Source organism: Arhodomonas sp. KWT2 (assembly GCF_041949875.1).
Taxonomy (GTDB): domain Bacteria; phylum Pseudomonadota; class Gammaproteobacteria; order Nitrococcales; family Nitrococcaceae; genus Arhodomonas; species Arhodomonas aquaeolei.
Window position 1 is genome coordinate 1 of sequence record NZ_JBHFPQ010000048.1, and the last position, 52,661, is coordinate 52,661.

Consider the following 52,661-nt stretch of genomic DNA (forward strand, 5'->3'; position numbering starts at 1 on the left):
GAGATGGTGATGCCGGGCGACAACGTGAAGATGACGGTGTCGCTGATCGCGCCGATCGCCATGGAAGAGGGGCTGCGTTTCGCGGTGCGTGAGGGCGGTCGTACCGTCGGCGCCGGCGTCGTCTCCAAGATCATCGAGTAAAGCACTATGGCGACCAGTCAGAAAATCCGCATTCGTCTCAAGGCGTTTGATCATCGGCTGATCGACCAGTCGGCGCGCGAGATCGTGGAGACCGCCAAGCGGACCGGGGCCCAGGTCAAGGGCCCCATCCCATTGCCTACGAAGAAAGAGCGGTATACAATCCTCATCTCGCCGCACGTCAACAAGGACGCGCGCGATCAGTACGAGATTCGGACGCACAAGCGTCTGATGGACATCGTGGACCCGACGGAGAAGACGGTTGATGCGCTCATGAAGCTCGACCTCGCCGCGGGCGTCGACGTCCAGATCAAGCTCTACTAACGCTGCTTGGGAACTACCCCGGCCCCGAGCCAGGTCTCGGTCAGCTGGGGCGGGCCCATTTGAAACACCGGGCTGCCGGGCTGTCGGATAACGTTGGCTCATGCTCCGAGCGCCGCTCGACGGCGCCCGGTAGTCTTTGTATTTCTGGAGAGGGTAACGACGATGGCAATCGGAATCGTCGGTCGTAAGTGCGGCATGACCCGTGTCTTTACCGAGGACGGGGCGTCGATCCCGGTGACGGTGGTCGAGGTGACCGCCAATCGGGTCACGCAGCTCAAGACCGAAGAGCAGGACGGTTACCGCGCGGTCCAGGTGACGACCGGGAGCCGGCGTCCCTCGCGCGTGACCAAGCCCGTCGCCGGACACGTTGCGCGCGCCGGTGTGGAAATGGGTCGCGGGCTGTGGGAGTTCCGCGTCGACGGCGAAGAGACCGTCGAGGCCGGCGGAGAGCTCGGTGTCGACCTGTTCGAGGCCGGGCAGCTCGTGGACGTCGTGGGTGTCACCAAGGGCAAGGGCTTTGCCGGTACGGTCAAGCGCCACCACTTCCGCACCCAGGACAACAGTCACGGCAACTCGAAGTCGCACCGCAAGCCGGGTTCCATCGGCCAGGCTCAGGACCCGGGGCGCGTGTTCCCGGGCAAGAAGATGTCCGGGCAGATGGGCAACGTGCGTCGCACTGCGCAGAACCTCGAGGTCGTGCGTGTCGACGGCGAGCGCGGCCTGCTGCTCATCAAGGGTGGCGTGCCGGGCAGCCGCGACGGCGACGTGATCGTGCGGCCGGCGGTCAAGGCTCACGCGAAGGGGGATAACTGATGCAGCTCCAGGTGCGTGAAGGCAGCGGCGTGGACGTCTCCGATCACGTATTCGGCGCGGATTTCCGCGAGCCGCTCGTTCATCAGGTCGTGACCGCGTACCTCGCGGGCGGCCGCTCCGGCACCAAGGCCCAGAAGGGGCGCAGCGACGTCAGCGGCGGCGGCAGCAAGCCGTGGCGGCAGAAGGGGACGGGTCGCGCGCGTGCCGGTACCATCCGCAGCCCGATCTGGCGCGGTGGCGGCAAGACCTTCGCGGCGATGCCGCGGGATTTCTCGCAGAAGGTCAACCGCAAGATGTACCGCGGCGCGCTGCGTTCCATCCTCTCCGAGCTCGCGCGCCAGGAGCGACTGGTCGTGGTCGAGAACATCGGCATCGACGAGTCGCGGACCAGGGCGGCGACCCGGCGCCTGGCCGAGCTCGGCGGCGAGGATGCGCTGCTCGTGGCGAACGAGGTCTCCCAGGACCTCTTCCTCGCCACGCGCAATCTGCCGCGGGTGGACGTCACCGACGTGACGGGCCTCAATCCCGTCAACCTGCTGCGCCACGAGCGCGTCATCATCACGGCCGACGCGGTGCGCCGTGTCGAGGAGTGGCTGGCATGAATCCGGAGCGTATCTATCAGGTGCTGCTCGGCCCGCACATCTCCGAGAAGAGCACGCTGGTCGCCGACGATGGCGAACAGGTCGTCTTCCGCGTCGCCCGCGACGCGAGCAAGCCGGAGATCCGCAAGGCCGTGGAGCAGCTCTTCGAGGTCCGCGTCCGCGACGTCCGCGTCGTGAACGTGAGCGGCAAGAACAAGGGGTTCGGGCGCATCCGCGGCCGGCGCCCGGACTGGAAGAAGGCGTACGTCGCCCTCGAGGCGGGCCAGGAGCTCGACTTCCTCGAGGCGGCGGAATAACGCGGCGGGAATACGGGACGAATTATTATGGCACTCGTCAAGGCGAAACCGAGTTCCCCGGGGCGCCGCTTCGTGGTCGAGATCCGCGACCGCGAACTGCACCGGGGGGAGCCCTACGCACCGCTGGTGCGCAAGCTCTCGAAGTCCGGCGGTCGCAACAGCCGGGGTCGGATGACCACCCGGCACCGCGGCGGTGGACACAAGCGGCGTTACCGCGTTATCGACTTCAAGCGCGACAAGGACGGCGTCGCCGCCCGTGTCGAGCGCCTGGAGTACGATCCGAATCGCAGCGCCAACCTCGCGCTGGTGCTGTATGCGGACGGTGAGCGCCGCTACATCATCGCGCCCCGCGGCGTGCGGGTCGGCCAGCAGGTCGTCTCGGGGGCCGAGGCGCCGATCAAGCCGGGCAACGCGCTGCCGCTGCGCAACATCCCGCTGGGCACCCAGGTGCACTGCGTCGAGATGCGCCCGGGCAAAGGCGCGCAGCTGGTGCGCTCCGCTGGCGCCGGCGCGCAGCTGGTCGCCCGTGAGGGCGCCTATGCGACGCTGCGCCTGCGTTCCGGCGAGATGCGCAAGATCCTGGCCGAGTGTCGCGCCACGGTCGGCGAGGTCGGTAACCAGGAGCACAGCCTGCGCTCGCTCGGCAAGGCCGGCGCCACGCGCTGGCGCGGTCGCCGGCCCACGGTCCGCGGCGTGGTCATGAACCCGGTGGATCATCCGCATGGTGGCGGTGAGGGCCGCACCTCCGGTGGCCGTCACCCGGTGACCCCGTGGGGCGTGCCCACCAAGGGTCACAAGACCCGTACGAACAAGCGCACTGACAAGTTCATCGTGCGCCGTCGCAAACGCTAACGCATAGAGGGGTGGGGATCCGTGCCACGCTCGATTCGTAAAGGCCCGTTCGTCGACGTGCACCTCCTCAAGAAGGTGCAGGCGGCGTCAGAAGCCAATAGCAAGCGCCCGATCAAGACCTGGTCGCGCCGCTCCATGATCGTTCCGGAGATGGTCGGGCTGACCATCGCCGTTCACAACGGGCGGCAGCACGTCCCGGTTCTCATCAACGAGAACATGGTCGGGCACAAGTTGGGCGAGTTCGCAGCGAGTCGCACCTATCGCGGGCACGCGGCGGACAAGAAGTCGAAGAGGTAACGCATGGAAACGGCTGCTAGGCTCCGCTACGCGATGATCTCGCCGCAGAAGGCCCGTCTGGTCGCCGACCAGGTGCGCGGCCTGCCGGTCAGTCGCGCTCTGGAGGTTCTGGAGTTCAGCCCGCAGAAGGCCGCCGGGATCGTGCGCAAGGTGCTCGATTCCGCGATCGCCAATGCGGAGCACAACGAGGGTGCGGACATCGACGAGCTGCGGGTGAGCCGTATCTTCGTGGACGAAGGTCCGATGTACAAGCGGATCCAGGCGCGCGCGAAGGGTCGCGCGACGCGGATCCTCAAGCGCACGAGCCACATCACCGTGGCCGTTGCAGAGCAGTAAGGGGGCGCCATGGGTCACAAGGTTCATCCGACCGGATTCCGACTCGGTATCACCGAGGACTGGCGTTCCATGTGGTATGCCGACAGCAAGAACTTCGGTGATTTTCTCAACACCGATCTTGCCGTGCGCAGCTACATCAAGGAGCGTCTCGCGCACGCCTCGATCAGCCGCGTGAAGATCGAGCGTCCGGCGAAGAACGCCCTGATCACGATCCACACGGCGCGGCCGGGGATCGTCATCGGCAAGAAGGGCGAGGACATCGAGGCGCTGCGCCGCCAGCTCGCGGGCATGATGGGCATCCCGGTGCACATCAATATCGAAGAGGTCCGCAAGCCGGAGCTCGACGCGCAGCTGGTCGCGGAGAACGTCGCCCAGCAGCTCGTGCGCCGGATCATGTTCCGACGCGCGATGAAGCGGGCGGTCGGCAACGCCATGCGCCTCGGTGCCCAGGGCATCAAGATCCAGGTCGGCGGCCGCCTCAACGGCGCCGAGATCGCCCGCAGCGAGTGGTACCGCGAGGGCCGCGTGCCGCTGCACACCCTGCGCGCGGACATCGACTACGGCTTCGCCGAGGCGAAGACGACCTACGGCGTGATCGGCGTGAAGGTCTGGGTGTTCAAGGGCGAGGTCCTGGACACGCACCTGACGCCGGAGTCGGGCAAGACCAAGCGCGCGGCGAGCTGACGCGAGAGGGGAATAGGACATGCTTCAGCCCAAGCGAACGAAGTTCCGCAAGCAGCAGAAGGGCCGCAACAACGGCCTGGCCGCGCGGGGTACCACGGTCGCCTTCGGCGAGTACGGCCTGAAGGCCACCACGCGTGGTCCGATCACGGCGCGTCAGATCGAGGCCGGCCGCCGGGCGATCAACCGTCACGTCAAGCGCGGCGGCAAGATCTGGATCCGGATCTTCCCGGACAAGCCGATCTCGGCGAAGCCGCTGGAGGTCCGCCAGGGCAAGGGCAAGGGCAACGTCGACCACTGGTCCGCCGTTGTCCAGCCCGGGCGCGTGATCTACGAGATCGAGGGGGTCGCCGAGGACGTTGCCCGTGAGGCGTTCCGTCGTGCCGGCGCGAAGCTCCCGGTCAAGACCACCTTTGTACATCGGACGGTGCTGTGATGAAGGTAAGCGAGCTGCGCGATAAGGACGCGAGCGCGCTGCAGCAGGAGCTGCTCGAGCGACGCAAGGAGCAGTTCAACCTGCGCATGCAGCAGGCCAGCGGCCAGCTCGGCCGCCCGGACCAGCTGGGCAAGGTGCGGCGCGACATTGCACGGATCAAGACCGTGATCAACGAGAAACAGAGGTCGAGCGAGGCGTCATGAGCGACCAGGTGAGCACCAAACGCACGGTCAATGGCCGCGTGATCAGCGCGCGGACCGACAAGACGGTGACGGTCGCCGTCGAGCGGATGGAACAGCATCCGCTGTACGGCAAGTTCGTTCGCCGGACCACCAAGCTCCGCGCGCACGACGAGTCGAACGAGTGCCGTGAGGGCGACTGGGTCGCGGTCGAGGAGTGCCGTCCGTACTCCAAGACGAAGAGCTGGCGGCTCGTGAAGGTCCTCGAGAAGGCCGCCCAGTAGCCATTACGCGGCGGCCCCGCCGGGGTCGCGTGGTTAACGCATTAGAGAGCGAGTAGGTCGCCATGATTCAGATGCAGACTCTTCTCGGTGCGGCGGACAACAGCGGGGCGCGGCAGCTGCAGTGCATCAAGGTACTGGGTGGCTCGCGGCGTCGCTACGCCGGCATCGGCGACATCATCAAGGTGAGCGTCAAGGACGCGATCCCGCGCGGTCGGGTGAAGAAGGGTGATGTCTACAGCGCGGTCGTCGTTCGTACCCGTCGCGGCGTACGTCGCGCGGACGGCTCGGTGATCCGCTTCGACGGCAATGCCGCCGTGCTGCTGAACAATAACCTGCAGCCCATCGGTACGCGCGTGTTCGGCCCGGTGACGCGCGAGCTGCGCACGGAGCAGTTTATGCGCATCATCTCGCTCGCGCCCGAGGTTCTCTAGGCAGAGGTTGTCATGCGCAAGATCAGGAAAGGTGATGAAGTGATCGTTATCGCCGGCAAGGACAAGGGCCGGCGCGGGCGGGTGCTTCGCGTGCTTCCGGAAAAGGAGCGGGTTGTCGTCGAGAACGTCAACGTCGCCAAGAAACACCAGCGCGCGAACCCGCAGGCGGGCGTGCAGGGCGGCATCGTCGACAAGGAGATGCCGCTGCACGTCTCGAACGTGGCGATCTACAACGCGAAGACCGGCAAGGCAGACCGCGTCGGCGTTCGCGTCGAGGGAGACGGTCGCAAGGTGCGCGTCTTCAAGTCCAACAACGAACAGATCGACTAGGGTGCCGCAATGGCAAGGCTGCGTGAGCTCTATCAGAAAGAGATCGCCGGAAGCCTGACCGAGCGCTTCGGCTACTCCAATCCCATGGAGGTGCCGCGGCTCGAGAAGGTGGTGATCAACATGGGCCTCGGCGAGGCGATCCGGGACAAGAAGGTCCTGGAGTCGGCGACCGAGGAACTCGCGGCGCTGACCGGCCAGCGGCCGGTGGTCACGAACGCGCGCAAGTCGGTGGCGGGTTTCAAGATCCGTGAGGGCTGGCCCATCGGCTGCAAGGTGACGCTGCGACGTGGGCGGATGTACGAGTTCCTCGACCGTTTCATCAACATCGCCTCGCCGCGAGTGCGCGACTTCCGCGGTTTCTCGCCGCGGGCGTTCGACGGCCGCGGAAATTACAACGTGGGCGTGCGCGAGCAGCTCATCTTCCCGGAGATCGAGTACGACAAGGTCGACGCGATTCGCGGGATGGACATCTCCATCGGCACCACGGCGAAGACCGACGAGGAGGGACGCGCCCTGCTCGAAGGTTTCAACTTCCCGTTCCGGAAATAGACGAGGACGGTATGGCAAAGGTTTCCATGATTGAGCGCGAGCACAAGCGCGAGCGGCTCGCCCGCAAGTACGCGGCCAAGCGCGCGGAGCTCAAGGCGATCATCAAGAGCCCGAACAGCACCGATGAGGAGCGCACCGAGGCGCAGGAGAAGCTGCAGTCCCTCCCGCGGAACTCGAGTCCCGTGCGGCAGGTCAGCCGTTGCCGCGTGACCGGTCGACCCAAGGGCGTCTACCGGAAGTTCGGCCTGTCCCGGAACCAGCTTCGCCAGGCGGCGATGCGCGGCGAGGTTCCGGGGCTGAAGCTGTCGAGCTGGTAGGCCGGCTGCGTTCAAACCAAGACTGGGTAATCAGGTGACGCGAACATGAGCATGACGGATCCCATTGCGGACATGCTGACCCGGATCCGCAACGGTCAGACCGCGGAGAAGGCGGAAGTCAGCATGCCGTCGTCCAAACTCAAGGGTGCCATTGCGCGGGTGCTCAAGGACGAGGGCTATATCGAGGATTACCGTGTGGAGGGCTCCGAGAAGAAGCCCGAGCTGGTAATCGGACTCAAGTATCACGAGGGCCGCCCGGTGATCGAGGAGATCCAGCGGGTGAGCCGGCCGGGTCTGCGCCGTTTCGAGGGCAAACGGACCCTGCCGCGCGTGCGCGGCGGGCTGGGCACGGCGATCGTGTCGACCTCCAAGGGTGTCATGACCGATCGTGCGGCCCGCGCCGCCGGGCACGGTGGTGAGATTCTTTGCGTGGTCTTTTAACGACGGGATCCAGAATCATGTCCAGAGTTGCGAAAAGTCCGGTCCAAGTCCCGTCGGGCGTCGAGGTCAGCATCGACGGACGCCATGTGGCGGTGAAGGGGCCGAAGGGCGAGCTCAACCACGAGGTTCACCCGTGGGTGACGGTCGAGCAGGCCGACGGCGTGGTGCAGTGTGCCGCGACGAGCGAGCGCCAGGAAGCCGTTGCGCTGGCGGGAACCACCCGCGCGCTGATCAACAACATGGTGATCGGCGTGAGCACGGGCTGGGAGCGTCGGCTGCAGCTGGTCGGCGTCGGCTATCGCGCCCAGGCGAAGGGCGATACGGTCAATCTCACGCTTGGTTTCTCCCACCCGGTGGACTTTCCGGTGCCGGAGGGCGTCACTGTCGAGACGCCCAGCCAGACCGAGGTCGTCGTCAAGGGCGTCGACAAACAGCTGGTCGGCCAGGTAGCGGCGAAGATCCGCGGCTTCCGGCCGCCGGAGCCGTACAAGGGTAAGGGCGTGCGCTACGCGGAGGAACGCGTGGTGCTCAAGGAAGCCAAGAAGAAGTAGGTCAGGTGAGGCGTTATGGATAAGAAGGCAGCACGGCTCCGGCGCGCGCGGCGCGCGCGGGCCAAGATTCGGGAACGCGGCGCCTACCGGCTCACCATCCACCGGACGCCGCGCCACACCTATGCACAGATCATCGCGCCGGATGCGGATCGCACGCTGGCGGCGGCCTCGACCCTCGAGAAGGGGGTCCTGGGCGATCTGACCTCGGGTGGCAATGTCGAGGCGGCGAAGGCCGTGGGCCGTGCCATCGCGGAGCGGGCGCGGGCAGCCGGCGTTGAAGAGGTCGCTTTCGACCGCGCCGGGTTCAAGTACCATGGCCGTGTCCAGGCGCTGGCGGATGCCGCGCGGGAAGCCGGTCTCAAGTTCTGATCAGGGGCAGCGTAGTAATGGCGACGAGCGACGTTAGCAACGAGGGGCTCCGCGAGAAGCTCATCGAGATCAATCGCGTGGCCAAGGTGGTGAAGGGCGGTCGTCAGTTCGGCTTCACCGCGCTCACCGTGGTCGGCGACGGCGAAGGCTCCGTCGGCTTCGGGTACGGCAAGGCACGGGAGGTGCCGCTGGCGATCCAGAAGGCGATGGAGAAGGCGCGCAAGAACATGCGCCAGGTCCATCTCAACGAGAACACCCTGCAGTACGCGATGACGGGCTGGCACGGGTCCAGCAAGGTCTACGTTCAGCCCGCCTCCGCCGGTACTGGCATCATCGCCGGCGGTGCGATGCGCGCGGTCTTCGAGGTCGTGGGCGTGCAGGACGTGCTCGCCAAGACCATCGGCTCGCGTAACCCGCTGAACGTGGTGCGTGCGACGATCAACGCGCTCACGCAGTACCAGTCGCCGGAGCTGGTTGCGCGGCGCCGCGGCAAGACCGTCGAGGAAATCCTGGGTTAATCATGGCGAACAGCAAGCAACTCAAGGTTACGCTCGTGCGCAGCACCTCCGGGCGGCTGCGTGATCACAAGGCCTGTGTCGCCGGCCTGGGGCTGCGGCGCATGCACCAGACCGTCACCGTGGGCGACACCCCGGAGAACCGGGGCATGATCCGCAAGGTCGCCTACATGCTGAAGGTAGAGGAGGCCTGAGCGATGCGACTCAACAGCATTCGGCCCGCTGACGGCAGCCGGCCCGAGGCCGACCGTGTCGGCCGTGGGCATTCCTCCGGCAACGGCAAGACCGGCGGCCGGGGCCACAAGGGACAGAAGTCGCGCAGCGGCGGCTTCCATAAGGTGGGCTTCGAGGGCGGCCAGATGCCGCTGCAGCGCCGGGTGCCGAAGGTCGGCTTCCGCTCGCGCCGCGGTCGCTATGTCGCCGAGGTCCGTCTCTCCGAACTGAAGTACGTCGAGGGCGACACCGTCGACCTCGCCGGGCTCAAGCAGGCCGGCATCGTGCCCACGCAGGCGCGTCACGCCAAGGTCATCGCCTCGGGCGAGCCCGGCGGCGCCTACACCGTGCGCGGCCTCGGGGTCACTCGCGGCGCGGTGGCGGCGATCGAGCAGGCGGGCGGCAAGGTAGAGGCTTAAATTGGCCAAGTCACCGGCAAACGCGAACGGGCTTGCGGGCCTCGGTCGGTTGACCGAGGTCCGGCAGCGTCTGGTCTTCGTGATCGTCGCGCTGGCGGTCTACCGCCTGGGTGCGCATCTGACGATTCCGGGCATCGACCAGGCCGCACTGGCCCAGATGTTCCAGCAGCAGTCCGGCACCATCCTGGACATGTTCAACATGTTCTCGGGTGGTGCCCTCAAGCGGCTGTCGATCTTCGCCCTTGGCGTCATGCCCTATATCTCCGCCTCGATCATCATGCAGCTCATGAGCATGGTGATCCCGCAGCTCGAGCAGCTGCGCAAGGAGGGTGAGCAGGGTCGGCGCCAGATCACGAAGTACACGCGTTACGGGACGCTCGCGCTGGCGACGTTCCAGGGTGTGGGCATCACGTTCGCGTTGCAGAACCAGGGTGTGGTGCTGAATCCGGGCCTGGCGTTCGTGTTCATCGGCACGGTGACACTGGTGACGGGGACGCTGTTCCTGATGTGGCTCGGTGAACAGATTACCGAGCGCGGTATCGGTAACGGCATCTCGCTGCTGATCTTCGCGGGCATCGTTGCCGGGCTGCCGCAGGCGCTCGGCGGCACGCTCGAGCTGGCAAGCACGGGTGAGCTCTCGATTCTCACGGTGCTGTTCTTCCTGGCGCTGGCGATCGCGGTGATCGCGTTCATCGTCTTCGTCGAGCGGGGTCAGCGGCGGATTACCGTGCAGTACGCGCGGCGCCAGCAGGGGCGTCGGATGTACGCGGCCCAGTCGAGCCACCTGCCGCTGAAGCTGAACATGGCCGGCGTGATCCCGCCGATCTTCGCGTCGAGCATCATCCTGTTCCCGGCGACACTGGGGCAGTGGTTCGGCCAGGGGTCGATGGGCTGGCTGCAGACCATCGGGAACATGCTCAGCCCGGGGCAGCCGCTCTACATCACCTTTTACGCGGTGGCGATCATCTTTTTCTGCTTCTTCTACACCGCGCTGGTGTTCAACGCCCGTGAGACCGCCGATAACCTCAAGCGGTCCGGTGCGTTCATCCCGGGGATCCGTCCGGGGGAGCAGACGGCCCGTTACATCGACAAGGTGATGACACGGCTCACGCTGGTCGGGGCGCTCTACATCACGGCGGTCTGCCTGATGCCGGAGTTCCTGCTGCTGTACTGGAACGTACCGTTCTACTTCGGCGGGACCTCGCTGCTGATCATCGTGGTGGTAGTGATGGACTTTATGTCCCAGGTGCAGGCGCACCTGCTCTCCCACCAGTACGAGCCGCTGATGAAGAAGGCCAATCTCAAGGCCCATGGTCGCGGTGGCGGCGGGCTGCTGGGCTAGGGCCGGATTCCGGACTCCCGTGGCCCGGACGGGCTGCGGGGGCGTTTCGTTTTTGGTACCGTTTGCCGCTTGTCGAGCGGTGATGGCTAGGATTTGCGGAGAGAGACCATGAAGGTACGCGCGTCGGTGAAGAAGATCTGCCGCAACTGCAAGGTGATCAAGCGGCGGGGTACGGTTCGCGTAATCTGCTCGGACGGCCGGCACAAGCAGCGCCAGGGCTGACCGCGGCGGTAATGAGTTGAACACTCGGTGGATTGCCCGCTATACTAGCGGGCTTTCCGCGGGCAAGGGGTATTGGGAGTAACTGCATGGCCCGTATAGCTGGCGTAAACATTCCCGCGAACAAGCACGCGTCGATCGCGCTGACGTCCATTTATGGCGTCGGGCGCACGCGGGCGCGGGCGATCTGCGAGGCGGCCGGGATCCCTGTGGATCGCCGGATCCGCGAGCTCTCCGACGAGGAGCTCGAGACGCTGCGGCAGGAGGTCGGCAAGTATGTTGTCGAGGGCGACCTGCGGCGCAGCGTGGCGATGGACATCAAACGGCTCATGGACCTGGGTTGCTACCGGGGCATCCGCCACCGGCGGGGGCTCACGGTCCGGGGGCAGCGCACGCGTACCAATGCGCGTACCCGCAAGGGTCCCCGTCGGCCGGTGACCCGTTAGGGTTCGCACAGCAGTTTAGGACTTGAGGATTCAGGACGGTCAATATGGCGAAAGCGACGAGCCGGGGACGTAAGCGCGTCAAGCGCACCGTAGTGGACGGTATCGCGCACGTGAACGCGACGTTCAACAACACAGTCATCACGATTACCGACCGGCAGGGCAACGCGCTGGCGTGGGCGAGTGCCGGGGGTAGCGGGTTTCGCGGCTCCCGCAAGAGCACGCCCTTCGCCGCGCAGGTCGCCTCCGAGCGCGCCGGCGAGGCGGCGAAGGACTATGGCCTGAAGAACCTCGAGGTCCGCGTGAAGGGCCCCGGTCCGGGGCGCGAGTCGGCGGTCCGCGCGCTGAACAACTCGGGCTACCGAATCACCAACATCTCGGACGTGACGCCCATTCCGCACAATGGTTGCCGTCCGCCGAAGAAGCGTCGCGTCTAAGGGGTAAGGTCATGGCAAGGTACACGGGACCGACATGTAAGCTGGCCCGGCGCGAGGGCACCGATCTGTCGCTGAAGAGCGGCGTGCGTCCGCTCGACAGCAAGTGCAAGCTCGATACGCCGCCCGGCCAGCACGGTCAGCGCCGTACGCGGCTGTCCGACTACGGCCTGCAGCTTCGCGAGAAGCAGAAGGTCCGCCGCATGTACGGCGTGCTGGAGAAGCAGTTCCGCAAGTACTACCGCGAGGCGGACCGGCGCAAGGGCAACACCGGTGAGAACCTGCTCCAGCTGCTGGAGTGCCGGCTCGACAACGTCGTCTATCGGATGGGCTTCGGCTCGACCCGTGCGGAGGCGCGCCAGCTGGTCGCGCACCGCGCGGTGAAGATCAACGACCGCGTGACCAACGTGGCCTCGGCCCAGGTCAAACCGGGCGATGTGGTCTCCCTCAAGGAGAAGGCCAGCAAGCAGGTGCGGGTGCAGGCGGCGCTGGAGATGGCGCAGCAGGCCGGATTCCCGCAGTGGGTCGATGTCGACACGAATCAGTGCACCGGGACCTTCAAACAGGTGCCGGACCGCTCGGACCTCTCTCAGGAGATCAACGAGCATCTGATCATCGAGTTGTACTCGAAGTAAGGTCCCGAGGCGGGCGGAACAAGCGAGAGGTCTAGCCTCATGCAGGGTCAGTTCAAGGACTATCTCAAACCGCGGGTGGTCGACGTCGAGACGCTCAGCGACCGGCGCGCGAAGGTCGCGCTGGAACCGCTGGAGCGCGGCTTCGGGCACACCCTGGGCAATGCGTTGCGCCGGGTGCTGCTGTCGTCCATGCCGGGGTACGCGGTGACGGAGGTGGAGATCGAGGGCGTTCTCCACGAGTACACCGCAATCGAGGGCGTGCACGAAGACGTCGTGGACGTCCTGCTCAACCTCAAGAAGCTCGCCGTGCGGCTGCATGCCCGCGACGAGGCGACGCTCCGGCTGTCGAAGGCCGGTCCGGGGACCGTCACCGCGGGTGACATCGAGGCCTCCCACGACGTGGAGGTCAAGAACCCGGACCTGGTCATCGCGACGCTGACGAAGGAGACGTCGTTCGAGGCGACGATCAAGATCGAGCGCGGCCGTGGCTACGAGCCGGCGACCGCTCGTGAGCGCGATGAGGAGCGCACGATCGGCCGGCTGCAGCTCGACGCGACCTACAGCCCGGTCCTCAGGGTCGCCTATAACGTCGAGAGCGCCCGTGTCGAGCAGCGTACCGATCTGGACAAGCTCGTCATGGACATCGAGACCAACGGCGTTCTCGAGCCGGAGGAGGCGGTGCGCTTCGCGGCGGGCCTGCTGCGTGACCAGCTCGCGGTGTTCGTCGATCTCGAGGGGGGCGAGGACAGCGCCGAACCTGAGCGTGAGGAGCCGGAGGTGGATCCGGTGCTCCTGCGCCCGATCGACGACCTGGAGCTCACGGTGCGGTCGGCTAACTGCCTCAAGGCCGAGAGCATTCACTACGTCGGCGATCTGGTCCAGAAGACCGAGGTGGAACTGCTCAAGACGCCGAATCTCGGCAAGAAGTCGCTCAACGAGATCAAGGAAGTCCTCGCGCAGCACGGGCTGCAGCTCGGCATGCGCCTGGACAACTGGCCGCCGGCCGGGTTCGACGACGCGAACCGCGCGCTCGGCTGAGCACCGCAGGATTGAAGGAAGACAGACATGCGTCATCGTAAATCCGGACGAAAGTTCAATCGCAACAGCAGCCATCGTCGCGCGATGTTCCGTAATATGGCGGCGTCGCTGTTCCATCACGAGGCGATCCGCACCACGCTGCCCAAGGCGAAGGAGCTTCGAGGGGTGGCAGAGCCGCTGATCACCCTCGCGAAGGAGGACTCGGTGGCGAATCGTCGTCTCGCGTTCTCGCGGTTGCGTGACAAACAGGCGGTGGACAAGCTCTTCAGTGAGCTCGGTCCGCGCTACCAGCAGCGCCCCGGTGGCTACCTGCGGGTGCTGAAGGCCGGTTTCCGGGCCGGCGACAATGCGCCCATGGCGCTTGTCGAGCTGGTGGACCGTCCCGTTGACCTCGAGGCGGAGGCCGACGAGGCGGACGAGGACTAAGACGGTGGGCCGTTCAGGCCGATCGGACCGGACGAGCGCATCGCGCCGTCCGGTTTTTTTATGGGCGAATGCCACGGGGTGACGGCCATGATCCTTTTGTATACGGATTTCGGGCTGGAGGGCCCCTATGTCGGACTGCTACACCGGGTGATAGCCGGCCGCGTCGCGGCGACCCCGATCGTTGACCTGATGCACGACGCGCCTCGTTTCCGGCCGCGGGAGGCGGGTCTCCTGCTGGACGCACTGGCGCCCGGGCTGCCAAGGCGCTGCATTGTCGTGGCGGTCGTCGACCCGGGTGTCGGGAGCAGCCGCGAGGCGCTGGTCGCGCGGGTCGCGGACCGGTGGTACGTCGGCCCGGACAATGGCCTGCTGGCGCCACTGCTCCGGGGCGACGACGCGCGGGCGTGGCGGCTGCCGGCGGTAGGCGGCGCGTCGCCGAGTTTTCATGGACGGGACGTGTTCGCGCCTGCCGCGGCGAGCCTTGCCGTGGGGCGTTTTCCCGCCGGAGTGCGGGCGGTGGACGACTGGGTCGACCGTGATGGGCCTGCCGGGGAGGACCGGGTGGTCTACATCGACGGCTTCGGCAATGCGATGACCGGGCGCCGCGCCGACAGTGTTCCGCCGGGTAGGGCGCCGGTTCTTGCGGGGCAGGCACTGCCCCGGGCGCGGACGTTCTCGGACCGTGAGGTGGGCGAGGCGTTCTGGTACGAGAACGCATTCGGGCTGGTCGAGATTGCGGTCAACCAGGGCAGCGCGGCGGCAGCGCTGGGGCTGGCCGTGGGTGACCCGGTGACGTTCGCCGCGGAATAGCGGCAGGAGGCAAGCGATGCGGATCAAGGTGGATATTGACGTCACGCCGGAGGAGGCCAGGCGTTTCTTCGGCCTGCCCGACGTCTCCCCGCTCCACGAGGAGGTGGTGGAGTCGGTGCGCAAGCGCATGCACGAGGGCTGGGAGGGGTACGACCCGGCAAGCATGCTGCGGGCCTGGTCGCAGTCGGAATTCCCCGGGCTCGAGCCCTTCCAGCGCGCGTTCTGGGAGGCGCTGCGCGACGCCGGCGGAGGGGGCCGCAAGGGCGACTAGCGGCGCGGGTACGGCGCATCTGGTACAATGCGTGCCCGATCGTACGGCGGTACCCGCCGTTGGCCTCATTTCCCCAGGCAATCTAGGAGATCCTCCATGAAAGCACCTGTACGCGTTGCGGTGACCGGTGCCGCCGGGCAGATCGGCTACAGCCTGCTGTTCCGTATCGCCGCCGGCGATATGCTCGGCCCGGATCAGCCGGTCATCCTCCAGTTGCTCGAGATTACGCCGGCGCTCGATGCGCTCAACGGCGTCGCCATGGAGCTGGAGGACTGCGCGTTCCCGCTGGTCGCAGGCATCACCATGAGCGACAAGGGCGAGGAGGCGTTCAAGGACGCCGACTATGCGCTGCTCGTTGGTGCCAAGCCGCGCGGCCCGGGCATGGAGCGCAAGGACCTGCTCGAGGCGAATGCCTCCATCTTCTCGGCCCAGGGCAAGGCGCTGAACGACGTTGCCAGCCGCGACGTGCGCGTGCTCGTGGTCGGCAATCCGGCGAACACCAACGCCCTCATCGCGCAGCGCAACGCGCCGGACCTCGATCCGGGCCGCTTCACCGCGATGATGCGCCTCGACCACAACCGTGCGCTGGCGCAGCTTGCCAACCGCACCGGCTGCCACACCACCGACATCCGTAACATGGTGGTCTGGGGCAATCACTCGGCGACCCAGTATCCGGACATCAACCACGCCAGCGTCTCCGGCCAGCCGGCGCGGGACCTGGTCGAGCAGCAGTGGCTTGTGGACGAGTTCATCCCGACGGTGCAGCAGCGCGGCGCCGCGATCATCAAGGCGCGCGGTCAGTCCAGTGCGGCCTCGGCGGCGAGTGCGGCGATTGACCACATGCGGGACTGGACGCTCGGCACGCCGGAGGGCGACTGGGTCAGCATGGCGATCCCGTCGGACGGCAGCTACGGCATTGCGGAGGGCATCATCTATTCCTTCCCGTGCCGCGTGAGCAATGGCCAGTACAGCATCGTCGAGGGGCTCGACATCGACGACTTCTCCCGGGAGCGCATGGCAGCGACCGAGCAGGAGCTCGTCGAGGAGCGCGACGCCGTCGCCCATCTGCTGCCCTGAGGCAGCGGCCGACGAGCCAGCATCGACAGGGGCGCCCGCACGGCGCCCCTGTTTTTTTGTGCGGACGTCGGCATCGGCGCACCTTCGCTCCCTTTGCTATCCTTGCCGCCCAGTTGCCCACACCGGCCCTTCTGAGGAAAACGACCCATGCACTCATCGGTGACCGTCATCGATCATCCCCTGGTGCAGCACAAGCTCACCGTTCTGCGCGACCGCGACACCTCCACCGCGAAATTCCGCGACGTCCTCCGCGAGCTCTCGACACTGCTCGCCTACGAGGTCACCCGTGACCTCCCGCTGACCACCCGATCGGTGGATACGCCGCTGGCGCACATGGCGGAGGCCCCGACCCTCGAGGGCAAGAAGCTCTGCTTCGTGTCCATCCTGCGCGCCGGAAACGGCCTGCTGGAGGGAATGCTCGAGCTCATCCCCACCGCACGGGTGGGTCACGTCGGGCTCTACCGCGATCACAAGACCCTTCAGCCGGTGGAGTACTATTACAAGATGCCCGCCGCCATCGATGAACGGCGCATCGTGGTCGTCGATCCGATGCTCGCCACCGGCCACTCGGCGGCCGCGGCGGTGTCACGGATCAAGCAGGACGGCGCCCGGGACATCCGCTTCCTGTGTCTGGTGGCCTCGCCGGAGGGGGTGGCGACTTTCCAGGAGACGCATCCGGACGTCCCCGTCTACACGGCAGTGGTCGACGAAGGCCTCAATGAGAAGGCCTATATCGTCCCCGGCCTGGGGGACGCCGGGGACCGCATGTACGGGACGAAATAGGCGCGCGGCGCGGCCGTCGCCGCCGGAGGAGGACCCACCCATGAAGCTCTACACCTCGCCCACCTCGCCCTACGCCCGTCTGGTGCGGACGGTGCTGCTGGAGAAGCAGCTGGACTCGCGGGTCACCCCGGTATGGGTGAACCCGTGGGAGAGCCCGGAGGCGCTGCTGGCGGTCTCGCCGTTCTCGCGGGTCCCGGTACTGGAGGATGAGGAGGGTGTCTGCCTCACCGAGAGCGCGATCATCGCGCTCTACCTGGAGCGCCGCTTCCCGGAGCCGCGCCTGATGCCTCTCGACCGTGTCGAGGAGGTCCATCGCAAGCTGGGGCTGGCCCAGGGGCTGATCGACTCGGCTGTGGGGATCGTTGTCCATCGCCGTTTCCGGGACGGTGACGACAGCGATCCGGTGATCCAGCGTCGCCATGATGCCCTGGTGCGCGGGGTTGCCGTGCTCGACGGGGTCGTCCGGCCCGTCGTGGACCGCCCCGACATGGGCAGCCTCGCCGTGGCGGTGGCACTGGAGTTCCTCGACTTCCGCCTGCCGGACTTCGACTGGCGAGGGATTGCCAGCGAGTTGCCGAGCTGGCTCGGTGTGATCGCCTCGCGGCCCTCGCTCGTCGCGACGCAGCCGGGTATCGAGCAGCCGCCGTTCTAAGCTGCCGGGGCCGGCACGTCCGGCTCCGGCCTTGCCGGGCAGTCTCGTTATGTAATAATGTGCATTGCGAATACACCTCTCCGGGAGCGTCGAGTCATGTCCGATCCTATCACCCGCCCGCGTCTGGTCGCTGTCCTGATCACCTGCCTTGCAATGATTCCGGGACTGGCGGGCGCGGCGGAGATCCACGTCGCGGTGGCCTCGAACTTCACCCACGCGATGCAGGACATCGTCGCGCGTTATGAAAAAACGTCGGATAACGAGGTCACCCTGGCGTTCGGGTCCACCGGCAAGCATTACTCCCAGATCGTGAACGGTGCGCCCTTCGATGCGTTCTTCGCCGCCGACGTCAAACGGCCCCGCAAGCTTGAATCCGGTGGCCACATCGTAAAGGGGAGCCGCTTCACCTATGCCCAGGGCCGGATTGTGTTCTGGAGCAAGGACACGGACGCCTTCGATGGCGGCCGTGAGGCCCTGAAAGGGGACGGGATCCAGCGGCTGGCGATCGCCAATCCGCGCCTCGCGCCCTACGGGCTCGCCGCGCGGCAGACCCTCGAGGCGCTCGGCGAGTGGCAGCGGCTGCAGCCGAAGGTGGTCATGGGGGAGAACATTGCCCAGACGTATCACTTCGTGGCCAGCGGCAACGCCCCGGTCGGTTTCGTGGCCCTGTCCCAGGTGATCGGGCCGGACGGCGGGGTCAGCGGCAGCCACTGGGTGGTGCCGGAATCGCTGTACGAGCCGATACGCCAGCAGGCCGTTATCCTGAAGGACGGGCTCGCGGTGCGCGATTTCATCGACTTTGTCCACGGCCCCGAGGCCGGGGCGATCATCGAGCGTTACGGCTACCGCCGTCCCGCGGCGGAGTGACCCGGACGGCGCAGGCAGGGAGCGGGCAGGGGTGCTGAATCCCGGGGACCTGAACGCACTGGTGCTGACGCTGCAGCTGGCGGCCACCACGGTGGTCATCCTGCTGGTGCTGGGGACGCCGCTGGCCTGGTGGCTGGCGCACAGCCGGTCGCGGTGGCGTACCCTGGTCGAGGCCACGGTAGCGCTGCCGCTGGTGCTTCCGCCCACGGTTCTGGGCTTCTACCTCCTGCTCCTGCTCGGCCCGAACGGGCCCGTCGGCGGCGCACTCGTGGCCATGGGCGGCGCGCCGCTGGCGTTCACCTTCGCGGGCCTGGTCTTCGGCTCGGTGGTCTACTCGCTGCCGTTCGTGGTCCAGCCCCTGCAGAACAGCTTCGCTGCCGTCGGCCACGGGCCGCTGGAGGCCGCCGCTACCCTGGGGGCCGGCCGGCGGGACCGGTTCTTCACGGTGGCCGTGCCGCTGGCCGCCCGCGGCTTCATCTCCGCTGTTACCCTGGGATTCGCCCATACCGTCGGCGAGTTCGGGGTCGTGCTCATGATCGGCGGCAACATACCGGGGCGGACCCAGGTGGTGTCCATCGCCATCTACGATCATGTCGAGGCGCTGGACTACGGTCATGCGCACGTCCTCTCGGGAATGCTGCTGGTGCTCGCCTTCCTGCTGCTGTGCGCGGTCTACTGGGGCAACCGGCGGTTCCGGGGGATGGGCACATGAGCCTCGCGCTGTCCGTCACCCTGGAGCGCCCGGGGTTCCGGCTCACCGTGGACGAAACGCTGCCCGCCGACGGCGTCACCGCCGTGTTCGGTCCCTCCGGCTGCGGCAAGACCACGCTGCTGCGCTGCATAGCCGGGCTGGAGCGGCCCCACGGGCGGATTGTGCTGAACGGGCACGTGGTGCACCACGACGCCGACGGTACCTGGGTCCCGGTGGAGGCACGGCGAGTGGGGCTGGTTTTCCAGGACGCGCGGCTGTTCGCCCACCTCAGCGTCGCCGGCAACCTGCGCTATGCCGCGCGGCGCAGCGGCGCCACCGCGGCGGAGCGCGACGAGCTGATCGAGCTGCTCGGCATCGGTGCGTTGCTCCGCCGGGCCCCGACCGAGCTGTCCGGCGGCGAGCGCCAGCGCGTCGCGATTGCACGGACCCTGCTGGCCCGGCCGCGGGTGCTGCTCCTCGACGAGCCGCTCTCCGCCGTCGACGAGGGGCATCGCCGGGAGATCCTGCCGTGGCTGGAACGGGCGGTGGCCGAACTCCGGCTGCCGACGCTGCTGGTCACCCACAACCTCGACGAGGTCGTGCGCCTCGCCGGACACCTCCTGCTCATGGAGGGTGGCCGTGTCACCGCCGGCGGTGGGCTTACCGAGATGCTGGCGCGGCCGGACCTGCCGCTGGCCCGGCGGGAGGACGCCGGTGCGGTGCTGGAGGCACGGGGCGTCGGCTACGATGCCCGCCACCACATGAGCGAGCTGCGCTGCGGCAGTACGCCGGTGTGGCTGGCCGGTGAGTACGTCCCGGAGGGGCAGGCGGTGCGGGTGCGCATTCACGCCAGCGACGTCACCCTGGCACTGGAGCCCCCGGGGGCGACCAGTGCGCTGAACCGTTTCCAGGGTGTCGTGGAGACCGTGACGGCGGAGCCGGCGGAAGGACGCTGCCTGGTGGCCGTGGCCACGGACGGCGGACGGCTGCTGGCGTCGTTGTCCAGCCTTTCCCGGGAGCGTCTGGGCATTGAGCCCGGCCGCCGGGTCTGGGCTATGGCGAAGACGGTGGCACTGGTCTGAGCGCCGGCTCAGATACCGAGGATCACGCTCGAGGCCTTGAACAGGGCCGTGGCCGCCACGCCCGGTGCCAGGCCGAGGCGCTCGACGCTGTCCCGGGTGATGGTGGCGGCGATGGTCTGCCCGCCCAGGATCTCGATGACCACCTCTGCGTTGACCGTGCCCGGCACCACCCGTGCGACTCGGCCGGAGAGGCGGTTGCGTGCGCTTACCGCCGCGACGTCGGTGGCGATCATCACCGTGGAGGCCTTGATTAGTGCGTGGACGCCGTCGCCTTCGCGGATGCCCAGCTCGCGCAGGCTCTCCGCGGTTATCACTGAGGCGATCTCCTGGGTGCCGTCGGCCAGGGTGAGGCAGACCTCCACCTCTACGGCGTCCGAGCGGATGTGCGTCACACGGCCGAAGATCTGGTTGCGGGCACTGGTGCGCAGGGCGAGCCGCCGGGTCAACGCCAGTGCCTCCGCGTCTGTCTCCGCCGTCCCGGCGGCCTCACCCAGTCGCGCCTGCTCCTCGGCAAGCCGGCGCCACGCCGTCAGCAGCTGCTGCCCTGCCGGCGTGAGTCGGGTGCCGCCGCCCCGGCGCCCGCCGGTGCGGCGCTCCAGCAACGGTACTGTCGACAGGTTGGCGATACGCTCGATGCGGTTCCAGGCCGAGCGGTAGCCCATGCCCGCCGCCTCCGCCGCGGCGTTGATCGAGCCGTGGGCCTCCAGGGCCTCCAGCAGCCGGAGATCCCGGATCAACCGGTCGTCGCCGCCGTGGGCCGGGGTCATGCCATGTCCTCCCGGGTCAGATCCCTGACCGTGACCCCGCTCAGCGTGTCCTCCAGCGAGGCGTCCCAGGCCTCGGCGGCGCGCTGTGCCGCGGCGGGGATCCGGAGCATGTGCAGGTCCAGGCCGGGGCGTTCGCCGTGGCGGCGAACGGCGGCGAGTACCTCGGCCAGCGTGGTGCGCTCCGGCGGCGTTCCCGGGAGGTAGGCCGTGTGGCCGTGCGGGTCCTCGAGCGGGCACAGCATGCCGGTCGAGACCAGCGCATCCAGTCCCTCGCCGACGGCGTGCATGGGCACGCGCAGCGCCTCAGCGAGGGCCTCCGCGCCCGGCGCCGGCGCGCGTGCATAGAACGCCGTGGCAACCCGGGCCATGATCGCGAGGGCGATCCGTTCACGCAGCCGCGGGCTCAGCGGCGTTGGCTCGCCGTGGAGCAGCATCTGCCTTGGGTACTGGTAGTAGTAGGCGATGCTCGCGCCCATGAGCAGGATCAACCAGCTCAGGTAGAGCCAGATCATGAAGATCACGAGTGCGGCAAACGCCGAGTAGATTGCGGTATAGCGGGTCGAGCCGGCGACGAAGGAGGCGAACAGCCAGCCGGTGCTCTGCCAGAGCACGCCGGCGACCAGCGCGCCCACCAGCGCCGCGGTCGGGCGGACCCGGGTGTTGGGCACGAACAGGTAGATGAAGGCGAACGCGGCGATGATGAGCAGATAGGGGAGCAGGGCCGCCACCGCGTCCAGCACTACACCGAAGGGCTGAATGGCGGCCAGGCGCTGGACCCAGTCGGCGCTGAAGAACGAGGCGGTGATGCCCAGCGCGGAGAACACCAGCACGGGGCCGACGAGCAGCACGCTGAGGTAGTCGCTGAAGCGCTGGGTGAACGGCCGCGGTCGCTGGACCCGCCAGGCGGCGTTGAAGGCCTGCTCGATCTTCTGCATCAGCGCGACCACGGTGTAGAGCAGCAGTGCCATACCCACGGCGCCGAGCACACCGACGCGGATGTTCTCCACGAAGGTGACGATCTGCTCGGTGATCTCCGCCCCGCGCGGACCCAGCGGGGTGAGGAAGCGTGCCAGCGCGGGCTCGATCTGGTTGTGCACGCCGAACGCCTTGAGCACCGAGAAGCTCACCGCGAGCAGCGGCACCAGCGACAGCAGGGTGGTGTAGACCAGGCTCATCGCGCGCAGCGTCAGCTGGCCGCGGGCGACGTCCTCGGCGACCGCGATCATCAGGCGCAACAGGAAGACCCCCTGACGCTGCGGTGCGGGAAACTCTCGCAGGTCGCGCTCGCGCAGCACCGTCTGCAGACGGTGGTAGAGCTCGGCGTTAATCACGTTACGGTCCCGTCGCCAACCTGGGTGCATTCTGACACAGTACACTGGCGGCCTGTGGGACCGGGCCGGATTCGGGCGGGGACGTGGGGCAGCGAGCCGATCCGGATGGGCGAGCGGGTCGTATGTGGCGAAAATGCGCGTTCACGACGGCCACACTGCCGCCCCGGTTCAGGAATACCGGCCCGCCACCGGGCTCACCGCCGCGTCAGGGACGTGCATGCGCGGGAGACGGCGCCCCCGTCGTTGTGCCGCCGGCCGGCGATGGCGGCCACGTGGCGTGCAGCGGGGGGAGACCCGGGATGCCGATGCCCGGCGCCCCTGAGGGCGCGTGGCATGTGGCCGATCGAACGATACACTGACACGCTCTCAGCCCCCGGCGGGCGGAGGTGACGGAATTCGGGGGATAAGGGGTGTCGATGACGCGGAGCAATGCCTTCAATGCGGGCCTGGTGGCCATGGCGCCGATCAGCGCGAGCGCGCTGCCGTTCGGCGTGATGGCGGGTATTGCGGCGCGCGAGGCCGGGCTCGACGTGGCCGCCAGCATGGGCATGTCGCTGGTGATCTTCGCCGGTGCCTCCCAGCTCGCCGCCGCACAGCTTATCGGCGACGGCGCCTGGGCCGGCGTGGTGGTGCTCACTGCGCTGATCATCAACCTGCGCTTTGCCATGTACAGCGCTTCGCTGGCACCGCATTTCGCGCACCTGCCCACGCGCTGGAAGGCGCCCCTCGCCTATCTGCTCACGGACCAGGCCTACGCGGTGTGTATCACGCGCTTCATCCGTCATCCCGAGATGGAGAACCGGCACTGGTTCTACCTGGGCGCGGCGCTGCCGCTGTGGGTGGTCTGGCTCACTGCCACGGCGGCGGGCATCCTTATCGGCGCAGCGGTGCCGCCGGCTTGGCAGCTTGGCTTCGCCGTGCCGCTGATCTTCCTGGCGCTGATGGTGCCGACCGTCCATGACCGGCCCATGGCCGTCGCCGCCGTGGCCGGCGGCGGGATCGCGCTGCTTGCCCATGGCATGCCCTTCAATCTCGGCATGGTTACCGGGGCGCTGGCCGGCATCATCGCCGGTGTTGTCGCCGAGCGCGCCCAGGGGGCGGCATGAGCGATACCACCATCTGGCTGGTCATCCTCGCCTGTGGCGCCGGCACCTTCGCCCTCAGGCTGTCGTTCATCCAGGCGGTGGGGCATCGGGGTATGCCGGGATGGCTGCGCCGGCCGCTGCGTTATGTGCCTGCGGCGGTGCTCTCCGCGCTCGTCGTGCCCGGTATCCTGCTCGGCGGCGAATCGCCCTTCGAGCCCGCCCGGGTGGCCGCGGGACTGGTGGCGGCGCTGGTTGCGTGGCGTACCCGCAACACGCTGTGGGTGCTCGGCTCGGGCATGGTCGTGCTCTGGCTCGTCTCGGCGGTGTTGCCGTAGGTCCCCGCCGGTGGTACCGTCGGGACAAGGTTCAAGAGGTAAGCACGTTGATCGCAGCCATCGCCCGTCTCGGTTTTTACTGGTTTATGCCCGGGTTCAATGATCCGGGACGGCGGTGCATTATCTGACGATTCAGCCCAGACAGCCTCCACGCCGAAAACGCCCCCGGATCCCAGGATCCGGGGGCGTTTTCGTTTGGGGGCCCGAACGATGGAGATACAGGGTCATGCAGGGCGGCGAGGAACAACGAATGCGCGAGGAGCTGCTCCTCACCGGGCGGGATCGCACCGATCCCGCCCAGGGTGAGGACACGCTCCAGGGACTGATCGCACGGTTGCACGAGGGGGTCGCCGCGGCGCACGGCTGTCCGCGGCAGCTCCTGAGGCTCTCGCCCTGGCATATCGGCGGCTTTGGCGAGCATCGGCGAGGCCTGCCCCGGGCCGACCTCCTCGGGGGGCTCGATGAGCTGTTGCGCACCCAGGCGCTGGATCCGCCGGCGGACCGGCTGCTCGTCACCCCCGGGCCGGTGGTGCCGACGCGGGGTGCCGATGCGGGCCGCCGTCGGCATCAGCTCCTGATGGTCCGTCTCAGCGCCGACAGCGGTAGCCACGACCTGGCCGGGCTCGTGCGGGCATGCGTGTCTGCGACCGGGCTGGTCGGTCGTTACCGCCTTCTGCCCGCGGCGGGGCCGCTGGACGGGGGCATGGCCATAGAGGCCCGGGACCCCGAGGGCTGGATACCGGTCGGGTACTGCGGGCGCGCGACGTCCGCGCAGATCGAGGCCGGTGGCCTGGCGCCGGACGGCCATGCCGCCGTGGTGCTGAGCTTCGGGCTGGAGGCGCTGGAGTTGGTCCTGGCGGGCGATCGGCCGGCCGACGAGGCGGTGCGTGTGGCGGCCTGCTCCTGACGGCCCGCTCACAAGGCCCGCTCGCTCCACGGGATGCCGCGCCGGCGAAACGTCTGCCGGTCCGGCGTGTGACCGGTGCCGTGGCCTGCCGTGTGGCCGGGGGAGTGAAACCGGGGCAACGGGGGCGGCGCAAAAAAAGCCGACCCGGGGGTCGGCCAAGGAGGAGGAGAGACAGTGTCCCGGAAACGGGGTTCCGGGCGGGACGGAGCCCTGGGCTGTGGCTCCGTCCGGTGGAAGCCCCTAGCGGGCCGCCGGCGTGTGGAAGAGGCCGGCGATCTCGTGGGCGTGGTGACGCGTGTGGCTGCCGATCGCGTGGGCGAAGCGCCGAAGCGAACGGGCGATCGCCTCGTTACGCATCCGGCGGCTGCGGCGCAGCACCGGCTCGATCTCGAGCAGCCCGACACGTCCCTCGTGAACAATGGGCTCATTGCTGTTCATTGCTGGTCTCCTGCGTGGCAGGCCACGCGCTTGCAAGTGAATTCTGTCTGTATTCTCTCTGGTTCCGGGCATCCGTTGGACCGTCGCCGAGGCCAATCACCTGTTCCGTCGTTGCACGAATCGGCCGTGTTTTTGACGAAACCCCTGTGTCTGTACCGTGCCGCTGCTATAGTCGCCGGGAAGCTCCCGGCCGGACCCCGCGGTCTCATGTAACCGCCGATCCGGTGAGGCGCCATCCAACGTTTGTTGCATGGCACAATAGCGCATCCGCTGTCGGCCGCAATCCGGCCGAATGGCAAAAACTTTGTGACCCGGAATCACTAATCGGGGGAACACCCATGGACAAGGCGGCCGAAATGATGATCTTCGCGCGGGCCGTGGAGGAGGGCAGCTTCTCGGCGGCGGCCCGGGATCTGGATCTGACGCCTTCGGCGGTCAGCAAGCAGATACGCCGCCTCGAGGACCGCCTGGGGGCACGGCTGTTCAACCGCACCACCCGGCGCATCAGCCTCACCGAGGCCGGCCAGGCGTACTATGAGCGTTGTGCCCGGATCATCCAGGAGATCGAGGAGGCGGAGGACGCCATAACCGCCCTCAACGAGAACCCCCGGGGGCGGTTGCGGGTGGCGGCCACGGTCTCCTTCGGGCGCATGGAGATCCTGCCGCGGATCAACCAGTACCTGGAGCGCTATCCGGACATCAACATGGAGTTCGAGCTCACCGACCACCACGTGGACCTGGTGGAGGAGGGCATCGACGTGGCGATCCAGTGGCGCGAACAGATGGAGGATCCCTCGCTCATCGCGCGCAAGCTCTGCGTCAACCGCCGCATCATCTGTGCCGCCCCGTCCTACCTGGAACGCCACGGCGTGCCCCGCACCCCGGAGGAGCTCCTCGAGCACAACTGCCTGACGCTCTCGGAGATGGAGCTGTTCAACGACTGGGAATTCGAGGACGCCGAACGCGGGCGCCGGGTGCTCCACGTCTCCGGCAACTTCCGCGCCAACAACGTCGACGCCCTCTACCAGGCGGCGCTGTCCGGCGCCGGGCTGGCGCGCATGTCCTCGTGGCTGGTGGTGCCGGATATCCGCGCCGGGCGCCTGGTGCCCGTGCTGCCCGAGTACCCCCACGAGAGCTCGGCGTTCTACGTGCTCTATCCCCACCGCCGCCATCTCTCACGCAAGGTACGGACCTTCGTGGACTTCCTCGTGGAGGTGTTCACGCCGGTGCCGCCGTGGGAGCGTGAGGGGCTGGAGTTCGACGCCAGCGAGTGGCGTGGCCGTGCCGAGGCGGTGGCGGCCGAGGAGAGGAGGGAGAGCTGATGGCGGATACCGGTATCCACACGATGATGCACGACGGCGTGTGCATCATCACGCTGATGCGCGCCGACAAGCGCAACGCGCTCACGCAGCCGATGTACGCCGCGCTCACCGACGCGGTCACCGCGGCGGGCGAGGACCCGGCGGTGTCCGTGATCCGACTGCGCGGCGACGGCGCCGACTTCACCGCCGGCAACGATCTCAACGACCTGCAGGTGCTGGCGCAGGCCGGTGAGGCGGTGGAGACGCAGCCCGTGTTCCGCTTCCTGCATGCGGTGGTGGATTGCCCGAGGCCGCTGGTTGCCGAGGTCCGCGGCAATGCCGTTGGCCTGGGGACGACGCTGCTGTTGCACTGTGACGCGGTGATCGCCGCCACCGATGCCACCTTTGCCATGCCTTTCGTCCAACTCGGTCTGGTGCCGGAGTTCGGGAGCACCCTGCTGCTGCCCGAGCTGGTCGGGCCGCAGCGGGCTGCGCGGCTGCTTATCCTCGGCGAACGCTTCGACGCGCGGGAGGGGGAGCGCCTCGGTCTGGTCTCCCAGGTGTGCGAGCCGCCGGCACTGGAGGCGGTCGCCGGGGCGTGGTGTCGTCGCATCGCGACAGCGCCCGCCGGCGCTGTCGCGGCCACGCGCAGCCTGTTGCGAGGCCCGCAGTGGCGGGCCCGGCTGCACGAGGCGGTCGATCGCGAGGCGGCAGTTTTCGCCGAACGGCTCAATTCGGTTGAGCACCGGCAGGCGGTGGCCGCATTCTTCGGGGCAGAGGGTGACGGATAATCATGAAATGCCGGATCGGCTGCGGCGCCTGCTGCATCGCGCCGTCCATCTCCTCGCCGTTGCCCGGAATGCCTGAGGGCAAACCGGCGGGCGTACGCTGCGTGCACCTGAGCGCGGATAACCGCTGCGGGCTGTTCGCCAGCCCCGAGCGGCCCGACGTGTGCGAACGGTTCTCGGCGACGCCCGAGCTGTGCGGCGACAATCGCGGACAGGCGCTGGCGCGCCTTGCCCGCCTGGAGAGCGAGACGGGGTGAACGCACGGGCAGCCGTTCCGGCAGAGACGCTGGAAGGAGTGCCCATGCGCCGACGGAACCGCCTGCCACTGATCCCCCTTGTCGCCGTTGTGCTCGCCGCTGCGGGTCACATCACGGTTGCCTCCGCTCAGGACGGGGACGATGTCCGCGTGTTCGAGCGGGTGACCGAGCGGGCGCGCGCGCTCGCGGGCGAGGATTACCAGGCGCCGGATACGGCGCTGCCGGAGTCGCTGGCGTCGATGGACTACGACGCCTACCGCAAGATCCGTTTCCGCCCGGACCGTGCGATCTGGAAGGGGGAACGCCTCTTCGAGGTCCAGCTATTCCATCCCGGCTTTCTCTACAACGAGCCGGTAACCATCCATCTGGTGGAGAACGGTCAGGTCCGTACGCTGCCCTTCGACCCGGGCCTGTTCCGCTACGACGGCGGAGAGATCTTCGAGGGCGAGCCCCCGCAGGGACTCGGTTATGCGGGTTTCCGCCTGCATTTCCCGCTCAACCGGCCGGACTACGCGGACGAGGTGATCGCCTTCCAGGGCGCCTCCTATTTCCGCTTCCTCGGCCGGGGTGAAGGCTACGGCATGTCCGCGCGGGGACTGGCCATCGACACGGCCCTGCCCAGCGGCGAGGAGTTCCCCCGTTTCAAGGCGTTCTGGCTGGTGCGCCCGCAGGAGGGCGCCACCACGGTCACCGTCTTTGCCCTGCTGGACAGCCCGTCGCTGGCCGGGGCGTACCGGTTCCGCATACATCCCGGGGAGTCCACACGTGTCGAGGTGACCGCCCGGCTGTTTGCCCGGGACGACGTCCAGCGCCTGGGCATCGCGCCGCTGACGAGCATGTTCTTCTACGGCGAGAACAGCGTGCGCCGCCACGATGACTACCGCCCCGAGGTCCACGACAGTGACGGCCTGGCCATGCACACCGCCGGGGGCGAGTGGATCTGGCGGCCGCTGACCAACCCGCGGGCGCTGCGCGAGAGCGCGCTGATGGACACCAATCCCCGTGGCTTCGGGCTGCTTCAGCGAGACCGCGACTTCGAGCACTACCTGGACGCCGAGGCGGACTATCACCGCCGGCCGGGTATGTGGGTCGAGCCCCGCGGCGAGGGCTGGGGCGAGGGTGCCGTGCACCTTGTCGAGCTGCCCTCCGACGAGGAGGTCAACGACAACATCGTCGCCTTCTGGAGCCCGAAGGATCCCTTCGAGGCGGGGGAGTCACTGACCCTGAGCTACGAGCTGCGCAGCCTCGAAGGTGCACCCCCCGGGCATGACCTGGCCCGCGCTGTTCGTACCCGCATCGGCCACGCGGCCATTCCCGGTACCAAGGACAAGCCGCCGAAGAGCCTGCGCCAGTTCATCGTCGATTTCGCCGGCGGTGAGCTCGACGGCCTGGCCGGCTCGCAGCCGGTAACCGCGGAGCTCAGCCAGTCCACGGGGGTCACCCAGGACGTCACCGTCCACCGTCTGCCCGACGGCCACTGGCGTGCGAGCTTCCGGCTCGCGCCGGACGGTGAGAAGCCCTCCGACCTGAGGCTGTTCCTGCAACTGCGCGGCGAACGCGTCAGCGAGACGTGGAACTATGTCTGGGATCCCGATGCACTCCCCTGAAGCATCGACATCGCCGGTGACGGATCGGGTGCACTGCCCCGGGGCCGGCCTGCGCCGTGCCGTATTCGCGCTGCTGGTGCTCTCCAGCGCGGCGGGCGGGGTGTTCCTGATGTTCAGCATCCTGCGGGCCAACGACACCACCATCCTGGAGTGGGGCATCCTGGCGCTGTTCACGGTCACGTTCACCTGGATCGTGGCCGCCTTCTGGAGCGCCGTGGCGGGCTTCGTGCTGTCGCTGGCAAGGCGCCATCCACTGACGCTCGCGGCCAGCCCGGTACCGGATTCGGGGCCCACCGGCCGCGTTGCGGTGGTGATGCCGGTCTACAACGAGGATCCGGGCCGGGTCCTGGCCGGGCTGGAAGCCACCTGGCACTCTCTGGTGGCGACCGGGGCGGGGGAGCGCTTTGACTTCCACCTGCTCAGCGACACCCGCGACGAGGCCATCGCGGAGGCCGAGGCCGCCGGCTGCGCCGAGCTGGCGGAGCGCCTCGACGCCGATGGCCGGCTGTTCTACCGGCGCCGGGACGACAACGCGGGACGCAAGGCGGGCAACATCGCCGATTTCTGCCGGCGCTGGGGCGGGCGATACGACTTCATGGTGGTGCTCGATGCCGACAGCGTGATGAGCGGCGATGCGCTGCTGGCGCTGGCGCGGACCATGTGGCGCCACCCCTCGGCGGGCATCATCCAGACGGTGCCGATCCCGGTGCGTCAGCGCACGCCGTTCGGGCGTTTCCTGCAGTTCGCCGCCCGGCTGTACAGCCCCATGCTGGCGACGGGGCTGAGCTTCTGGCAGATGGATGCGGCCAACTACTGGGGCCACAACGCGATCATCCGCGTGCGCGCCTTCAGCGACTGCTGCGGCCTCCCGGCACTGCCCGGGCGGCCGCCCCTGGGCGGGGATATCCTCAGCCACGACTTCGTGGAGGCCGCGCTGATGCGGCGTGGCGGCTGGCACGTCTACCTCCTGCCCGAGATCGAGGGCAGCTACGAGGAGGTGCCGAGCAACCTGCTCGACTTTGCCAAGCGTGACCGCCGCTGGGCCCAGGGCAACCTCCAGCACCTGCGGCTGCTCGCCGCGTACGGGCTGCATCCGCTCAGCCGGGTCCACTTCCTCATGGGGGCGACGGCCTATATCTCGTCGCTGCTGTGGCTGTTCATGCTCGCGCTGAGCACGGTGGACGCCCTCACCCGGGCACTCAATCAGGGCGAGTTCTTCCGGCGCGGCTACCAGCTCTTTCCGGACTGGCCGGTGGCCAAGACCACGGAGATCGCCTCGCTGCTCATGATCACCGTAGCCCTGCTGCTCCTGCCCAAGGTGCTGGGCGTGCTGCGGGCGCTCCTCCGCGCCGACGAGCGCCGGGCCTTCGGCGGTGGCTGGCGCCTGGCGTGGAACGCGCTGACGGAGACGGTGTTCTCCGTGCTCATCGCGCCGGTGATGATGGTCTTCCATGCCGGCTTCGTGCTCGCCGTGCTCAGCGGCAGCCGCACCGGCTGGGACCCCCAGGTCCGTGACGGCCGTGCCGTGGCCTGGCGCGAGGCGGCGCGGCGCACCGCCCTGGCCACCATCGGCGGTCTGCTGTGGGGCGGCGTGACGGCGTGGCTGGCACTCGGCTTTTTCTGGTGGCTGACACCCATCGTGGCGGGGCTGGTGCTGGCCGCCCCGATCGTGGTGTGCTCCAGCCGCCTCGACTGGGGCGAATGGATGGTCCGCAGCGGGACCTGGGCAGCGCCGGAGGAGCGCCGCCCGCCGGCGGTACTGGGGCTGCTGGACACGACGCTCGCGGCGGAGGGCCGCGGTGCGGCGCGGCGGTTGCCGGCACTGCCGCCGGAACGGCCGCTGGCCATGCCGGTACAGTCCCTGGAGCGGGGCGCCCACTGGCGCCGGACGCGGGTGCGGCTCAGTTGAGCCGGATCACGCCGGTGTTCAGGTAGACGGCGAAGCTCACCCACGCGAGGTAGGGTGCGAGCAGCCAGGCGGCGGGCCGCGAGACCCGGTGGAAGCGGGCGATGCACAGCGCGATCAGCAGCCAGAGGACGGCGAGATCGAGCAGTGCGGTGACCGGGCGGTGCCAGCCGAAGAAGATCACCGACCACAGTCCGTTGGCCCCGAGCTGGGCGATAAAGGGCAGCAGCACGGTCAGGCCGTCGGGCAGCATGACCCGGCGGCTCACCAGCCAGGCGGAGACCGCCATCATTACGTAGAGTACCGTCCACGCCACCGGGAACAGCCAGTCCGGCGGCGTGAGCGGTGGCTTGGCGAGGCCCGCGTACCACTCGCCCGGTGGTGTCAGGATGCCGCTGGCGGCGGCGAGCGCCACCACCGCGAGCCAGGCGAGCAGCAGCGCGGCGTCCCTGCCGCGCCCCGCGGTAGCCGGCCGTTCCGGCACGGGGATCAGGAGTCCCCGGATCCGGGCGTGGCGGCGACGTCCAGGAGCAGGCCCTGATCGGTGATGTCGAGCATGATCTCCTGGTCGATGTCCATCGACTCGAGCTGGTCACGGACCTCGTCGATCTCCGCCTGGTCACCCGGCACGGCCTCCAGGTCGCTCATCAGCGCCCCGCTCAGCGCCGAGGGGTTGTAGCGCAGGTCGAGAATGCCGTTTGCCGCAAGGTCCGCGCCGGAGTCCGGCACTGCGGCGTCCTGGCCGGCGAGGACCGTAAAGCGGCCGTCACGCAGCGCGACCCGAACGTCCTTGCCGCTCACCATCGGATGGTCGATGCTCACCGGTTCGCCGCCCACCTCGGGCTGCACGTTGGTGCCGATGAACCCCTGTATCACCTGCCACAGCGCCCCCGGCCGGGAGGTGGCGATATCCAGGGTACCCGTGGGGATCCGGCCCTTCTCCGCCGGGCCGTCGAGCAGGGTGAGCGTCGCACCGCGGACGTCGCCCAGCATCGCGGTCAGCATGCCCATCTGGGAGAGCTGCTGGGTGTTGACCTGCTGCTGGAGCTGCTGCATCTGCGGGCACTGCCACTGCGCGGACTTGAAGCGATTGGCCAGGGTCTGCATGACCGGCACCACCGACGAGATGTCCAGGCCGAGTCCCGCGCTGGCAAGGCTGCCCTGCGCCGCCGACGGGATATGGCCGCGCAACCGTTTCAGGGTCGAGCGCAGGTCGCCGTCGGCGATGTCGGTCACCCAGCGCACGCGTGCGCCACCGGTGTCCGGGTCGAGCTCGGAGACACCGAGCACGCTGCGCGGCCACACATCCACCACCGCATTCATGTCTGCCACGCAGCCGGCTTCCAGCTCCGGCGGCTCCTCGCCGTAGGCCCTGGCGATGGACTTGACCAGTGCCGCGGTGCCGCCGTTGCCGGTGCCGGTGACCGCGCTGGCGAGGGCGCGGTGATCGATGTAGCCGGTGGCCCAGGGCAGGGTGCCGTAGGTCTCGGCCAGCTTCTCCAGACGCCCGGAGTCGGCCATGCTCTCCTCGGGCAGGGTCTCGCCCAGCGCCTTGGGCAGGGCATCCTCCATGCCGGCCACCGCGAGCGTGAATACCGCGTCGCCGTCGCGCACGGCGATCAGCAGGGCCGGCGGTGCGGCGTCACCCTTGCCCGCGAACGGGTAGCGGCGGACGTCCTCGCCGGTCGAGGCGGCCGGGGTTACGCCCGCCCGTTTCTGGGCGGCGTCCAGCGCGGCCTTGAAGGTGTCGACGTCGTCGAGCCGGTAACGCAGTACCGGCAGTCCGGCTACTTCGTAGAAGCCGGATACGCCGCCGTCGTCCAGGCCGATGGAGGCGCCCGGGGTCTCGGCCTCGTCGTCGAGGTAGGTCTGCTCCAGCAGCGCCATCAGCATGCCGGCGGCCGGGCCGCCCTTCTCGGTGGCCTCGGCCGGGCTCGGCAGCTCCTCCCGGGCGTCGCCGCGGTCGAGCACACCCTCCCAGTGCGAGAGGTATGCGGCCACGTCGTAGGGCTCGCTGTAGCCCACGTAGTAGTCGCTGTCCGCGGGGACGTAGGCGAGGAGGTCCTTCCCCCCGTCTCCGCCGAAGATGCTGCTCAGCCACGAGGCACTGGCGGTGCTCGCGACCAGCATGGTTGCGATGAATACGGCCTTTTTCATACCGGCTCCTTGGTCGTCGGTGTCGGTTTATGGTTTGTCGTTGGTCGTCAGGCTTCCCGGCGGGCGATCTCCCGCTCGACGGCGGCGAGCAGCGTGGCCACGGCGATCCCCTCCGCCGCCTGCTTGACCTCCGTGAGTGACGGGAAGGTCGGGGCCACGCGTACGTTGCGATCCTCGGGATCGCGGCCGTGGGGGTAGGTCGCGCCCGCGGGCGTCATCACCACGCCGGCCTCGCGGGCCAGCTCCACGGTGCGCGCGGCGCATCCCTGCGGGGTGTCGAGACTAATGAAGTAGCCGCCCCGCGGGCGTGTCCAGGTCGCCACCCGGTAGTCGCCGAAGACCCGGGCGAAGGCCTCGTGGACGGCGTCGAACTTGGGGGCGATGAGCTCGCGGTGGCCGTCCATCAGCCGGTGGAGGGCGTGGATGTCCGGCAGTTTCGCCAGGTGGCGGAGCTGGTTGATCTTGTCCGGACCAATGGCGCGTTTGCCGGCGCGGGTGAGGTACCACTCGACGTTGCGCGCGGAGCTGGCGAACACGCCCAGCCCGGCGCCGGCGAAGGTGATCTTGGAGGTCGAGGCGAACACCAGCGCCCGGTCCGGGTTGCCGGCCGTCCCGCAGGCCTCGATGAGGTTGGCGATCTCCACGCGCTCCCCGGTGAGGTGGTGTACGGCGTAGGCGTTGTCCCAGAAGATGCGGAAGTCCGCGGCCGCCGTGGGCATGCGCGCCATGCGCTCGACCACCTCGTCCGAGTACACCGCCCCGGTGGGGTTGGCGTACTTGGGCACGCACCAGATGCCCTTGATGCTCGGGTCCTCGGCGACCAGGGCCTCGACGCGGTCCATGTCCGGGCCGTCCTCGAGCATGGGCACGTTGATCATCTCGATGCCGTACTCCGCGCAGATCGCGAAGTGACGGTCGTAGCCCGGCACGGGGCAGAGGAAACGCACCCGGGGTTCCCGGCACCAGGGCGCGGCGCTGTCCGGGTTGCCCTTGAGCAGGCTGTAGACGATGTGGTCGTGCATCATCGCCAGGCTGGCGTTGTCCGCGACCACGGTGTTCTCCGGCGGCGCGCCGACGATCTCGCCGAGCAGCGCCCGCGCCTCGGGCAGGCCCTGGCCGCCGCCGTAGTTGCGGCAGTCGGTGCCGTCGGCCGCGGTGTAGTGCCCGGCACCGGGCAGGCCGAGAAGATCGTTGCTCAGGTCGAGCTGCTCGGGTGCGGGCTTGCCGCGGGCCATGTTCAGCTTCAGGCCCTGGTCGCGGAAGGCACGGTAGCGCGTGAGGGTGTCCTCGTGCAGGCCGCGGAGCTGCTCGTCGGAGAGGTCGCTGAGTTCGGTCATCGTTTTCCCGTCTCGCTGTGGTCCGGCCGCCGCGGGGAGGTGTCCGCATGCGGGTGACGCCGTGGCGGCATTGTCAACGCCACATATTAACGAACCCGGTCACCGCTGGCACCACCTCGGGCGGCCGAAAGGCACGGGAAACCTGCCCCGGTCGCGGGGTCGTCACACCGGCCGGGTGTCGGGTGTCCGCGGCGCCGGCAGGGTCGCCAGACGGGCATGGAGCAGTCCCGGGAAATGGCGGTACCAGGTCGCGTTGAGCGGGGACGGGTGGGGCAGCGGATGCAGGCGCACCAGCGCGTCGGTGCCGTCCGGGGCCGTCAGCGTGACGGTGAAGCTGGCCTCGAAGCGGTCCGGGCGCTGCCAGAACGCCTCCAGCGACCGGCGTTCCCCGCGGGGCCGGTCGATGCCGAACCACAGGAACGCCTCGCGTCCCAGGGTGATGAGCTCCCGCCCCCGCCAGCCGTGGACGAGCACGGAGCGCATGAGCGGATGGAAACGCCGCTTCGCGGCCATCGACCAGGCCTTGTTGCCCATCGGCTTGTACGGGACGGTGTTGGCCCAGAAGTAGCCCCGGCCCACCTCGACGGAGGCGTCGAAGCCGGGCATCTCCGTGCCGTGGTGATGGGCGTAGAGGGCGCGCCGCAGCATCTGGCCGCCACCGCCGATGAAGGGCATGCCGTGACGGATCTCCTCGCGGCCGGGATCGCGTCCGAAAAAGCCCACGGGGGCGTCCGCGGGGCCGAGCCCGATGACGGGCTCCAGCGGGTCGCGCCCGAAGGCCTCGTAGACGGCCTCGTCAACGCCGTTGAGTCCGGCGGCGGCCTCGCGGAAGGCGGCACGCTGGTCGTCGTCCAGGGTCACGATCTCGACTCCATTCCGGGGCTGAGTGTCATCACTGCATCCTCCGGCGCCGCCGCGCTCCCGTCGGCGAGCGCGGGGCGTTGTCCGGGGGGCAGTCGGGTGATCATCTCGCGGATCGCCTCCGCCGGGACCGGGCGGTGCGAGAAGAAGTCCACGGGCACGGTGTAGCCGAGGATCAGCCGTGCCAGGCGGTCCTCATCCAGGGCCGCCAGCAGGCTGCCCCCCAGCACGTCGAGGGGGCGCTCGAGTACCCGGGCGTCGAGTACCGTGGCGACGTCGTTGATGGTGATGACCCGTTCGGCGTATTCCACCAGCGGATAGATCGCCGATGCGGTCAGGTACACATCCCGGTACTGACGCAGTCGGGCGATGATACCGGCGAGGAGCCGCGGGTCATGGAAATCGTGGCCGAGGCGCACCACCAGCGGCAGGTGGCGGGCGCGGGCGCGCTCCAGCGCATTGGCGAGCGCCGTGGCGGCGTTGACCGGGCTGTCCAGCGCGACCAGGGGATCGTCGTCGGGCTGGGCGATGTACAGCGCGTAGCGTCCGGGCATCGGGTCACGCAGGGTGCTGAGCTGGGCGCTCACGGCCCGCTGCTGGCGTAGCTGGCGGCGGCGGGCCGGGGGCGCGGGCACCGCCGATGCGCCGAGCCGCTTGTACAGGCGGTCGAGCCAGCGGCCGGGGCTGCCTGCCGGTGGGGTAGGGGAGCCGGCGGGGACCGACGCGCTTTCCCGGCGGCGAGTGCGGTAGAGCCCGTGCCAGCGCAAGTATGCCCGCTCGCTGACCGGGTAGGCGTCGAGCCGCTGCGGTGCGGCGTGGATGCTGCTCGCAAGGTGCGTCCCGCAGGGGTCGGCCATCAGTCGGCCGGCCAGCCATGGTGCCTGGAGGAAGAGTACCGGCACATCGGCTTCCCGGGCGAAACCGGTTGCGGCGAGGCCGGCGACCTGACGGCCGTTCCAGACGAGCAGCAGGGCGATGCCGCGTTCGTGGTGCAGCTGCGCCAGCAGCTGCCGGGTGCCCGCGTGCAGCAGGCCGGCCTGGCGGGGTGTCAGGGTGTCGGTGCGCCGCTCCAGCGCCTCTTCCGATGCCGTGGCTGCGTCGTCGCGCGGGCCGATGAGCCGGACATCGATGCCGCGGCGCCGGCCCTCGCGGACCAGCGCGGGGCGCGGGACGATCACGGTCAGCGTCAGGCCCAGCGTGTCCAGGCCGTCAGTCATGCGCGCGAAGAAGCCGAGGCGCTGGACGTTGTCGGCCATTGCAACGACGTGCGGCATAGGGTGCGGAGCCTGCGTGACGAGGTCGCGGCGATTGTACGTCGTGGCGCCTGCGGCGGCCACCGTCGGCCACCGTCGGCGCCGGTTCAGCCCGGCGGCGTGTCGTCGAGGATGAACCGGTCGGCGTCGTCCAGCGCCGGGAAGCGCCGGCGGAAGCGCTGCAGCCGCTCCGGGTCGAGGGTCGCGCTGGTCACGGCCTCCTCGTCGCGGCCCGCGTCCGCCAGCGGCTCGCCCAGCCAGTCGAGGGCCACGCTCTCGCCGGCATAGTGCCGGCCGTTGCCGTCTGCACCGACGCGGTTGACGCCGATCACCGGTGCGAGGTTCTCGATGGCCCGCGCGGGCAGCAGGCGCTGCCAGCTGGTGCGTCGCACCGCCGGCCAGTTGGCCACGTAAATAAGGAGGTCGTAGTCGCCGCGGTTGCGGCTGAACACCGGAAAGCGCAGGTCGTAGCAGACCAGCGGGCAGACCCGCCAGTCGCCGAGCTCGACGATCAGCCGCTCCCGGCCCGGGCTGTAGTGCTCGTGCTCGCCGGCCATGCGGAAACCGTGGCGTTTGTCGTAGTGGCGGACGCCGCCGTCCGGGCCGACCCAGTACAGGCGGTTGAAGTAGTGCGTCCCCTCGCGGATCGCGAGGCTACCGGTGACCACCGCGCCGAGGTGCCGGGCCTGCGCGCGCATCCACGCCAGCGAGTCGCCGTCGGCGGGCTCGGCGTCGCGTTCCGGGTTCATGGTGAAGCCGGTGGCAAACATCTCCGGGAGCACGACCAGGTCCGTGGTCCCGGCGAGCGGGGCGGTCAGCCGCTCCAGCGTGGCCCGGTTCGCCGCCGGCTCGCGGTCGGCGAGGGCGGGCTGGACCAGCGAGACCCTCAGAGCCTGCATAGCCGTTCCCCGGCCATGTCCAGGGTGGCATCCTGCTTGGCGAAGCACAGCCGCACCTGGCGCAGGTCCGACGGCGGATCGGCGTAGAACGGCGACAGCGGGATCGCCGCGACCCCCGCGTCGCGGATCAGCCGCTCGCAGAAGTCCGTGTCCGGCTCGTCGCTCACCGCGGAGTAGTCGACCAGCTGGAAATACGTGCCTGACCCCGGAGTCGTGGCGAGGCGGCTGTCCGCCAGCCAGCCGAGCAGCCGGTCGCGCTTGTCGCGGTAGAACGCCGCGAGCTCGTCGGCGTGGTGAGGCGCCGCCTGCATGTAGGCCGCGAAGGCCGCCTGGCTCGGGGTATGGGTGGCGAAGGTCACGAACTGGTGGACCTTGCGGAACTCCGTGGTGAGCGCCGGCGGGGCGATGCAGTAGCCGACCTTCCAGCCGGTGCAGTGGTAGGTCTTGCCGAACGAGGAGACCACGAATGCCCGTTCGGCGAGACCCGGTACGCCGAGGGCGCTGACGTGGCCCTCGTCGGTGAAGGCGATGTGCTCGTAGACCTCGTCGCTCAGGACCATGGTGTCGCCGTCCGCCAGCAGCGCGGCGATTGCCTCCAGGTCGGTTCGGGGCCAGACCGCGCCGGTGGGATTGTGGGGGCTGTTGAGAATGACCAGCCGGGTACGCGGGCCGATCGCCTCCCGTAGCGCGTCGATGTCCGGCCGGAAATCGTCGCGGCGCAGGGAGACCGGCACCACCCGGCCGCCGGCCAGTGTGACCGCGGGACCGTAGGCGTCGTAGGCGGGGGTGAGCACCACCACCTCGTCGCCGGGGCGGACCACCGCCTGGATCGCGTCGAACAGGGCCTCGGTGGCGCCGGAGGTCACGGTGATTTCCCGGTCCGGGTCCGGGCGCACCCCCTGGGCGGTGGCCAGACGCTCGGCGACTGCCTCGCGCAGGGCGGGCAGGCCGTGGAGCGGCGCGTACTGGTTGCGGCCGTCGCGCATGGCCTCGTCCATGGCATGGGTCAGGCCCGGCGGGGGCGGGAAATCGGGGAAGCCCTGGGCGAGGTTGATGGCGCCCGCCTCGGCGGCGCGTGCGGACATCACGGCGAAGATGGTGGTCCCGACGTCCGGGAGCTTGCTCGGTGGCGGCGTGAACACGGTGGCGTCTCCCTGGTGATGGCGGTGGCGGCGGCTCAGCCGCCGGTGTCGTCCCGTGCGGCGGGCAGGGTGTCGGCGACGAAGCGGGTCAGCCGGGTGAGCCATTCCCGGGTGGCACGGCCCGCGGCCTCCGCGGCGGGGACCGGTCCCGCCGCCTCCGCGATCCGGGTCACGGAGAACTGCCGGCTCGCGAGGATTCGTCCCCCCTCGAGCAGGCGTGCACGCACGCCCAGGCGGGCACTGCCGGGCATGCCGTCGCGGTAGTCCTGCTCCAGGTACAGCAGCTCGAGCTGCAGGCGGTAGTCCGCGCTCACGCTGGCGGGGCCGGCCACCACGGCGTGGAACAGGCCGGCGCCGGCGAGGGCGTCGGTGGCGGCGTCGGCAAGCAGTGCCGCCGGCGGCTCCGCCCAGCGGGCGGTGGCGAAGTAGTCGAGGGTCTGCGGTTTCTCCCGGTAGACCACGCCGGTGTCGCGGTAGCCGGCCCGGGCCTCCGCGGGCTCGACCAGCAGCACGCCGTGGGGACCTGATTCCGCGGGCACCAGCATCGCGGGCTCGACCAGCTGGAGGGTCCGGGGCGGCGGCGTCTGCGGGCGCTGCACCACGCTACAGCCCGAGACCATGAGGGCGGCGAGGCAGGCGGCGGCGACGGTGCGCAGGGTGGCGGGCATGATGTGCTTTACTCCTCACCGGGGCCGGGTTCGGGCCGCTGGCGGCCGTAGAGGACCTGCTGGGGGTCTTCAGAGAGATTGTCCACGAGCCGGCCCATGCGCCGGGAGAGCTCGCGCAGCTCGCCGGTCAGCGCATCCACCCGTGGCAGCGTGGTCTCGCTGAGCCGGCGCATGCCGTTCTCGCCGGTGTTGCCGAGCTCGGCGATCTCCTCGCTGGTGCGTGACAGCGACTCGGCGGTGCGCTGGATGGCGTGGGCGGCGCCCTCCACGGCCTCGAAGGCCGGGCCGATACGTTCGGCGCCGGTGTTGACGCGCTCCAGCAGGCGCTCGCTGTCGGCGATGATCCTGTCGAGCCGCTCGCTGTTGGCGGCGAGGTGCTCGGAGACCGTCGCCAGGTTCTCCAGGCTGCGGTCCACGGCCTCGCGGTTGTCCCGGGAGAGCAGTTCCCCGACCCGCTGGCTGAGGGTGTCGAGGGTGTCCAGGCCCTGGGTGACGGCCGTGTCCAGGCGCATGAGCAGGGACTTGTGATAGGGGATGACGGGATAGCGTTCCCCGGCCTCCGCCTCCAGCGGCGGGTTGCCCGGATCGCCGCCGGCGAGGTCGAGGTAGGCGATGCCGGTGAGCCCGCGCATCTTCAGCGTGGCGGCGATCCCCTCGCGCACCGGCAGGTCCGAGCGCAGGGCGATGATGGCGTGCACCCGCTCCGGGTGCTCGGGATCGATGTCGAGGGCGTGCACCTGACCGACATCCACGCCCCGGTAGGTAACCGGCGAGTCGCGTCCGAGCCCGGAGGCGGTATCGGTGAGGTAGACCGAGTACCGCCGGGTCTCGCCGGTCTGCAGCGAGTCGGCCAGCCACAGCCCGAGGACCACCGTGGCCAGGGTGAGCCCGACCACGAACAGCCCGACCAGGGTGTAGTTCACGCGGTTTCCCATGATCGTTCCCTGCCGCGGCGCATGCGCGTACCGGAGAAATAGGCCCGCACCGCGGGCTCGTCGGACTCGGCGAGGGTGGCGGCGTCGCCGCGGGCGAGCACCCGCCCCTCGCCGATGAAGGCAATACTGTCGGCGATCTCCCACAGCGAGTCCACATCGTGGGTGACCACCACCACGGTGAGGCCGAGCAGGTCGCGGAGCTCGCGGATCAGTGAATCGAAGGCGGCGGCGCTCACCGGATCCAGCCCGGCGGTGGGCTCGTCGAGGAACAGCAGCTCCGGGTCCAGCGCCAGGGCCCGGGCGAGGGCCGCGCGTTTGGTCATGCCGCCGGAGAGCTCGCCAGGGTAGCGGTGGGCCGCGTCGGGTTCCAGGCCGGCCAGGCGGATCTTGACCCGCGCGATCTCCCGTCGCAGCCCCAGGGGCAGGCGGGTGTGCTCCGCCAGCGGCATCATCACGTTTTCCAGCACCGTCATCCCGGTGAATAGCGCCCCGCGCTGGAACATCAGTGCCATGCGCCGGCGCAGGCGCCGCTCGCCGGCCCGGTCCAGTCCCGTCACCGGTGCATCGAACAGCCGGATCTCGCCGCCGGCGATGGGCAGCAGCAGCGTCAGTGCGCGGATCAGCACGGTCTTGCCCGAGCCGCTGCTGCCGGCGATGGCCATGAGCTCGCCGCGCTCGATACGCAGGTCCAGCCCGTCGTGGATGCGGCGGCCGCCGATCTCGGTGACCAGGTCGCGGGCCTCGATGACGGGCGCGGCCACGTCAGATCCCGAACTGCTGGAAGACGACGGAGAACACGGCATCGGCGATGATCACCAGGAAAATGGACTGAACCACGGCCATGGTCGTCGCGCGGCCCACCTCCTCGGCGCTGCCGCGTACCCGCAGTCCGTGATAGCAGCCGACCATGGCGATGAGCAATGCGAATACCGGCGTCTTGCCGATGCCCGCCCAGAACATGCGCACCGGCACCGCGTAGGGCAGGCGGTCGAGAAAGGTCGCGAAGCTGACGTCGTACAGGCCGTTGGCCACGATCATCCCGCCGAGTACGCCCATGGCGTCCGCCCACACGGCCAGCAGCGGCATGGCCACGGCCAGGGCGGCGACCCGGGGCAGCACCAGCATCTCGTAGGGGGTGATGCCGAGGGTGCGCAGGGCGTCGACCTCCTCGGTGATCTGCATGGTGCCGATCTCCGCGGCGTATGCCGAGCCGGTACGCCCGGCGACGATGATCGCGGCAAGCAGCGGGCCCATCTCCCGCAGCATGGTGATGCCGATGAGATCGACGAGGAAGACATTCGCCCCGTAGGAGCGCAGCACCGAGCCGCCCTGGTAGGTCATGACCACGCCCATGAGGAAGGCCAGCAGACCGACGATGGGCAGCGCGTACAGCCCGGCCTGCTCGATGCCGGCGACGATCGCGCGCCAGCGCAGGCGGTGGGGCCGGATCAGGCGGGGCAGGACATCCACGGTGAGCTCGCCGGTGAAGGCGAGGAAGCCGGTGACCCGGCCGCCGCGTTCCACCGCGTGGCGGCCGAGCCGGGCCAGCCGCCCCTCACGGGGCGGAGGCGGCGGTTCGCTGTCCTCCCCGGTGACCAGTTCCAGCAGCGCGCGGTGATCCGCGCTGGCGCCGGTAACGCGGGTATCGCCGCCCAGCGAGCGCCGCAGGCGCTCCAGGCAGACCGCGCCGGCGGTGTCCAGGGTGCCGAGGCCCGAGAGCTCCAGTGTCCAGCCGCTGTCGCCGGCGCGCGGGCGTTCCAGGTCACGGGCGATCGGCGCGATGGTGTCGATGCGCCAGTCGCCGGTGGCTGCCGCACGCCGCGAGGCGGTGTCGGTCTCCAGTGCCGGGGGGTACGCGGTGTCCGGGTCGATGACGCTCTCCTGTCGCCGGGCTGCGGCCGGGCATGCGATCCGCTAACGGTGCCGGCATGCGAGGGGGCTGTCCAGTGGCGTGGCCGTGACGGGCCCGCGGATCAGGCGAGGGCCAGCGCGCCGGCGGTGGCGAGGCCGAGCACCAGTGCCGCGCCCATGGCGGCGCCGACACGCCAGCCGACCGCGCGGGTGCCGATGCTTGCCGCCATACCCGCCTTGACCGCACTGTTGACGCTGGCCGCGATGACGATGCCCACCACCGCCACGGGGGTGGCGAGCCCCTTCTCCGCCATGCGTGTGAGCGACAGGGTGATGGCATCCACGTCGGTGATGCCGGAGCTCGCGGCGAGCAGGTAGATGCCGGCGCTGCCCAGCGCCTCCTCGAGCCATTCGCCGAGCAGCAGGATCACCAGCAGCAGCGCGCCGAAGGACAGCGCGGTCTTCAGATCCAGCGGATTCTGGCGCACTGGTGGTGCCTCCACCCGGCGGCCGTGGTATCGGCGCCAGATCACCAGCGCAGGGATGTAGAGCGCGGCCATCATCACCAGCACCGGCGGGGTCAGCGCGGGCAGCAGGGCCGGGTTGAGCGCCAGGCAGATGACCAGGATACGCGGGAACATGGTGCCGCAGGCGATGAGAATGCCGGCGGCGAGCATGGGAGAGAGTGCGGCGTTGTCCCGGGACAGCCGCGAGAAGTGCAGGGTCAGCGCGGTGGAGGAGGACAGCCCGGCGAACAGGCTGGTGAACAGTGTCCCCCGTTCCGGGCCGCCGATGCGCATCGCGAAGTAGCCGACGAAGGAGATGCTCGCGATCAGCACCACCATCCACCATACCGCATAGGGGTTGATCGCGCCGCCGGGGCCGTAGCCGTGGTTGGGCAGCAGCGGCAGCATCACCACCGAGATCAGCAGCAGCTTGAGCGCGGCGTCAAGCTCGCGGGCCTCCAGGTGGCGGAGGAGGTCGTGGATGGACTGCTTGTTGTCGAGCAGGAAGGCGGTGACCACCGCCGAGGCCGCGGCGGCCACCGGTTCGCCGGCGACCGCCAGGGCGCCGAAGCAGAAGGTGAGCATCAGGCCGACCAGGCCGGTGATGCTGTAGTCCTCGGTGTGCCGGACCTGCAGGCGGAAGGCCACCAGCGCGGCGGCCATCACCGCGGCGAGCAGCGCCACCCCGGGCCAGGGGCCGAGCGGGTCGGCGAGTACCACGGCGAAGCCGCCGAGCAGACCCACCAGGGTGTAGGTGCGAAAGCCGGCGATACGCTTGCCCGGGGCGAGTTCGCGGCCCTGCCAGCCCCGCTGCAGGCCGATCAGCGCGCCGAGCAGGGCCGCCAGGAGCAGCCCCGCGAGGGTGCTCTGGCCGTCGGTGAACTGCTGCCACAGGCTCATTTGTGCCCCTCTCCGCCGAGGCGGGCGTGCAGCGCATCCACCAGCCGCTGCATGACCTCGACGCGGGCGTAGCGCTTGTCGTTGGCGGGGATGAGCTGCCAGGGGGCCGCGGCGGTGGAGGTGTGCGCGACCATCTCGTGGACGGCGCGCTCGTACGCCGGGCGACGCTCGCGATTACGCCAGTCCTCGTCGGTCAGCTTGTAGTGCTTGTGCGGCGTGTTGGCCCGGGCCTCGAAACGCCGGAGCTGCTCGTCGGCGTCGATGTGCAGCCAGAACTTCATGACCAGGCTGCCGTGCTCGACGAGCTGGTCCTCGAACTCGTTGATCTCCGGGTAGGCCTCGCGCCAGCGCTCCCGCGGGGTCAGGTTCTCCACGCGCTCGACTAGGACCCGGCCGTACCAGCTGCGGTCGTAGAGGGTGACGAACCCGTCCCGCGGCAGGTGGCGCCAGAAGCGCCACAGGTAGGGGTGGTCGAGTTCCTCGTCGGTGGGGGCGGCGATCTCGATGACCCGGGCGAGGCGGACGTCGATGCCGCGGAGCAGCCGCCGGATGGTGCCGCCCTTGCCCGCGGCGTCCCAGCCCTCGAAGACCAGCACCACGGAGACCCCCTCGTGATGGGCCCGCCAGGTGAGGGCGGCGAGCTGCTGGGTGAGCTCGCGCTTGCGCTGTTTGTAGGTGGCCTTGTCCAGGTGGTGGTGGCCGGGGTCGAGGTAGTCGAGCACCGTGTCCTCGTCCGCGGCGGCGGTGGCCGTTTCCGGGGCGGCGGGTGCCGGTGCCGCCGGCGGCGGCGTATCCAGCCGGGCGGCGAGGGCATCGCGGATGTGGCGGCCGACGGCGAGGTTGCGGTAGCGCCGGTCCTCGGCCTCGATCACGGCCCACGGCGAGCGCGCGTGGTCGGTCAGCCGGATGGCGCGCTCGGCGGCCTGGCAGAGATGGTCGTGGTGGCGGTTGAGCCGCCGGTCCAGCGGCGAGGTCAGCCAGCGGCCGTCCCGGCGCCTGGCGAGCTCCCGGAAGTAGGCCTTCTGGCGGGCTGCCGACATGTGCAGCCAGAACTTCAGCACCAGTGCACCCTCGCGGGTGAGCAGGGTCTCGAAGCGGCCGATGCGGCGCATGTGATGATCGAAGTCGGCGTCGGGCAGCTCGTTGAGGGTGCGCTCGATCAGCGTGCCGGTGTACCAGGAGCTGTGGAACACCGCCGTGCGCCCGCGCCCGGGCAGCGCCCGCCAGTAGCGCCAGAAGCGCGGGCGGCCGCGTTCCTCGTCGGTCTTGGGGCCGAAGGCGACGAAATCGACTGCCCGGGTGTCGAGCCAGTCGCTGAGGGTGTTGACCAGCTCACCCTTGGCGGCGTTGTCCACGCCCTCGAAGATCAGCACCAGCGGGAAGTCGGCGTGCCGCAGCCGCCACTGCAGCTCCAGCAGCTCACGGCGCAGCGGGTCGAGTTCCGCGTGGTAGGTGCGGCGGTCGACCCGCCGCCCGAGCTCGGCGGTCTCCAGCATGCCCTGTCGGTCCTCCGGGATCGGCGCGGTCCGTCAACCGGACCGTGCCCGTGCTGTCCTTTTCCCCGGAGGATACCGCCCCCGGCACGGGGACGGCCATCCGCGCGGCCTCAGCGCTGGTTCTCTTGCCAGTTCTCCGGCACGTGCCAGGGCTGGTCGTCCGCCAGCGGCTCGCGCCCGCGCACCGCATCCGCCAGGCGCTCGGCGATCATGATGGTCGGCGCGTTGAGGTTGCCGCTGACGATGCGCGGCATGATCGAGGCGTCGATCACGCGCAGGCCGTCGATGCCGTGGACGCGGCCGTCGCCGTCCACCACGGCGTCGTCGTCATGGCCCATGCGGCAGGTGCCGCTCGGGTGATACGCGCTCTCGCCGTTCTGGCGCACCCATGCGTCGATCTCCGCGTCGGTGTGCACGTCGTCGCCGGGGCCGAGCTCGCGGCCGCGGTAGGGCTGGAGCGGTGACTGGGCCATGATCTCTCGGGTCAGGCGGATGCCGTCGCGCATCTCGCGGCGGTCGCGCTCCGTGGCCATGTAGTTGAACCGGATACGCGGTGCCTCGCGCGGGTCGGCGCTCGCCAGGCGCACGCTGCCGCGGCTCTCGGGGCGCATGGGGCCGACGTGGGCCTGGAAGCCGTGGCTGTCCGCGGTGGCGCTGCCGTCGTAGCTGATGGCCATGGGCAGGAAGTGGTACTGGAGGTTGGGGTACTTCACCCCGGCCTCGCTGCGGATGAAGCCGCCGGACTCGAAGTGGTTTGTGGCGCCGAGACCGGTGTGGCGGGTCAGCCACTCCAGCCCGATCAGCGCCTGATTCCAGGGCTTGAGGGCGCTGTAGAGGGTGATCGGGCGGGTGCAGGCATACTGCACGTACACCTCCAGGTGATCCTGGAGGTTCCCGCCCACCCCGGGCAGGTGCTGGCGCACCTCGATGCCGTGCTCGCGCAGCTGCTCCGCCGGGCCGATGCCGGAGAGCATGAGCAGCTGCGGGCTGTTGATGGCGCCGGCGCACAGCAGCACCTCGCGGTCCGCCTCGATGGTGCGGCGCTCGCCGCGGTGGTAGACCTCGACGCCCACGGCGCGGCCGTCGGTGATGTGCAGCCGCTCGGTGAGGCAGTTGATGTGGATGGTGAGGTTGTCGCGGTTCATGACCGGGCGGAGGTAGGCGTTGGCGGTGGACCAGCGCCGCCCGTCCCGGGTGGTCATGAACATCGGCCCCAGCCCCTCCTGGGCGTAGCCGTTGGTGTCCGGGTTGTGGGCATAGCCCGCGGCCACGCCCGCGTCGACGAACGCGCCGTACAGCGGGTTCTCCATGCTGCCGGTGGTGACGTGCAGGGGACCGCCGCTGCCGTGGTAGGCGTTGGCGCCCTGATCGAAGTCCTCGGCCTTCTTGAAGTAGGCGAGGGCGTGGCGGTAGCGCCAGCCGGGGAGGTCGAAGTCCTCGGCCCAGCCCTCGTAGTCGCCGGCGTTGCCGCGCACGTAGGCCATACCGTTGATGGACGAGGAGCCACCGAGCACACGCCCGCGGGGGCAGTACATGGCGCGGTTGTCCATCCAGGGGTCCGGCTCGGTGTGGTAGTACCAGTTGTAGCGGTCGTTGGCGAGGGGGTGCGCGAACGCCGAGGGCATCTGGATGAACAGGCTGTGGTCCATGGGACCCGCCTCGATGAGCAGCACCGAGGTGGCGGGGTCCTCGGTGAGGCGGTTGGCGAGCACCGCCCCCGCGGAACCCGCGCCGATAATGACGTAGTCGTAGCGTTCGGTGGCCATGGGATGCTGTGCCTCTCTCGTCGGGCTGGATTCGGCCCCCGGCGGGCGGTCACGCCCGCCGGGGGCTCGCGGCGGCGCTCAGTAGGGAGCTTCCACGTCGGCGGTGGCCACGAACACGCTCTTCAGCCGGGTGTAGTGCTCCAGCGCGTGGTGGCTGTTCTCGCGGCCGAGCCCGGAGTGCTTGACGCCGCCGAAGGGCATCTCGATGGGGGTGAGGTTGTAGTGGTTCACCCACACCACGCCCGCTTCCAGCTCCGCGGCGACGCGGTGACCGCGGGTGATGTCCCGGGTGAACACCCCGCCGGCGAGGCCGTAGTCGGTGGCGTTGGCGCGCTCGATCACCTCCGCCTCGTCGCGGAAGGCGAGCACCGACATCACCGGCCCGAAGATCTCCTCGCGCACGATGGTCATGTCGTCACTGCAGCCGCCGAACACCGTGGGCTCGACGTAGTAGCCGCCCTCGCAGCCGGGCACCGTGGCCCGGCCGCCACCGGCGAGCAGCTCTGCGCCCTCGGCGCGGCCGCGCTCGATGTAGCCGAGCACGTGCTCCATGTGGCCGGCGCTGATCATCGCGCCCACGTCGGTCTCCGGGTCCATCGGGTCGCCGATGCGCAGCCGCCGGGTGCGCTCGAGCAGCCGCGAGAGGAAGTCGTCCATCACCGACTCGTGCACGAACACCCGGGTGCCGTTGGTGCAGATCTCGCCCTGGGTGTAGAAGTTGCCGAGCAGGGCGCCGGAGACGGCGTTGTCCAGGTCGGCGTCGTCGAAGACGATGAGCGGGGATTTGCCCCCGAGCTCCATGGTCACCGCCTTGAGCCCGGCGGCGGCGTCGCGCATCACGGCCTTGCCGGTGCCCGCCTCGCCGGTGAGCGAGACCTTGGCGACTCCCGGATGGGCGACCAGGGCCCGGCCGGTGTCCGCCTCGCCCTGGATGACGTTGAACACGCCGTCCGGCAGGCCCGCCTCGGTGAACAGCTGGGCGACCCGGAAGGCGGACAGCGGGGTCAGCTCCGCCGGCTTGAAGACCATGGCGTTGCCCGCCGCGAGTGCCGGCGCGGCCTTCCAGCAGGCGATCTGGAGCGGGTAGTTCCAGGCGCCGATGCCGGCGCATACGCCCAGCGGCTCGGGGCGGGCGTAGTAGAAGCCACCGTCGACGGCCTGGTAGTCGCCGGTGAGCGAGGCCGCCTGGCCGGCGAAGTACTCCAGGCAGTCGGCGCCGGAGTCCACGTCCGCTTCCGGGGTCTCGGCGATGGGCTTGCCGCCGTCCAGGCTTTCCAGTCGTGCGAGCTCGTCGCGGTGCTCGCGCAGCAGCATCGACGCGCGCTGGAGCACGCGGCCGCGCTCGGTGCCGGTCATTGCGGCCCACTGCCGCTGGCCGGCGCGGGCGCTCGCGACCGCGCGCTCCACGTCCGCGCCGCCGGCGATGCCGACGTGGTTGAGCACCGCACCGGTGGCCGGGTTGATGTTGTCGAACTGTTCGGCGCTGGTGGCGTCGACGGCCGCGCCGTCGATCCACAGTTTTGCCTCAGGCTGTTGCGTCATGGCTGTGCTCCCGTGTGCGTGCGGCCAGTTGCGTCATGAGGTAGTCCCGGGCCAGGTCTCGTGCCTCCGCGAAGTTCACGCCGCCGGTGGTGAGGGTGGCGCGAAGCCAGAGCCCGTCGATCATCACCGGCAGCCCGGTGGCGATGTGCACGGCGTCCGGATAGGCCACCAGCCGGCGGAGGTCGTGGAGCAGGTTGCTCCGCAGCCGGGCGGCGACCACCCGCTGGACCCGTGCCAGCTCCGGGCGGTGGTTGACCTGGGACCAGAACGACAGCCAGCCACTGACCACCTGCGGGCGCGCCTGGCTGTCGGCGAAGTTCGTGTCGATGAGTGCCAGCGCCCGCTCCAGCGGCGTGGCCGCGCCGGCGAGGCGGGCGCGGTACTCGCGCCCGAGCAGCCGGGCGAGGTAACGGAAGGTGGCCTCCAGCAGCCCGGTCTTGTCGCCGAAGTAGTGGGCGACGAGGCCGGTCGAGGTGCCGGCGCGCCGGGCCACCCGGGCGAGGGTGGTCGCCTGCAGGCCCGACTCGTGGATCACCGCGAGGGTGGCCTCGATGTACTGCTGCTGCCGGATCGGCTCCATGCCGCGCTTGGGCATCGCGGCGTCCTCCCGTCTCGTCGTCGATGGCCGGGGAGCTTACTTGATATTGATTGAACGTTCAATTAACGTCTGCCGCGGCTACCGGCTCCGGGGGCGCGGCCCGGCGTACGCGATCCGGGGCTGGATGCCATAATCGACGAGTCACCAAACCCCAAGGGGGAAGTAATGATGAAACGCGGTATTCTCACGATGGCCCTGGCGGCCGTCGCGACGCTCGGCCTCTCCACCGCCCAGGCGGCGGAACCGCAGTCCTGCCGCAGTGTCGGCATGGCGAACGTGAACTGGACCGGTGTGTCCGTGAAATCCCACCTGGTGAAGAACGTGCTCACCGCGCTCGGCTATGACGTGGAGCTCACCACCGCGTCCGTGCCGATCGCTTTCCAGGCCGTCGCCAGCGGCGAGCGTGACGTCTTCCTTGGCCTGTGGCTGCCCACGCAGCAGAAGATGATCAAGCCCTACCTCGACGACGGGAAGATCGAGAAGATCACCACCAACCTGTCCGGTGCGAAGTACACCCTGGCGGTGCCGGCCTATGTTTACGAGGCGGGGGTGAAGAGCTTCTCCGATCTCGACGAGTACCGTGACCGCTTCGGCGGCCGGATCTACGGCATCGAGGCGGGCAATGACGGCAATCTGCTGATCCGCAAGATGATCGAGGACGACGCCTACGGCCTCGGCGACTGGGAGCTCATGGCCTCTTCCGAGGCGGGCATGCTCACCCAGGTGCGCCGTTCCGTGCGCCGCGACAAGTGGGTGGTCTATCTCGGCTGGGCGCCGCACCCGATGACGCGCAACATCGACATGCGCTTCCTCCATGGCGGCGAGGACTACTTCGGCCCGAACCAGGGCGGCGCCACCGTGCACACCATCGCCACGTCCGGCTACGCCGAGCGCTGCACCAACGTCGCCCGGCTGCTTCGCCAGTTCCAGGTCAGCGTCGACGACCAGAGCCTGATGGGCGACTACGTGCTCAACGACGACATGGACTACGGCCCGGCGGGCGAGGCGTTCGTGCGCAAGCGCCCGCAGCTGCTGGAGAAGTGGCTCGACGGCGTGACCACCGCCGACGGCGGGCGCGATGCCCTGCCGGTGGTCCGCGAGGCCATGGGCGTTAAGTGACCGCGCCCGGTCGCCACGGGGACGGCGAGTGAGCGCCGAGACCGCCGCGGAGCTCGAGGACTGGACGAGCGAGATCGCCCGGGCCCTCGAGGCCGGTGACACGGAGGCCGTCACCGGTCTCGCCGCGGCGCGTCACCCCGCAGAGATCGCCGATATCCTGGAGGCCCTGCCCAAGGAGGACCGCCTCGCGGTCTGGCAGGCCATCCCCGCTCCGACGGTGCGCGGCGAGGTCCTCATCGAGGCCCGGCGCGAGGTGCGCGACCGGCTCATCGATGCCACCCGCCCCGCCGAGCTTGCCCGGGATGTCGAGCATCTCCAGCTCGACGAGCTCGCCGATCTTTACGACAAGCTCCCGCGCAAGGTGGTCCGGGCGCTGCTCCGGACCATGGACCTGCAGCGCCGCGAGCGCCTGCGCCGCGTGCTCTCCTACCCCGAGGACACCGCCGGCGGTCTCATGGACGCGGATGCCCTGGCGGTGCGCGAGGATGTCACCCTGGAGACCGCACAACGCTATCTCCGCCGGGTGCGCAAAAAGGACGGGGCGTTGCCCGAGCACATCACCGCGCTGTTCGTGATAGACCGTCACAACCGTTTCCGCGGCATGCTGCCCCTCGACGAGCTGGTGGCGGGTCCCCGCGGCACCCTGGTCTCCGAGCTGATGCGCCGGGACCTGGACGCGATCCCCGCGGACACGTCGGCGCGCCGGGTGGCGCGGCTGTTCGAGGACCGCGATCTCACCACCGCACCGGTGGTGGACGGGACCGGCCATCTCATCGGCCGCATCACGGTGGACGACGTGGTGGACGTGATCCGCCGCGAGGGCGAGCGATCGCTGATGCAGTCCGCCGGCCTCGGCCAGAGCGAGGACATGTTCGCGCCGGTGCTGGCCACTGCCGCGCGGCGCGGGGTCTGGCTGGGGGCGAACCTGGTCAACGCCTTCCTGGCGTCCTGGGTGATCGGTCTGTTCGGGGCCACCATCGAGCAGCGTGTCGCCCTCGCCATTCTCATGCCCATCGTCGCGAGCATGGGCGGCGTGGCGGGCATCCAGACCCTCACCCTGGTGACCCGGGGCATCGCCCTCGACCAGGTCGGCCGGGCCAACGGTCTGCGCCTGCTCGCCCACGAAGTCGGCGTCGCGGCGGTGCTGGGGGCAGCCCTTGCGACGGTGCTCGGTGGCGCCGTCTACGGCTGGTTCCGGGATCCCACCCTGGCGCTGGTGTTCGCCGCGGCGGTGCTGGTCAACCTCGGCAATGCCGCTTTCTCGGGTACGGCGGTGCCGCTACTGCTCGAGCGCCTGGGTATCGACCCCGCCCTGGGCGGGGGCATGCTGCTCACCGCCCTGACGGACATCGTGGGATTCGCGAGCTTCCTTGGCCTGGCGACCTGGGTGCTGGTCTAGCCCGGCTTTCCCGCGGGGCGCCGGCGGGATGCGGTAACGCGGCCGCGTCGTGCCGCCGGGCCATGGCGTGTGCGCCACGACCCTGCCCGGCAGTGCTATAGGCAGCCGGCGTGCCCGGGGGGTAGAGTGACAGCGCGGGTCCCGCCGGCTGTCAGGCGGCGTGGCCCCTCACAGGCAGCGAGGACGGCAGTGGTGGTAGACGAGGACAGCGACGCACGCCTGGCGATTGCCAGGCGCTTTTTCGAGACCATCCCCCACAGCGCGGTACTGGGCATGGAGCCGGTGGCGGTGGGCGAGCGCACGCTCACCGCGCGGGTGCCGTACCGGGAGTCCATGGTCGGCAACCCCGTCACCGGCGTTATCCACGGCGGGGTGATCACCACCCTGGTGGACCAGACCAGCGGCGGTGCGGTCATCGCCGCGCTCAATGCCACCCGCGCGGTTGCCACCCTGGACCTGCGCATCGACTACATGCGCCCCGCGGTACCGGGAGAGGCCGTCTACGCCCACGCCGAGTGCTACAAGCTCACCGAGCAGATCGCCTTCGCGCGCTGCAGCGTCTATCAGCCCGGTGTCGATGATCCCATCGCCATGAGCATGAGCACCTTCATGCGCGTCGCCGACGACGGTCCCACGCTGGTGGAGGGGGTGGCATGAAGGACCTCATGGCGCGGGTGGCCGAGGCCCGGCGCAGCGGTGATCCGGATGCGCTGGTCGCGCTTATCCCCTATGCCCGGTTGTTGGGGATCAGCTTCAGCGAGGCCGGCGGGGCACTGGAGTTCCGGCTGGCCTTCCGCGAGGGCAACGTCGGCAACCCGCACCTGCCGGCACTTCACGGCGGCGTGATCGGTGCGTTCATGGAGAACGCGGCGGTACTGCACCTGCTGTGGACACAGCAGGCGAGCCGGGTGCCCAAGGTCGTGGACTTCTCCATCGACTACCTGCGTCCGGGGCGACCGGAGACCCTGTGCGCGGCGTGTGATGTCCGTCGCCAGGGCAGGCGGGTGGCGAACGTGGCGGTACAGGCCTGGCAGCTCGACGAGGCCGGCGAGCGCCGCGAGGTCGCTAGTGCCCGCTGTCACTTCCTGCTGGCGGATCCGGAGGCGGAGAGCGCCGGCATTTGATCCGGGTGGTTGAAAACCCGCCCGGCGTCCCCCAGTTATCCCGGTGAGCGGTAAAGGCGCGTCCGGGTTCCCGCCGGGCGTGCCGGGCTGGCGCGGCGTCTCCCCCGCGTCCCCGGTCCAAGCGGCCGCTCCACCGGTTTCCCCGGTGACGCCAGGGCGGCGGATCGTTGCCGGGCAACGGCCGGCGCCGGGTTGAAGGGTCCGGTTTCCCCCCTTGGCCGGACCCTTCCCTTTAATTCTTCC

Annotated in this window: 67 protein-coding genes and 1 pseudogene; 49 read left to right on the forward strand and 19 right to left on the reverse strand. The window is 69.4% G+C overall.

The genetic code is table 11. The features are described 5' to 3' along the window. The 37 genes and pseudogenes from tuf to modC form a co-directional block, all read left to right on the forward strand. A pseudogene (gene tuf, locus ACEZHJ_RS11695) lies at positions 1-141 on the forward strand (elongation factor Tu); the annotation flags it as partial. A gap of 6 nt (positions 142-147) precedes the next feature. Continuing rightward, positions 148-462, forward strand: coding sequence for a 30S ribosomal protein S10 (gene rpsJ, locus ACEZHJ_RS11700; protein WP_018718895.1), 315 nt, complete (start codon positions 148-150; stop codon positions 460-462). A gap of 162 nt (positions 463-624) precedes the next feature. Further along, positions 625-1,275, forward strand: a complete 651-nt coding sequence (gene rplC, locus ACEZHJ_RS11705; protein WP_375036521.1) for a 50S ribosomal protein L3 — start codon at positions 625-627, stop codon at positions 1,273-1,275. Further along, complete coding sequence (rplD, locus tag ACEZHJ_RS11710) at positions 1,275-1,877, forward strand: 50S ribosomal protein L4 (RefSeq protein WP_163139969.1); 603 nt, start codon at positions 1,275-1,277, stop codon at positions 1,875-1,877. The genes rplC and rplD overlap by 1 nt, the downstream gene beginning before the upstream one ends. Continuing rightward, complete coding sequence (rplW, locus tag ACEZHJ_RS11715) at positions 1,874-2,173, forward strand: 50S ribosomal protein L23 (RefSeq protein ID WP_163139971.1); 300 nt, start codon at positions 1,874-1,876, stop codon at positions 2,171-2,173. Before rplD ends, rplW begins: the two co-directional genes overlap by 4 nt. Before the next feature lie 27 nt (positions 2,174-2,200). After that, positions 2,201-3,025 carry a 50S ribosomal protein L2 gene (rplB, locus tag ACEZHJ_RS11720; protein ID WP_163139973.1) on the forward strand — a complete coding sequence of 275 codons (825 nt, stop codon included), beginning with the start codon at positions 2,201-2,203 and terminating at the stop codon, positions 3,023-3,025. Positions 3,026-3,046: 21 nt separating this feature from the next. Continuing rightward, complete coding sequence (rpsS, locus tag ACEZHJ_RS11725) at positions 3,047-3,322, forward strand: 30S ribosomal protein S19 (RefSeq protein ID WP_026321182.1); 276 nt, start codon at positions 3,047-3,049, stop codon at positions 3,320-3,322. A gap of 3 nt (positions 3,323-3,325) precedes the next feature. Then, the gene (gene rplV / locus ACEZHJ_RS11730) at positions 3,326-3,658 is read left to right on the forward strand and encodes a 50S ribosomal protein L22 (RefSeq protein ID WP_026321181.1); all 333 of its coding nucleotides are present in this window, start codon (positions 3,326-3,328) and stop codon (positions 3,656-3,658) included. A gap of 9 nt (positions 3,659-3,667) precedes the next feature. Then, positions 3,668-4,342, forward strand: coding sequence for a 30S ribosomal protein S3 (gene rpsC, locus ACEZHJ_RS11735; protein ID WP_163139975.1), 675 nt, complete (start codon positions 3,668-3,670; stop codon positions 4,340-4,342). 19 nt (positions 4,343-4,361) lie between these two features. Continuing rightward, complete coding sequence (gene rplP, locus ACEZHJ_RS11740) at positions 4,362-4,775, forward strand: 50S ribosomal protein L16 (RefSeq protein ID WP_018718887.1); 414 nt, start codon at positions 4,362-4,364, stop codon at positions 4,773-4,775. Continuing rightward, positions 4,775-4,978 carry a 50S ribosomal protein L29 gene (gene rpmC, locus ACEZHJ_RS11745; RefSeq protein ID WP_018718886.1) on the forward strand — a complete coding sequence of 68 codons (204 nt, stop codon included), beginning with the start codon at positions 4,775-4,777 and terminating at the stop codon, positions 4,976-4,978. The genes rplP and rpmC overlap by 1 nt, the downstream gene beginning before the upstream one ends. After that, positions 4,975-5,238 carry a 30S ribosomal protein S17 gene (rpsQ, locus tag ACEZHJ_RS11750; RefSeq protein ID WP_163139977.1) on the forward strand — a complete coding sequence of 88 codons (264 nt, stop codon included), beginning with the start codon at positions 4,975-4,977 and terminating at the stop codon, positions 5,236-5,238. Before rpmC ends, rpsQ begins: the two co-directional genes overlap by 4 nt. A gap of 62 nt (positions 5,239-5,300) precedes the next feature. Next, on the forward strand, positions 5,301-5,669 hold the full coding sequence (gene rplN, locus ACEZHJ_RS11755) for a 50S ribosomal protein L14 (RefSeq protein WP_018718884.1): 369 nt from the start codon (positions 5,301-5,303) through the stop codon (positions 5,667-5,669). Between the two features lie 12 nt (positions 5,670-5,681). Further along, a complete protein-coding gene (rplX, locus tag ACEZHJ_RS11760; protein WP_163139979.1) occupies positions 5,682-5,999 on the forward strand; it encodes a 50S ribosomal protein L24 in 318 nt (105 codons plus the stop codon). 9 nt (positions 6,000-6,008) lie between these two features. After that, positions 6,009-6,548: a 50S ribosomal protein L5 gene (gene rplE / locus ACEZHJ_RS11765; protein WP_163139981.1), complete on the forward strand. Its 540-nt coding sequence runs from the start codon at positions 6,009-6,011 to the stop codon at positions 6,546-6,548. An 11-nt stretch (positions 6,549-6,559) separates the two neighbouring features. Further along, positions 6,560-6,865: a 30S ribosomal protein S14 gene (gene rpsN, locus ACEZHJ_RS11770; RefSeq protein WP_026321179.1), complete on the forward strand. Its 306-nt coding sequence runs from the start codon at positions 6,560-6,562 to the stop codon at positions 6,863-6,865. Positions 6,866-6,910: 45 nt separating this feature from the next. After that, the gene (gene rpsH / locus ACEZHJ_RS11775; RefSeq protein WP_018718880.1) at positions 6,911-7,306 is read left to right on the forward strand and encodes a 30S ribosomal protein S8; all 396 of its coding nucleotides are present in this window, start codon (positions 6,911-6,913) and stop codon (positions 7,304-7,306) included. Between the two features lie 17 nt (positions 7,307-7,323). Beyond that, positions 7,324-7,857: a 50S ribosomal protein L6 gene (gene rplF, locus ACEZHJ_RS11780; RefSeq protein WP_026321178.1), complete on the forward strand. Its 534-nt coding sequence runs from the start codon at positions 7,324-7,326 to the stop codon at positions 7,855-7,857. A gap of 15 nt (positions 7,858-7,872) precedes the next feature. Next, positions 7,873-8,226 carry a 50S ribosomal protein L18 gene (rplR, locus tag ACEZHJ_RS11785; protein ID WP_018718878.1) on the forward strand — a complete coding sequence of 118 codons (354 nt, stop codon included), beginning with the start codon at positions 7,873-7,875 and terminating at the stop codon, positions 8,224-8,226. 17 nt (positions 8,227-8,243) lie between these two features. After that, the gene (gene rpsE, locus ACEZHJ_RS11790) at positions 8,244-8,744 is read left to right on the forward strand and encodes a 30S ribosomal protein S5 (protein ID WP_018718877.1); all 501 of its coding nucleotides are present in this window, start codon (positions 8,244-8,246) and stop codon (positions 8,742-8,744) included. Positions 8,745-8,746: 2 nt separating this feature from the next. After that, a complete protein-coding gene (rpmD, locus tag ACEZHJ_RS11795; RefSeq protein ID WP_018718876.1) occupies positions 8,747-8,935 on the forward strand; it encodes a 50S ribosomal protein L30 in 189 nt (62 codons plus the stop codon). 3 nt (positions 8,936-8,938) lie between these two features. Continuing rightward, positions 8,939-9,373 (forward strand): 50S ribosomal protein L15, encoded by a 435-nt coding sequence (gene rplO / locus ACEZHJ_RS11800; RefSeq protein WP_018718875.1) that lies wholly within the window; start codon positions 8,939-8,941, stop codon positions 9,371-9,373. Between the two features lies 1 nt (position 9,374). Then, positions 9,375-10,715, forward strand: a complete 1,341-nt coding sequence (gene secY, locus ACEZHJ_RS11805; protein WP_026321177.1) for a preprotein translocase subunit SecY — start codon at positions 9,375-9,377, stop codon at positions 10,713-10,715. Between the two features lie 108 nt (positions 10,716-10,823). Beyond that, on the forward strand, positions 10,824-10,937 hold the full coding sequence (gene rpmJ, locus ACEZHJ_RS11810; protein ID WP_018718873.1) for a 50S ribosomal protein L36: 114 nt from the start codon (positions 10,824-10,826) through the stop codon (positions 10,935-10,937). An 86-nt stretch (positions 10,938-11,023) separates the two neighbouring features. Beyond that, positions 11,024-11,380, forward strand: coding sequence for a 30S ribosomal protein S13 (gene rpsM, locus ACEZHJ_RS11815; protein ID WP_018718872.1), 357 nt, complete (start codon positions 11,024-11,026; stop codon positions 11,378-11,380). 44 nt (positions 11,381-11,424) lie between these two features. Further along, positions 11,425-11,814: a 30S ribosomal protein S11 gene (gene rpsK / locus ACEZHJ_RS11820; protein ID WP_018718871.1), complete on the forward strand. Its 390-nt coding sequence runs from the start codon at positions 11,425-11,427 to the stop codon at positions 11,812-11,814. An 11-nt stretch (positions 11,815-11,825) separates the two neighbouring features. Beyond that, positions 11,826-12,446 (forward strand): 30S ribosomal protein S4, encoded by a 621-nt coding sequence (gene rpsD, locus ACEZHJ_RS11825; protein ID WP_018718870.1) that lies wholly within the window; start codon positions 11,826-11,828, stop codon positions 12,444-12,446. Between the two features lie 39 nt (positions 12,447-12,485). Continuing rightward, the gene (locus ACEZHJ_RS11830; protein ID WP_375036522.1) at positions 12,486-13,484 is read left to right on the forward strand and encodes a DNA-directed RNA polymerase subunit alpha; all 999 of its coding nucleotides are present in this window, start codon (positions 12,486-12,488) and stop codon (positions 13,482-13,484) included. A 27-nt stretch (positions 13,485-13,511) separates the two neighbouring features. Then, on the forward strand, positions 13,512-13,910 hold the full coding sequence (gene rplQ, locus ACEZHJ_RS11835; RefSeq protein ID WP_163139985.1) for a 50S ribosomal protein L17: 399 nt from the start codon (positions 13,512-13,514) through the stop codon (positions 13,908-13,910). Between the two features lie 87 nt (positions 13,911-13,997). Then, on the forward strand, positions 13,998-14,720 hold the full coding sequence (locus tag ACEZHJ_RS11840) for an S-adenosyl-l-methionine hydroxide adenosyltransferase family protein (RefSeq protein ID WP_375036523.1): 723 nt from the start codon (positions 13,998-14,000) through the stop codon (positions 14,718-14,720). A gap of 16 nt (positions 14,721-14,736) precedes the next feature. Continuing rightward, positions 14,737-14,991: a DUF6489 family protein gene (locus ACEZHJ_RS11845; RefSeq protein WP_163139989.1), complete on the forward strand. Its 255-nt coding sequence runs from the start codon at positions 14,737-14,739 to the stop codon at positions 14,989-14,991. Positions 14,992-15,087: 96 nt separating this feature from the next. Continuing rightward, complete coding sequence (locus tag ACEZHJ_RS11850; protein ID WP_375036524.1) at positions 15,088-16,068, forward strand: malate dehydrogenase; 981 nt, start codon at positions 15,088-15,090, stop codon at positions 16,066-16,068. 147 nt (positions 16,069-16,215) lie between these two features. Beyond that, positions 16,216-16,851: a uracil phosphoribosyltransferase gene (gene upp, locus ACEZHJ_RS11855; RefSeq protein WP_163139993.1), complete on the forward strand. Its 636-nt coding sequence runs from the start codon at positions 16,216-16,218 to the stop codon at positions 16,849-16,851. 40 nt (positions 16,852-16,891) lie between these two features. Further along, positions 16,892-17,503, forward strand: coding sequence for a glutathione S-transferase family protein (locus ACEZHJ_RS11860; RefSeq protein ID WP_259201742.1), 612 nt, complete (start codon positions 16,892-16,894; stop codon positions 17,501-17,503). Between the two features lie 96 nt (positions 17,504-17,599). Beyond that, positions 17,600-18,370 carry a molybdate ABC transporter substrate-binding protein gene (gene modA / locus ACEZHJ_RS11865; RefSeq protein ID WP_375036525.1) on the forward strand — a complete coding sequence of 257 codons (771 nt, stop codon included), beginning with the start codon at positions 17,600-17,602 and terminating at the stop codon, positions 18,368-18,370. A gap of 34 nt (positions 18,371-18,404) precedes the next feature. Beyond that, on the forward strand, positions 18,405-19,082 hold the full coding sequence (gene modB / locus ACEZHJ_RS11870) for a molybdate ABC transporter permease subunit (RefSeq protein WP_259201747.1): 678 nt from the start codon (positions 18,405-18,407) through the stop codon (positions 19,080-19,082). Continuing rightward, the gene (gene modC, locus ACEZHJ_RS11875) at positions 19,079-20,143 is read left to right on the forward strand and encodes a molybdenum ABC transporter ATP-binding protein (RefSeq protein ID WP_163143249.1); all 1,065 of its coding nucleotides are present in this window, start codon (positions 19,079-19,081) and stop codon (positions 20,141-20,143) included. The genes modB and modC overlap by 4 nt, the downstream gene beginning before the upstream one ends. A gap of 8 nt (positions 20,144-20,151) precedes the next feature. On the opposite strand, the gene ACEZHJ_RS11880 is transcribed toward modC, so the two are convergent. Together ACEZHJ_RS11880 and ACEZHJ_RS11885 are read right to left on the reverse strand one after the other, a co-directional pair. Next, positions 20,152-20,910: a TOBE domain-containing protein gene (locus ACEZHJ_RS11880; protein ID WP_375036526.1), complete on the reverse strand. Its 759-nt coding sequence runs from the start codon at positions 20,908-20,910 to the stop codon at positions 20,152-20,154. Beyond that, a complete protein-coding gene (locus ACEZHJ_RS11885) occupies positions 20,907-22,241 on the reverse strand; it encodes a YihY/virulence factor BrkB family protein (RefSeq protein ID WP_259201738.1) in 1,335 nt (444 codons plus the stop codon). The genes ACEZHJ_RS11880 and ACEZHJ_RS11885 overlap by 4 nt, the downstream gene beginning before the upstream one ends. Positions 22,242-22,657: 416 nt before the next feature. On the opposite strand from ACEZHJ_RS11885, the gene ACEZHJ_RS11890 reads away from it, so the two are divergent. The 3 genes from ACEZHJ_RS11890 (at position 22,658) to ACEZHJ_RS11900 (ending at position 24,568) form a co-directional block, all read left to right on the forward strand. Continuing rightward, positions 22,658-23,347 (forward strand): AzlC family ABC transporter permease, encoded by a 690-nt coding sequence (locus ACEZHJ_RS11890; protein ID WP_163143041.1) that lies wholly within the window; start codon positions 22,658-22,660, stop codon positions 23,345-23,347. Beyond that, positions 23,344-23,661 (forward strand): AzlD domain-containing protein, encoded by a 318-nt coding sequence (locus tag ACEZHJ_RS11895; RefSeq protein ID WP_018718856.1) that lies wholly within the window; start codon positions 23,344-23,346, stop codon positions 23,659-23,661. Before ACEZHJ_RS11890 ends, ACEZHJ_RS11895 begins: the two co-directional genes overlap by 4 nt. A 226-nt stretch (positions 23,662-23,887) precedes the next feature. Further along, positions 23,888-24,568 (forward strand): hypothetical protein, encoded by a 681-nt coding sequence (locus ACEZHJ_RS11900; protein ID WP_156831240.1) that lies wholly within the window; start codon positions 23,888-23,890, stop codon positions 24,566-24,568. A 240-nt stretch (positions 24,569-24,808) separates the two neighbouring features. On the opposite strand, the gene ACEZHJ_RS11905 is transcribed toward ACEZHJ_RS11900, so the two are convergent. Continuing rightward, positions 24,809-25,006 carry a hypothetical protein gene (locus ACEZHJ_RS11905; protein ID WP_018718854.1) on the reverse strand — a complete coding sequence of 66 codons (198 nt, stop codon included), beginning with the start codon at positions 25,004-25,006 and terminating at the stop codon, positions 24,809-24,811. Between the two features lie 338 nt (positions 25,007-25,344). On the opposite strand from ACEZHJ_RS11905, the gene ACEZHJ_RS11910 reads away from it, so the two are divergent. Genes ACEZHJ_RS11910 through mdoH form a run of 5 tightly spaced genes read left to right on the forward strand, consistent with a single transcriptional unit; the run spans position 25,345 to position 30,868 of the window. Beyond that, a complete protein-coding gene (locus tag ACEZHJ_RS11910) occupies positions 25,345-26,328 on the forward strand; it encodes a LysR family transcriptional regulator (protein WP_018718853.1) in 984 nt (327 codons plus the stop codon). After that, positions 26,328-27,098, forward strand: coding sequence for an enoyl-CoA hydratase-related protein (locus ACEZHJ_RS11915; protein WP_259201737.1), 771 nt, complete (start codon positions 26,328-26,330; stop codon positions 27,096-27,098). The genes ACEZHJ_RS11910 and ACEZHJ_RS11915 overlap by 1 nt, the downstream gene beginning before the upstream one ends. A 2-nt stretch (positions 27,099-27,100) precedes the next feature. Then, a complete protein-coding gene (locus ACEZHJ_RS11920; RefSeq protein ID WP_018718851.1) occupies positions 27,101-27,352 on the forward strand; it encodes a YkgJ family cysteine cluster protein in 252 nt (83 codons plus the stop codon). A gap of 44 nt (positions 27,353-27,396) precedes the next feature. Next, positions 27,397-28,959: a glucan biosynthesis protein gene (locus tag ACEZHJ_RS11925; protein ID WP_375036527.1), complete on the forward strand. Its 1,563-nt coding sequence runs from the start codon at positions 27,397-27,399 to the stop codon at positions 28,957-28,959. Between the two features lie 16 nt (positions 28,960-28,975). Beyond that, on the forward strand, positions 28,976-30,868 hold the full coding sequence (gene mdoH, locus ACEZHJ_RS11930; protein WP_240466306.1) for a glucans biosynthesis glucosyltransferase MdoH: 1,893 nt from the start codon (positions 28,976-28,978) through the stop codon (positions 30,866-30,868). On the opposite strand, the gene ACEZHJ_RS11935 is transcribed toward mdoH, so the two are convergent. The 16 genes from ACEZHJ_RS11935 to betI form a co-directional block, all read right to left on the reverse strand. Continuing rightward, the gene (locus ACEZHJ_RS11935) at positions 30,861-31,349 is read right to left on the reverse strand and encodes a TspO/MBR family protein (protein WP_018718848.1); all 489 of its coding nucleotides are present in this window, start codon (positions 31,347-31,349) and stop codon (positions 30,861-30,863) included. The genes mdoH and ACEZHJ_RS11935 overlap by 8 nt on opposite strands. Positions 31,350-31,354: 5 nt before the next feature. Beyond that, complete coding sequence (locus tag ACEZHJ_RS11940) at positions 31,355-33,022, reverse strand: hypothetical protein (RefSeq protein ID WP_163141941.1); 1,668 nt, start codon at positions 33,020-33,022, stop codon at positions 31,355-31,357. A 47-nt stretch (positions 33,023-33,069) separates the two neighbouring features. Then, positions 33,070-34,359, reverse strand: a complete 1,290-nt coding sequence (locus ACEZHJ_RS11945; RefSeq protein WP_375036528.1) for an aminotransferase class I/II-fold pyridoxal phosphate-dependent enzyme — start codon at positions 34,357-34,359, stop codon at positions 33,070-33,072. A gap of 162 nt (positions 34,360-34,521) precedes the next feature. Continuing rightward, positions 34,522-35,220: a uracil-DNA glycosylase family protein gene (locus ACEZHJ_RS11950; protein ID WP_375036529.1), complete on the reverse strand. Its 699-nt coding sequence runs from the start codon at positions 35,218-35,220 to the stop codon at positions 34,522-34,524. Beyond that, on the reverse strand, positions 35,217-36,476 hold the full coding sequence (locus tag ACEZHJ_RS11955) for a hypothetical protein (protein ID WP_375036530.1): 1,260 nt from the start codon (positions 36,474-36,476) through the stop codon (positions 35,217-35,219). The genes ACEZHJ_RS11950 and ACEZHJ_RS11955 overlap by 4 nt, the downstream gene beginning before the upstream one ends. A 104-nt stretch (positions 36,477-36,580) precedes the next feature. Next, positions 36,581-37,372, reverse strand: a complete 792-nt coding sequence (locus ACEZHJ_RS11960) for an amidohydrolase (RefSeq protein ID WP_163142278.1) — start codon at positions 37,370-37,372, stop codon at positions 36,581-36,583. Beyond that, entirely contained in the window at positions 37,360-38,514 is a 1,155-nt protein-coding gene (locus ACEZHJ_RS11965; RefSeq protein ID WP_163142281.1) for a methionine aminotransferase, read from the reverse strand. Before ACEZHJ_RS11965 ends, ACEZHJ_RS11960 begins: the two co-directional genes overlap by 13 nt. Before the next feature lie 35 nt (positions 38,515-38,549). Continuing rightward, positions 38,550-39,182, reverse strand: a complete 633-nt coding sequence (locus ACEZHJ_RS11970; protein WP_163142284.1) for an ABC-type transport auxiliary lipoprotein family protein — start codon at positions 39,180-39,182, stop codon at positions 38,550-38,552. Positions 39,183-39,190: 8 nt separating this feature from the next. After that, complete coding sequence (locus tag ACEZHJ_RS11975; protein ID WP_040409547.1) at positions 39,191-40,105, reverse strand: MlaD family protein; 915 nt, start codon at positions 40,103-40,105, stop codon at positions 39,191-39,193. Then, the gene (locus tag ACEZHJ_RS11980; protein ID WP_259201729.1) at positions 40,102-40,878 is read right to left on the reverse strand and encodes an ABC transporter ATP-binding protein; all 777 of its coding nucleotides are present in this window, start codon (positions 40,876-40,878) and stop codon (positions 40,102-40,104) included. The genes ACEZHJ_RS11975 and ACEZHJ_RS11980 overlap by 4 nt, the downstream gene beginning before the upstream one ends. A 1-nt stretch (position 40,879) precedes the next feature. Continuing rightward, the gene (locus tag ACEZHJ_RS11985; RefSeq protein WP_375036531.1) at positions 40,880-41,641 is read right to left on the reverse strand and encodes an ABC transporter permease; all 762 of its coding nucleotides are present in this window, start codon (positions 41,639-41,641) and stop codon (positions 40,880-40,882) included. A 449-nt stretch (positions 41,642-42,090) separates the two neighbouring features. Next, entirely contained in the window at positions 42,091-43,374 is a 1,284-nt protein-coding gene (locus ACEZHJ_RS11990) for a DUF4010 domain-containing protein (RefSeq protein WP_018718836.1), read from the reverse strand. Beyond that, positions 43,371-44,870, reverse strand: a complete 1,500-nt coding sequence (gene pap, locus ACEZHJ_RS11995) for a polyphosphate:AMP phosphotransferase (RefSeq protein ID WP_018718835.1) — start codon at positions 44,868-44,870, stop codon at positions 43,371-43,373. The genes ACEZHJ_RS11990 and pap overlap by 4 nt, the downstream gene beginning before the upstream one ends. 110 nt (positions 44,871-44,980) lie before the next feature. Further along, positions 44,981-46,636, reverse strand: coding sequence for a choline dehydrogenase (betA, locus tag ACEZHJ_RS12000; protein WP_018718834.1), 1,656 nt, complete (start codon positions 46,634-46,636; stop codon positions 44,981-44,983). Between the two features lie 78 nt (positions 46,637-46,714). Then, positions 46,715-48,178: a betaine-aldehyde dehydrogenase gene (betB, locus tag ACEZHJ_RS12005; protein WP_375036532.1), complete on the reverse strand. Its 1,464-nt coding sequence runs from the start codon at positions 48,176-48,178 to the stop codon at positions 46,715-46,717. Next, positions 48,162-48,773: a choline-responsive transcriptional repressor BetI gene (gene betI, locus ACEZHJ_RS12010; RefSeq protein WP_018718832.1), complete on the reverse strand. Its 612-nt coding sequence runs from the start codon at positions 48,771-48,773 to the stop codon at positions 48,162-48,164. The genes betB and betI overlap by 17 nt, the downstream gene beginning before the upstream one ends. A gap of 171 nt (positions 48,774-48,944) precedes the next feature. Between betI and ACEZHJ_RS12015 the strand changes: the two genes are divergently transcribed. From ACEZHJ_RS12015 to ACEZHJ_RS12030, 4 genes are all read left to right on the forward strand, one after another. Beyond that, positions 48,945-49,895, forward strand: a complete 951-nt coding sequence (locus ACEZHJ_RS12015; protein WP_018718831.1) for a glycine betaine ABC transporter substrate-binding protein — start codon at positions 48,945-48,947, stop codon at positions 49,893-49,895. Between the two features lie 28 nt (positions 49,896-49,923). Beyond that, on the forward strand, positions 49,924-51,294 hold the full coding sequence (mgtE, locus tag ACEZHJ_RS12020; RefSeq protein WP_018718830.1) for a magnesium transporter: 1,371 nt from the start codon (positions 49,924-49,926) through the stop codon (positions 51,292-51,294). A 189-nt stretch (positions 51,295-51,483) separates the two neighbouring features. Beyond that, on the forward strand, positions 51,484-51,951 hold the full coding sequence (locus ACEZHJ_RS12025) for a PaaI family thioesterase (protein WP_375036533.1): 468 nt from the start codon (positions 51,484-51,486) through the stop codon (positions 51,949-51,951). Continuing rightward, positions 51,948-52,418, forward strand: coding sequence for a PaaI family thioesterase (locus tag ACEZHJ_RS12030; protein WP_018718828.1), 471 nt, complete (start codon positions 51,948-51,950; stop codon positions 52,416-52,418). Before ACEZHJ_RS12025 ends, ACEZHJ_RS12030 begins: the two co-directional genes overlap by 4 nt. Positions 52,419-52,661 lie beyond the last annotated feature (243 nt).

Coding starts and splice junctions, on each gene's coding strand:
- ACEZHJ_RS11845 (WP_163139989.1), top strand. CDS start 14,737: ATGCGGATCAAGGTGGATATTGACGTCACGCCGGAGGAGGCCAGGCGT.
- ACEZHJ_RS12015 (WP_018718831.1), top strand. CDS start 48,945: ATGAAACGCGGTATTCTCACGATGGCCCTGGCGGCCGTCGCGACGCTC.
- upp (WP_163139993.1), top strand. CDS start 16,216: ATGCACTCATCGGTGACCGTCATCGATCATCCCCTGGTGCAGCACAAG.
- rplD (WP_163139969.1), top strand. CDS start 1,275: ATGCAGCTCCAGGTGCGTGAAGGCAGCGGCGTGGACGTCTCCGATCAC.
- betB (WP_375036532.1), bottom strand. CDS start 48,178: ATGACGCAACAGCCTGAGGCAAAACTGTGGATCGACGGCGCGGCCGTC.
- rplB (WP_163139973.1), top strand. CDS start 2,201: ATGGCACTCGTCAAGGCGAAACCGAGTTCCCCGGGGCGCCGCTTCGTG.
- rplQ (WP_163139985.1), top strand. CDS start 13,512: ATGCGTCATCGTAAATCCGGACGAAAGTTCAATCGCAACAGCAGCCAT.
- ACEZHJ_RS11925 (WP_375036527.1), top strand. CDS start 27,397: ATGCGCCGACGGAACCGCCTGCCACTGATCCCCCTTGTCGCCGTTGTG.
- ACEZHJ_RS11880 (WP_375036526.1), bottom strand. CDS start 20,910: ATGACCCCGGCCCACGGCGGCGACGACCGGTTGATCCGGGATCTCCGG.
- rplN (WP_018718884.1), top strand. CDS start 5,301: ATGATTCAGATGCAGACTCTTCTCGGTGCGGCGGACAACAGCGGGGCG.
- rpsQ (WP_163139977.1), top strand. CDS start 4,975: ATGAGCGACCAGGTGAGCACCAAACGCACGGTCAATGGCCGCGTGATC.
- rpsJ (WP_018718895.1), top strand. CDS start 148: ATGGCGACCAGTCAGAAAATCCGCATTCGTCTCAAGGCGTTTGATCAT.
- ACEZHJ_RS11895 (WP_018718856.1), top strand. CDS start 23,344: ATGAGCGATACCACCATCTGGCTGGTCATCCTCGCCTGTGGCGCCGGC.
- ACEZHJ_RS11905 (WP_018718854.1), bottom strand. CDS start 25,006: ATGAACAGCAATGAGCCCATTGTTCACGAGGGACGTGTCGGGCTGCTC.
- modA (WP_375036525.1), top strand. CDS start 17,600: ATGTCCGATCCTATCACCCGCCCGCGTCTGGTCGCTGTCCTGATCACC.
- ACEZHJ_RS11915 (WP_259201737.1), top strand. CDS start 26,328: ATGGCGGATACCGGTATCCACACGATGATGCACGACGGCGTGTGCATC.
- ACEZHJ_RS11970 (WP_163142284.1), bottom strand. CDS start 39,182: ATGCCCGCCACCCTGCGCACCGTCGCCGCCGCCTGCCTCGCCGCCCTC.
- ACEZHJ_RS11960 (WP_163142278.1), bottom strand. CDS start 37,372: ATGCAGGCTCTGAGGGTCTCGCTGGTCCAGCCCGCCCTCGCCGACCGC.
- rpsN (WP_026321179.1), top strand. CDS start 6,560: ATGGCAAAGGTTTCCATGATTGAGCGCGAGCACAAGCGCGAGCGGCTC.
- rplC (WP_375036521.1), top strand. CDS start 625: ATGGCAATCGGAATCGTCGGTCGTAAGTGCGGCATGACCCGTGTCTTT.
- ACEZHJ_RS11890 (WP_163143041.1), top strand. CDS start 22,658: ATGACGCGGAGCAATGCCTTCAATGCGGGCCTGGTGGCCATGGCGCCG.
- ACEZHJ_RS11840 (WP_375036523.1), top strand. CDS start 13,998: ATGATCCTTTTGTATACGGATTTCGGGCTGGAGGGCCCCTATGTCGGA.
- rpmD (WP_018718876.1), top strand. CDS start 8,747: ATGGCGAACAGCAAGCAACTCAAGGTTACGCTCGTGCGCAGCACCTCC.
- ACEZHJ_RS11860 (WP_259201742.1), top strand. CDS start 16,892: ATGAAGCTCTACACCTCGCCCACCTCGCCCTACGCCCGTCTGGTGCGG.
- rplR (WP_018718878.1), top strand. CDS start 7,873: ATGGATAAGAAGGCAGCACGGCTCCGGCGCGCGCGGCGCGCGCGGGCC.
- ACEZHJ_RS11990 (WP_018718836.1), bottom strand. CDS start 43,374: ATGAGCCTGTGGCAGCAGTTCACCGACGGCCAGAGCACCCTCGCGGGG.
- betI (WP_018718832.1), bottom strand. CDS start 48,773: ATGCCCAAGCGCGGCATGGAGCCGATCCGGCAGCAGCAGTACATCGAG.
- rpsE (WP_018718877.1), top strand. CDS start 8,244: ATGGCGACGAGCGACGTTAGCAACGAGGGGCTCCGCGAGAAGCTCATC.
- ACEZHJ_RS11945 (WP_375036528.1), bottom strand. CDS start 34,359: ATGACCGAACTCAGCGACCTCTCCGACGAGCAGCTCCGCGGCCTGCAC.
- rplV (WP_026321181.1), top strand. CDS start 3,326: ATGGAAACGGCTGCTAGGCTCCGCTACGCGATGATCTCGCCGCAGAAG.
- rplP (WP_018718887.1), top strand. CDS start 4,362: ATGCTTCAGCCCAAGCGAACGAAGTTCCGCAAGCAGCAGAAGGGCCGC.
- rpsD (WP_018718870.1), top strand. CDS start 11,826: ATGGCAAGGTACACGGGACCGACATGTAAGCTGGCCCGGCGCGAGGGC.
- rpsM (WP_018718872.1), top strand. CDS start 11,024: ATGGCCCGTATAGCTGGCGTAAACATTCCCGCGAACAAGCACGCGTCG.
- ACEZHJ_RS12030 (WP_018718828.1), top strand. CDS start 51,948: ATGAAGGACCTCATGGCGCGGGTGGCCGAGGCCCGGCGCAGCGGTGAT.
- ACEZHJ_RS11910 (WP_018718853.1), top strand. CDS start 25,345: ATGGACAAGGCGGCCGAAATGATGATCTTCGCGCGGGCCGTGGAGGAG.
- ACEZHJ_RS11940 (WP_163141941.1), bottom strand. CDS start 33,022: ATGAAAAAGGCCGTATTCATCGCAACCATGCTGGTCGCGAGCACCGCC.
- rpsC (WP_163139975.1), top strand. CDS start 3,668: ATGGGTCACAAGGTTCATCCGACCGGATTCCGACTCGGTATCACCGAG.
- rpmJ (WP_018718873.1), top strand. CDS start 10,824: ATGAAGGTACGCGCGTCGGTGAAGAAGATCTGCCGCAACTGCAAGGTG.
- betA (WP_018718834.1), bottom strand. CDS start 46,636: ATGGCCACCGAACGCTACGACTACGTCATTATCGGCGCGGGTTCCGCG.
- ACEZHJ_RS11920 (WP_018718851.1), top strand. CDS start 27,101: ATGAAATGCCGGATCGGCTGCGGCGCCTGCTGCATCGCGCCGTCCATC.
- rplO (WP_018718875.1), top strand. CDS start 8,939: ATGCGACTCAACAGCATTCGGCCCGCTGACGGCAGCCGGCCCGAGGCC.
- rpsK (WP_018718871.1), top strand. CDS start 11,425: ATGGCGAAAGCGACGAGCCGGGGACGTAAGCGCGTCAAGCGCACCGTA.
- ACEZHJ_RS11850 (WP_375036524.1), top strand. CDS start 15,088: ATGAAAGCACCTGTACGCGTTGCGGTGACCGGTGCCGCCGGGCAGATC.
- ACEZHJ_RS11955 (WP_375036530.1), bottom strand. CDS start 36,476: ATGGCCGACAACGTCCAGCGCCTCGGCTTCTTCGCGCGCATGACTGAC.
- modC (WP_163143249.1), top strand. CDS start 19,079: ATGAGCCTCGCGCTGTCCGTCACCCTGGAGCGCCCGGGGTTCCGGCTC.
- pap (WP_018718835.1), bottom strand. CDS start 44,870: ATGCTGGAGACCGCCGAGCTCGGGCGGCGGGTCGACCGCCGCACCTAC.
- rplE (WP_163139981.1), top strand. CDS start 6,009: ATGGCAAGGCTGCGTGAGCTCTATCAGAAAGAGATCGCCGGAAGCCTG.
- rplF (WP_026321178.1), top strand. CDS start 7,324: ATGTCCAGAGTTGCGAAAAGTCCGGTCCAAGTCCCGTCGGGCGTCGAG.
- rplX (WP_163139979.1), top strand. CDS start 5,682: ATGCGCAAGATCAGGAAAGGTGATGAAGTGATCGTTATCGCCGGCAAG.
- rpsH (WP_018718880.1), top strand. CDS start 6,911: ATGAGCATGACGGATCCCATTGCGGACATGCTGACCCGGATCCGCAAC.
- ACEZHJ_RS11830 (WP_375036522.1), top strand. CDS start 12,486: ATGCAGGGTCAGTTCAAGGACTATCTCAAACCGCGGGTGGTCGACGTC.
- rplW (WP_163139971.1), top strand. CDS start 1,874: ATGAATCCGGAGCGTATCTATCAGGTGCTGCTCGGCCCGCACATCTCC.
- rpmC (WP_018718886.1), top strand. CDS start 4,775: ATGAAGGTAAGCGAGCTGCGCGATAAGGACGCGAGCGCGCTGCAGCAG.
- ACEZHJ_RS11900 (WP_156831240.1), top strand. CDS start 23,888: ATGCAGGGCGGCGAGGAACAACGAATGCGCGAGGAGCTGCTCCTCACC.